This window comes from Stenotrophomonas sp. TWI809, assembly GCF_039673205.1.
Taxonomy (GTDB): Bacteria; Pseudomonadota; Gammaproteobacteria; order Xanthomonadales; family Xanthomonadaceae; genus Stenotrophomonas.
In genome coordinates this window covers 1-42,941 of record NZ_JBDJLE010000027.1, presented here as the reverse complement: position 1 = coordinate 42,941, position 42,941 = coordinate 1, and the positions used below count along the sequence as shown (strand labels likewise).

The window sequence follows — 42,941 nt, the reverse complement described above, 5'->3', positions numbered from 1 at the left end:
CCCGCGGGGGTGGGGGGGGCGGGGGGCGGGCCCCCCGCCCCCCCCCCCCCACTACGGGGGCTTCTGCGCGGGGTTTCTGGTTGCCGGCCAGCGGCCGGCACTACCTGTTGCTCATGCCGGGGTCGTTAAACTGCCGCCATGACGCCCACCTCCCCTCCCGACCCGCGCCGCGCGCAGCTGCGTCGGCTCAAACTGATCGCCCTGGCCATGCTGGTGGCGATGCTGGCCGGCTTCGCGGTCAGCCACTGGCACGGCGAACGTGGCATCTGGGCCTGGGTCTCGGCGTTCTGCGAGGCTGCCGCGGTCGGCGCGCTGGCCGACTGGTTCGCGGTGGTGGCGCTGTTCCGGCGCCCGCTCGGCCTGCCCATCCCGCATACCGCCATCATCCCGCGCAGCAAGGACCGGATCGCCGACAGCCTGGCGCTGTTCGTGCGCGACCAGTTCCTGGAACCGCAGGCCCTGCTGGCCCGGCTGCAGGTGTTCGATCCGGCCAGCCGCCTGGGCAGCTGGCTGGCCGAGCCGGCGCGGGCCCGCATGCTGGCCGACATGGCGCGCGGCTGGGCGCTGCAGGCGCTGGACTTCCTTGATGAGGCCGCCGTGCGGCGGAGCATCCAGGGCTTTGTGATCCAGCAGCTGCGGCAATGGAACGCGGCCGCCACCGCGGGAGAACTGCTCGGCCTGCTCACCGCCGACAACCGCCACCAGCGCGTGCTGGACGAAGGCCTGACCCGGATCAGCGAATGGCTGGGCAACGAGAAGGTCAAAGACCGCGCGTCCACATTGATCGTGGGCTACATCCAGCGCGAGTGGCCCAAGCTGGCCAGCACCGTCAACTGGGTCAAGCCGATCGACGAGATCGGTGACACCCTCGCCGAGCGCCTGGCGCATGCGGTGCTGGAGGAACTGCAGCAGATCCTGGCCCAGCCCGAGCATCCGCTGCGTCGCGATTACGAGACCTGGCTGAGCGACTACATCCAGCGGCTGCGCGAAGACCCGGCCCTGGCTGAGAAGGTGGAACAGCTCAAGCAGCAGGTGATCGACCACCCGGCCGTGCAGGAGTACGTGCAGGGCCTGTGGGCGCGCATCCATGCCAGCCTGCGCGCCGACCTGGCCAGCGAGGATTCCGCACTGGCCGGCCATCTGCGCCGCAGCCTGGCCTCCGTAGGCGAGGCGCTGCAGGCCGACCCGTCACTGCGCGAAGCGCTGAACCAGCACCTGATGGACGGTGCCGAGCGCCTGACCACGCGGCTGCGCAGCGGCGTGACCGAGCACATCGCACAGACCGTCAAAAGCTGGGACGAACGCCATCTGGTCGAGCAGCTGGAACTGAGCGTGGGCCGCGACCTGCAGTTCATCCGCTTCAACGGCACCCTGGTGGGGGGGCTGATCGGCGTGATCCTGCACGCGCTGACGGTGTGGTTCCACTGGTAACCCGACCCGCGTCGGGCCTGCCGACGGACGCTGGCGAGGTCACCGCCAGCGTCGCCGGGTGCCTCAGCCAGCGACCGCGCGTACCGCCGCCACCAGTGCGTCCATCTGCGCCGGCGTGCTGAAGATGCCCGGCGTGACCCGCAGGCAGGCGCCCGAAGCCAGCCCTTCGCGCGGCACCACGAACACGCCGGACTGCTTCACCATCCGCTGCGAGGTGGCCGTGTTGTCGCGCATCGTGGTCTGCCCGCGCAGCCGGAACGAGGTGATCGCACTGGACAGGCGCGGATCGTCCGAGCCCAGCAGCTGGAGGCGTTCGTCGCCGCGCAACGCGTCCATCCACTGATTGCGCAGGCGCAGCAGCCGCGCCCGCTTGTTGGCCACACCGATGCGCTCGTGCAGATCCAGCGCGACCGGCAACGCCATGTAGGCGGCGAAGTTGACCGTCCCGGTGTGCACACGGGTACGGATGTCGTCGTGGTCCTGCTCGCCCATGTACGGATCCAGATCGCGCACCCGCCCGCGGCGGACATACACCGCGCCGACGCCGACCGGCGCGCCGATCCACTTGTGCAGGTTGATCCCGATGAAATCCACGCCCAGCGCGCGTAGCGGCGTATCCACCTGGCCGATGCCGTGCGCCGCATCGAGCACCACCTCCACGCCCGCCGCCCTGGCCAGCGCGGCGATCTCGGCCACCGGCAGCAGCATGCCGTTGCGGTGGTTGACGTGGGTCAGCAGGAGCAGGCGCACGCGCGGGTTGGCGGCCAGCGCGCGGCGGTACGTCTCCACGATGCTGTCATGGTCGAATGGCTCAGGCAGCGTGATCGCCACCGGCTGCACACCGCGCCGCGCCTGCAGCCACTGCATCGCGCTGATCATGCTGTCGTAGTCGGTATCGGCATACATCACCGCATCACCCGGCGACAGCCCGCGGTAGCTGCCGATCAGCACCTGCATCGCTTCAGTGGCGCCCCGGGTGAGCACGATTTCGTCGGTCTCCACGCCCAGCACCTGCGCCAGACGCACGCGGGCCTGCTCAAACAGCGGTGGAAACGCCAAGCGCCCGAACCAGGCGTTGCCGGCATTCACCGTGGCGGTGGCCTGCTGGTAGGCCTGCAGCACCGGGCGCGCCATCGCGCCCCAGTAGCCGTTGTCCAGCATCACGACCTCGTCGGTGAGGTCGTACAGCGCGCGCACCTGGGCCCACCAGGTTTCGTCGGCGGCCAGCTCGGCCGGCGTGCGCGCGCCCACTGCCGGCAGCGCCAGCGGCTCAGCGTCCATGGCGTTCGCACCGGAGAGTGCCGCAGCGACTGGCAGGGCCAGTGCGCCACGCAGCAGAGCACGTCGTTGCCGGTCCATCAGTAGCGGATCCGGTATTCGGCATAGAGGTTGCGGCCGTCGGTGTCATACGGCGCGTTCCGCGAGTAGATCAAGCCACGGCTGGCCTGGAAGCTGGCCTCCTCCGGGTAGCGGTTGAACAGGTTGTCCGCGCCGATCCGCAGCGTCTGCTGCTCGGTGACATTCCAGCTCACGGCCAGATCGACGAAGCTCATCGCTCCGAAGCGCTGGAAGATGTCGCCGGTGGCATTGCCCGAAGAGTCCGTCCATGCCCCGTAGTATCGCAGCTTGCCGAGCACGCTGAAGCGGCCCCACGCATACGTGCTGCTGAGCGTGGCCTTCTGCCGCGGCAGGCGCTCTTCGAAAATGCGGCGCTGGCTTTCATTGGTGGCCACGCCGGTGGCACCGCTGTCCACCTGGGTCTGGTTGTAGTTGTAGCCCAGCGTGGTGCTCAGCCGGCCCGCCCCGAGTGCGGTGGTGTGGCTGGCCACCACATCGACACCGCGGGTGGTGGTGTCGAAATCGTTGGTGTAGAAGCTCACCGAGGTATACGCCAGCGGATTGGGCACGCCGGCGGGCACCGCGAACGAGGCCGACTGGCTGAAACGGTCGGTGACCTTGATGTCGTACAGGTCCACCGAGCCGGAGAAGCCCAGGTGGTTCTTCCAGGTCAGCCCGAGCGAGGCGGTGCGCGATTGTTCCGGCTTGAGCGGTTGGGCGCCGAGCTGGATCGCCAGCGGATCGCTGGGCGACAGGCGACCGGTGGTGAACACCTGCAAGGTCACGGTATCCAGTCCCTGCTGGGTGCTCTGCGTGTACAGCTGGCCCGGCGTGGGCGCGCGGAAGCCGGTGGAGACCGAACCGCGCACGGCCAGGTCCGGGGTGAACTCGAAGCGGCTGGAAAGCTTGCCGTCCACGCTCTCACCGAAGGCCGAGAAGTGCTCGTAGCGGGTGGCTGCGCCGACCGTCCAGCGCGCGGTCAACGGCGCTTCGACATCGATGTAGGCCGCGCGGCTGCGCTGGCTCCAGCGCCCGGCATTGGCCGCACTGAAACCCGGCGCACCGTTGGCGCCACCGGCCAGGCCGGTGACCGCCCCCGGCCCGATCGCATACGACGCCGGATCACCGGCATCCACCCCGTAGGTTTCCTCGCGCGTCTCCGCGCCGAAGGCGATGTTGATCGGTGCGGCCAGCGCGCTGACCGGCAGCGAATAGACGATATCGGCGTTGAGGTTCTTCTCCTCCTGCGAGAGGCGGCCGAGGTAGAACGAGGTGGGGCTGTCCGGGCCGAGCGAGGCATTGATCGAATGGCCCAGCGTGTAGTCGATGCGGTTGCGCCCGTAGGAGCCGCTCACATCCCAGCGCCAGCGCTCGCCCCAGTAACCGCGCAGACCGAGCACGCCCTGCAGATCGGCCTGCTCGTTGCCGTACTTCGGGCTGAAGCCGGTCGGGTACAGGCTGCGCGCGTCCCAGCCGGGGAACACACGGCTGCGGTTATAGACCGAGGCGGTGCCATCGGGATTGCGCCAGTTGAAATCACTGACGCCTTCGCTGTGGCCGTACAGACCGAAACCGTAGAGGTCGACGCTGTCGTTCAAGGCGAGGTTGAGGTTGAAGCCGAAATGGCGGTTTTCCAGGTCCGGCTGGCCCCAGCGCTGCACCGGATCGGGCACGACCAGATCCGGGTGGGCGTTCTGGAAGGCGATCGCATCGGCGCGCTGGCGGCTGCGCGAGGTCGCGTCGGATTTGTCCCAGTCGGCGAACAGCGACAGGCTGCCCTTGTCACCCAGCGCGAAGCCGTGCCGGCCGCCGATCTTGCGACCGGTCCCATCGCCTTCGCTGTATTCGGACAGGCCCAGCGACAGTTCCCCGCCGACGCGGTCATCCAGGATGATGTTGATCACCCCGGCGATGGCGTCCGAGCCGTACTGCGCCGACGCGCCGTCACGCAGCACTTCGATGCGCTGGATCGCATGCACCGGAATCTGCGCCAGGTCCGGCCCCTGCGCGCCGCGTGCGCCCAGCAGCGCCGAACGGTGGAAGCGGCGGCCGTTGACCAGCACCAGGGTCTGGTCCGGCGAGAGACCCCGCAGCGTGGCCGGCCGCACGAACACCAGGCCATCGTTCATCGGCATGCGCTGGACCACGAAGGAAGGCACCAGCTGGGCCAGCACGTCGTTGAGGTCGGACGACTCGATCGCCTGGATCTCTTCCTGCGAGAACACGTCCACCGGGGCCAGCGTGTCGAACTGGGTGCGGTTGCTGCCGCGCGTGCCGGTGACGATCATCGTGTCCAGGGTGGCGGGGGCCGCGGCAGTCCCTGCCGGGGCGGCCTCGGCACGCGCATCGGCGGCCGTGGCAAAGGTAAGGACGGACAACACCGCTACAGCAAGCACACAACGATTCACTGACGACTCCGCGGACGAACAGATGGGGGATGCCGTAACGGCGTGTCACGACATCCTCACAGTCTGTTGACGCGATATTGCCCGGCAATGACACGCAGGCGACGTTCTTGCAGCCCGCCACACATACGCCAGCGCACGGCTTTCCCCGCTCTCGACACCGCCATGACGCTTGTCTATCGAAATGATAATGACTATCATTCACTGATCGGCTGTACGCCTAGCCAACCGGCGCCCGGAAGCATCACGCCCTCCCCGCGCAACGCCCCGTGTACACCCCCTGATCCGCTGCCCTGCCTGCCCTGCCGCCTCTGGCAGCGTCGCTGTGCGTGCTGCCGTTTTCTCACACTGGAAGTGTTGCCATGTCCCGTTCGTCCGCGTCACCGTTGTCCCGGCCATCGTTGTTGGCCATCGCGCTGGTTGCTGCCCTCGCCGGGCCTGCACTGCCCGCCTTCGCCGAGGCCGGGCCGAATGATGCGACCACGCTGGACACGATCAAGGTGACCGCCGACGGCGAGATTCCCAATTCCTACACGGTCAAGCAGGCCAGCACCGCCACCAAGTTGAACCTGTCGCTGCGCCACACCCCGCAGTCGGTCACCGTGCTGACCCGCCAGCGCCTGGACGACATGGGCCTGTACGCGCTGTCCGACGTGATGGGCCAGGTCACCGGCGTGCATGTATCGGTCACCGATTCGGAGCGCATCAACTACATCTCGCGTGGCTACAGCATCACCAATTTCCAGATCGACGGGATGCTCAACACGTTTGGTGGCTCGCTCAAGACCAACACCGACAGCGCGATCTACGAGCGCATCGAAGTGGTCCGCGGCGCGACCGGCCTCACCACCGGTGCCGGTGATCCGTCGGGCACCATCAACATGGTTCGCAAGCGCCCGACCCAGGAGATGGCGATGAGCGCCGGCCTGACCCTGGGCCGCTGGGGCAACCAGCGCCTGGAAGCGGACATCGGCGGCCCGGTCGCGCTGGACGGCCGCGTGCGTGCGCGTTTTGTCGCCGCCAAGCAGCAGAGCGATTCCTTCCGCGATGTGTACCGTCTCGACAAGGACGTGTTCTACGGCATCGTCCAGGCCGACCTGACCGACAGCACCCTGTTCGAAGTCGGCTATGACTACCAGTCGCCGGAAACCAAGGGCGTGACCTGGGGCGTGGTGCCGTACTGGGGCCCGGACGGAAAGCCGGCCAACCTGCCGCGCTCGACCAACCTGTCGGCAAGCTGGAGCAGCTGGCCGATCGTGGAAAAGACCACCTTCATGCGCCTGGAGCAGCAGCTGGGCAAGGGCTGGTCGCTCAAGGCCAGCGCGACCCAGGCCAAGCGCAACACCGATGGCGACGTCTGGTACGGCGCGCAGGGCTATCCCGCGCCGGATGGTACCGGTGTGCGCGCCTACCTTTCGCATTTCGCCGAACGCAGCGAAATGAACGTGTTCGACCTCAACGCCAGCGGCCCGTTCCAGCTGTTCGGCCGCGAGCATGAACTGGTGTTCGGCGTCGGCCAGTCCGTTCGCAAGGGCGAATCGCCTGCCTCGGAGTTCGTGCAGCCGCCGGGCTACGACGTGGTACCGGACTGGCGCACCTGGACCGGCGACGTTGCCCCGTTGCCGCTCACCCGGCATGACTGGCTGGCCTCGGAGAACGAGCTGACGCAGAAGGCCGCCTACGTGGCCGCCCGCCTGCAGCTGGCCGATCCGTTGCTGGCCGTGCTCGGCGCGCGCTATGGCAGCTGGGAGACCCGCAGCTGGCGCTATACCAACGATGCGGCCGGCAACCGCACCGGTACCACCCGCGGCGGCTACAAGCCGGACGATTCGCTGACCCCGTACGTCGGCCTGGTCTACGATTTCAGCAGGCAGTTCAGTGCCTACGCCAGCTACACCGACATCTTCCAGCCGCAGGACTACCGCGACAAGAACAACGATTACCTGGAGCCGGTGGTCGGGGACATGTGGGAGGCCGGCCTGAAGGGTGAATTCTTCGGTGGCCGCCTGAACACCTCCGCCGCGGTGTTCAAGGGCGAGAAGGACAATGTCGCCGAGCTCGATGATTCGGTACCGGCCGCCTCGCTGCCCGATGGCAGCAGCGCCTACCGTTCCACCGGCAAGGGCAACAAGGTCAAGGGCTGGGAACTGGAAGCCCAGGGCAGCCTGACCGAGAACTGGAACGTCTCGGCCGGTTTCGCGCACACCACCATCCGCAACCAGGCGGGCGTGGCGCAGAACACCACCAACCCGGTGGACACCTTCCGGCTCAACACCAGCTGGCGCCCGAGTGGTGAGTGGAACCGCCTCTCGCTGGGGGGCGGCGTGACCTGGCAGAGTCGTATCTACCGCGCCAGCACCAAGCCGCGTGCCGATTACGCGACCAGTGGCCGCACCGAATCGGCGTTCATCACCCAGGATGCGTTCTACCTGGTGAATGTGTTCGCCGGCTACCGCTTCAATGACAATTTCTCCGCGCAGCTCAACGTCAACAACCTGCTCGACAAGAAGTACTACAGCAACGTCGGTTTCTACAACGGCGTGTACTGGGGCGAACCGCGCAACGTGATGTTGAACCTGCGCTGGAAGCTCTGACACCGGCTCCAAGGGACCACTGCGACGCGCAGTGAACACGGCCAGGGATGGCCACTATCATTCATCACCGGCTGCGGCCGGTGATGCCCGTTTCCCCGATCGATCAGCAGGTTTCCGTGGACAGCACGCCGCACGCCAGCGCCAGGTTCAACCGTCTTGGTTCCTTCTTCGCCCGCCCCTGGCTGGGTGTCCTGTCACGTTCGCTCGCCGCGATCTTCGGCGGCTACGCGCTGGCCGCGACCTGCTCGATGTTCTTTGCGGTCGCGCTGCCGATCGCGCGCGGGCAAGCGGTGCTGACCGGCATGCTGGTGGCGATCGTGCTGTGCGCCTGCGCGGCACTGTGGGCGTTCGCTACCCGGACCGCGCTGCGCGCGTGGGTCGGCATCCTGATCCCGACGGCGCTGTTCTGGCTCGGCACCCGCCTGCTGCAGGGGGCCGCATGAAGAACGGATTCCGCCAGTCGATGGCCTGGCTGCACACCTGGACCGGCCTGCTGGTCGGCTGGCTGCTGCTGCTGATTTTCATGGCCGGCACGGCCAGCTATTACCGCGAGGAAATCAGCCGCTGGATGCGCCCGGAGCTGCCGCGCAGCAGCGTGAGTGCCGATGTGTCCGCCGAGCGTGCTCTCACCTTCCTGCAGCACAAGGCGCCGCAGGCCGAGAGCTGGAATGTCACCCTGCCCGACCCGCGCAACCCGGCGATGCGCATGTTCTGGCGCAACCCCGAATCGATGGTCAAGCCGCCGGTGGAAGGCGAGCGCCGCCGGCGCGGCGGAGGCCGCTTCGGCGATGCCACCGTCGATCCGAACACCGGCGAAGAGATCGCCGCGCGCGAAACCCGCGGCGGTGACTTCTTCTACCGCCTGCATTTCGACCTGCACTACATCCCCGTTTACTGGGCCCGCTACCTGGTCGGCTTCTGTGCGATGTTCATGCTGGTGGCGATCATCACCGGCGTGATCACGCACAAGAAGATCTTCAAGGACTTCTTCACCTTCCGCCCGGAAAAGGGCCTGCGGTCGTGGCTGGATTTCCACAACGTCAGCGCGGTGATGGCGCTGCCGTACCACGCGATGATCACCTACACCGGCATCGTCACGTTGATGTTCATGTACCTGCCGTGGGGCGTGAGCGTGGCCTATCCCAAGGATGAGGAAGCGTTCTTCAGCGAGGCCTTCGCGCGTCTGGCCGATATCGACACACCGACCGAAGGCACGGCCACCGCACTGCCCATCCAGCAGTTGCTGGATGCCGCGCGCGCCGAGTGGAAGGGCGCCCAGGTGAGCGGCTTCACCCTGTACCACCCGGGTGGGGCCAATGCGGTGATCGATGTGTACCAGCGTGATGGCAAGCGGCTGTCGGTGGATACGCCGTCGTTGCGCTATGACGCGGTGAGCGGCGCGCTGATCGAGGCCAGCCCGCTGTCCGGTGGCGCCACCCAGACCCGCGGGGTGATGTACGGCCTGCACCTGGCCCGCTTTGCCGACTGGGGACTGCGTGCGTTGTTCTTCGTGTCCGGCCTGATCGGCTGCCTGATGGTGGCCAGCGGCGTGGTGCTGTGGGCGGTCAAGGAACGGCCCAAGCATGCCAAGAGCGGAAAGATCGGCTTCGGCCTGCGCCTGGTGGACGCACTCAACATCGGCGCGGTCGCCGGCCTGCCGATCGCCTTCGCCGCCTACTTCTGGGGCAACCGGCTGCTGCCGGTGCAGATGGCCGAGCGCGCCGATACCGAAGTGAACGTGTTCTTCTACGCCTGGGCTGCGGCCCTGCTGGCGGCCTTCATCTGGCCCAAGCGGCTGATGTGGGCATGGCAGCTCTATCTGGGCGCGGCGATGTTCCTGTTGATCCCGGTGATCAATGCCCTCACCACCCACGCACACCTGGGCGTGACCCTGCGCACCGGCGACTGGGTGCTGGCCGGGTTCGACCTGATGATGCTGGCCTTCGGTGCGGTGCTGGCCTACTGCGCGCTGCGCATGCAGCGTTGGCAGCCGGCGCTGAGCGCGGCGGAGAAGAAGAAGCGGCAGGCCGCTGCGGTGGCAGCAGCCAAGGCGCAGGAGAGCGCGAACGTGGAGGCCAACGCATGATGCTGCTGGCCCTCACCGTGAGCTTCTCGGCCTTTACCGCGCTGTCGCTGGCCATGGACAAGCACCAGCTGGACCTGCACGGCAAGGCGCCGGCCAGCCCGGCACGCATGCGGCTGTGGCGTTGGCTGGGCTGGGCGCTGCTGACGCTGTCGTTCGCGCTGTGCGTATGGGACCACGGCTGGGCCGCCGGTCCGGTGCTGTGGCTGGGTGCGATGACGGTCAGCGGCATGCTGATCGCCTTCGGCCTGTACCCGTTCCGGCCACGCTGGATCGCCCCGTTGGCGTGGGTGTTGCCGCTGGTGGGACTGGTGGTGGCGGTGGTCGCGCGCTGAGGGAGCGCATATCGGCTGTGCTAGCATCAAAGGATGGAGATGGCAGGACACTTGCAAAGGATCGCGGATACGTCCTATTTCTCGCGCATGGGCCAGCCGATACCGTTAACAGAGGGTGTTTGCGTCGCATTGTCCTTGGCCGAGGCGATAGAAGTCATCGAGGACGGTGCCTTCGACTGGATGCCATCTTCGCTGGAAGACGTGGATCCATTTCATGGTCCGCAGGCGACGCCCGTCGAGCTGCTGCAACCACGCCGACAGCTCAATCGCGCCTTGATGCGCGCCCTGTCCGCCCATGCACACGACAGCCTGCGGGTAGCGCCACACGACTTCCATATCGTCGCACGCAATGCTGCGATGTACGGCTATCGCCACTGGATCCTCGAACGTCACCTCGGCCTGCCGCCCCACTGGCAGCGCGTGATTGACTGGTACGAGCGCGGACATTGGCCGGTGGGTCATGCACCAGGGCAATTGCTGGTGGTGTAACGCGGTGCTTGCGGGAGGTGAGAACGCATCGCTGGGACCCAGCCACGCATGGCGTGGCTCTACCTTCAGATCGATCCCTGCGGCGCACCCGCCGCACCCTCACGGGCGTCGCCGCATCGCGATCGCCGGTCAGGGCACCAGTGAAAACATGTGCGCCGCGACCGGACGGCCGTCGATGACCAGACGGTTGCGCGCCACGCCTTCGCGCAGAGCGCCGGCCTTCACCGCCACCCGTTCGCTGGCGAGATTGTCTACCGCAACGACGATCTCCACCCGATGCAGGCCCAGCGGCCCGAACGCCTGGGCCGCCAGCGCCTGCACGACGCGGGGCGCCACGCCCTGGCCACGGCACGACTGCCGCACCCAGTAGCCCAGGTTGCAGAAACGGGGATCGTGCTGGATCTTGTTCAATCCCGCGCCGCCGACGAAGGCGGCCGTGTCCTGGTCGAAGATTCCGTATTCGCAGGCCGTGCCTGCCGCCCAACCGTCCCGGCAGGCCTGGAACCATTGCAGCGCCTGCTCGACGCGGTAGTCGACCGAGCTCCACGGCATCCAGCGCCGCATGCCCTCGGCCGACTCACGCACCGCCGCTGCGAACGCAGCGGCGTCGGCATCCTCGAACGGTCGCAGCAGCAGCCCGTCGGCGTGGAGCTGACTGTCGTCCATGTCGGCCCGTTCCCGTCAGGCGCCGTAGCGGCGCAGTTCCCACGCGCGGTGGATGCGCGGGTTGCGCTCGAAGTCCGCCCCGATGGTCTCGGGCGAAATCTCCTTGCACTCCGCGAATTCCTTGATCGCTTCATCGTCCAGCTTGAAGCGGCGGAAGTTGTTGGAGAAATACAGCACGCCTTCCGGGCTCAAGCGCGCCACGGCCGCGCGCAGCAGGCGCACGTGTTCGCGCTGGATATCAAAGTCATCGGCGCGGGCGGAGTTGGAGAACGTCGGCGGATCGCAGAAGATCACGTCGAAGCGGTGACGTTCGGCTTCCAGCCACGCCAGCGCATCGGCCTGGATCAGCTGGTGCTGGCTGCCGCCCTTGCCGTTCAACGCGAGATTGTCGGCGCACCACTGCAGGTACGTACCGGACAGATCCACGCTGGTGGTGGTCGCGGCACCGGCCACGGCGGCCTGCACCGAGGCGACACCGGTGTAGCAGAACAGGTTGAGGAAGCGCTTGCCCTGGGCTTCCTGCGCCATGTGCCAGCGCAGTGGACGGTGGTCCAGGAACAGGCCGGTGTCCAGATAATCGAACAGGTTCACGCGCAGCAGCGCATCGTTCTCGCGCACCAGCACGAACTCGCCGCGCTGCTCGAAACGACCGTACTTGCTGCCGCCCTTGCCACGCTCGCGTGACTTCAGCGCGACCTGCTCGGCCGGCACCTGGAAGACCTCGCGCGCGGCCGAGAGCAGCTCGTTGCGGCGGCGACGCACATCCACATCCGGAATGGTCGCCGGGGCCGCGTATTCCTGCACATGCAGGAAGGTCCGGCGGGCACCACCGTCTTCTTCATAGACATCGATGGCGGCCGCGTACTCGGGCAGATCGGCATCGTAAACGCGGTAGCAGGTGATGCTCTCGCGCGTCCGCCACGTCTTGAACTTCTTGATGTTCTTGCGCAGGCGGTTGGCCACCATCTGCGCGCCTTCGCTGAGCTCGCGCGGCTGGCCGGTGTTCTCGCGCTGCGGTACCGCGATCGGGTCGCAGACGATCAGCGCGCACTCGATGGCGCCGTTGAACAGCTGGTACTTCTTGTTGGCGCGCAGGCCGGTGGCGAAGGCCAGGTCGGCGCTGCCGCACAACAGGCTGGCGCGCCACTGCGGCACCGCGCGCTTGAGCGCGTCGCCGAGTTGGCGGTACAGCACCGCGTCGGCGGCCAGGCGCTCGTCATAGGGCGGGTTGCAGACCACGCAGCCGGTCTCCTGCGGCGGAACCTGCACATCGGTGATGTCGCGCACGCCGAACCAGATGGCATGGCCCACACCGGCCGTTTCGGCGTTCTGCTTGGCCGCATGGATGGCGTGCGGATCCACGTCGCTGCCGTGGATCACCTGCTTGAGTGCGCTGCGGCCGGCGGTTTCGCGGGCGCGCGCTTCTTCCATCAGGCTGTTCCAGGCGTCGCGGTCGAAGCCCAGCCAGCGGCTCGGCGGAATGCTGCCATGGCGCTGCAGGCCCGGGGCCACGTCGGCGGCCATCAAGGCGCCTTCGATCAGCAGCGTGCCGCTGCCGCACATCGGGTCGAGCAGGCCACCGCCTTCGCTGCGGATCTTCGGCCAGTTGGCGCGCAGCAGCACCGCGGCGGCCAGGTTTTCTTTCAGCGGCGCATCGTTCTGCGCCATGCGCCAGCCGCGGCGGTGCATCGGGCCACCGCCCAGGTCGATCGAGATCGTGGCCCGGCCCTTGCGCAGCGACAGGTTGATGCGCACGTCCGGGAAGTCGGTGTTGACCGACGGTCGCTCCAGGCCCTGCGACCGCAGACTGTCGACCACACCGTCCTTGACCCGCTGCGCGGCAAAGCGCGCATGGGTGATCTCGGTGCCGGACACATGCGCGTCCACCGACAGGGTCAGCTCGGGGCTGATGTGCTGCTCCCACGCCATCGCCGACACGCCCTGGTAGAGCGAGCCTTCGTCGGGGCAGTCGAACTCGGTCAGCGGCCACAGCACCCGGCTGGCCAGGCGCGACCACAGCACCACGCGCTGCGCCTGCGCCAGCTCGCCCTCGGCGTTGACGCCGGAAATGGTGGCGGTGGCCTTTTCCAGGCCGAGCGCCAACAGTTCGTCGGCGAGCAGATACTCCAGGCCCTTGGCGCAGGAAACAAAGAATTTCACGGAATCGGTATCGCAGGTCAGCGGAGAGGGGGTGCCCACGGGCACGGCAAGCAGCCGGGCACGGGTGTCCGGGGGGCCATTGTACGTGAGGCGGGCTGGAACGCCCGGTTACAGCGTGGCCAGCAGTTCCTCGAAGGCCCGGCTCGAGGCCTCGACGTGATCGGTCAGGCGGTGGCCGTCGTCCACCATCAGCAGGCGGGCCGAGCGGGCCTGGGCCCAGGCGATCACCTCCGCCGGCGGGATCAGCTCGTCGTGCCAGGCGTGGACCACGCTGGTCGGCACGCGGGCGGCATCCAGCGCGGGCATCGGCCCCATCCGGGTGGGCGGCACCATCAGGAACAGGCCCTGGACCGGCACCTGCAGCGAGGCGATGGCCGAAATGTACGAACCCAGGCTGGAGCCGGCCAGCACCACCGGGCCCTGCACGACACGGGCCGTGGCCAGGGTGACCAGGCGCTGCAGGCGGGCGCGCACATCGCCCAGGCTGCTGACCTCGCGCTGGGCGTCCAGATCGGTGTAGTCCGGGCGCTCGTGGGTCCAGCCCAGGCGCTCGGCGACGTCGGCCAGGGCGGTCACCTTGATGGCGTCCGGGCCGCTTTCAAAGCCATGGGAGAGGATGCAGTGGCCGCGGCTCATGCGCACACCGCGCGGGAATCGATAGGAGCGTTCATGCCTGAATGCTAGCATCGCCGCATGCCCGACCGCGCCCCGCCCGCCATCGATGCACAGCCCCTGCCCTACCAGGACAGGCTGCTGTCCCGCACGCACGACGAGATCGATCTGGTGGTCATCCACTGCACCGAACTGCCGGACCTGGCGATGGCACGCGAGTACGGCGAACGCGTGCTGTATGACAGCGGCACCGGCAACAGTGGCCACTATTACATCGACCGCGATGGGCGCATCGTCCAGTACGTGTCATTGGACCGCGTCGCGCATCAGGTCAGTGGCTATAACCCGCGCTCGATCGGGATCGAACTGGTCAACACCGGGCGCTACCCACATTGGTGGGATTCCCGCCACCAGGCGATGGACGAGCCCTACCCGGATGCGCAGATCGCGGCGCTGATCGACCTGCTGCAACACCTGTGCGGGACGCTGCCCGCGTTGGCCCATATCGCCGGGCATGAGTGGCTGGATACGCGCGAGGAAGTGGCCAGCGACGATCCGGAACGGCGGGTGCCGCGCAAGCGCGATCCGGGTCCGATGTTCCCGTGGCCACGCGTGCTGGCGGCGGTGCCGCTGCAGGAACTGCGTGGGTGATGATCAGCCGGTGTCGACGGGACGCGACGGGTCGCTGACCCAGCCGCTCCACGAATCCGCATAGATCCGCGCCCCTTCCAGCCCGGCGGCTTCCATCGCCAGCAGCAGATGGCAGGCGGTCACGCCCGAGCCGCACATCAGCACGACCTCGTCCGGTGCGTGCGTGCCGATCAGCGGCTGCAGCGCGGCGCGCAGATCCTCCGCAGGGTGCAGCCGTCCCTCATGCACGTTCAACGCGAACGGACGATTCACCGCGCCGGGCACGTGGCCGGCGACCGGATCCAAGGGCTCCACTTCGCCCCGGAAACGCTCGCCCGCCCGCGCATCGATCAGCCAGCCCGGCGCGTGCTTGAGACGCGCCTGCACCTCCTCCACCGAGGCGATCTGGCGGCGGTCGAACTGCCCCGGGTACGGCGGCAACGGCGTCACCTGCGGCAGCGCTGCGGTGACCGGCAGACCGGCGGCCTGCCATGCCGCAAATCCGCCGTCGAGAACGCGTACCTGTGCATGCCCGATCAGCCGCAGCAGCCACCACAACCGCGCGGCCGCCATGCTGCCGTCGCCGGCGTCGTAGACCACGACCTCGGTTTCCGGCCCGATGCCCCACGCGCCCAGGCGCGCGGCGAACGCATCGCTGTCCGGCAGCGGATGACGGCCATGGCCGGTGCGGCCAGGATCGGACAGGTCCCGGTTGAGATCGGCGTACAGCGCGCCGGGCAGATGGCCCTGTGCATACAACGCCGCACCGGACTGCGGATCGGCCAACGAGAACCGCGCATCCACTACCCGAAGCGTGGGGGCGGCACTGGCCGCCGCACGTGCATCCATGAGGCGCGTGGCGCCGTCGTCCAACGCCTGTGCGAGGGCGGTGACATCGATCAATGGCGTGGTCATGCGGTCTGCTCCAGGCGGCGACGCAGGTTGTAGAGAATGGCGGCGGTCGCACCCCAGATCCGCTGCCCGGGCCAGCCGTATTCGAGCACGTGGCGGATGCGACCGCGGTGGTCGATCTCCACGTGGTGCAGGTTGGCCGGATCCATCAGGTAGGACAGCGGCACTTCGAACACTTCCGCGACCTCGCCCGGTTCGGGCACGGCCACGAAGGCAGGATCGATCACGGCCACCACCGGCATGACCCGGTAGCCGGTAATCGTCACGAACGGATCCAGATACCCAAGCACCTGCACCTGATCGTGCTTGAGTGCGATTTCCTCGTCACTCTCGCGGATCGCGGCGGCGACGGCATCGCGGTCCTCCGGCTCCATGCGGCCACCGGGAAAACCGACCTGGCCCCCGTGATGGCGCAGCGTGTCGGTGCGCCGGGTCAGCAGCACCTGCGCGCCGCCCTCGCGCGGAATGATGCCGGCCAGCACGGCCGCTTCAACGGGCGGGCCGGGCGGTAACAGATCGATCAGTTCGCTGCGGTTCCAGCCATCGCCGGACGGCGGCCGGTCCAGCGGATGCAGCGCGCGCAGCAGGCGCTCGTGTTCGGCCAGCGAACCGCGCAGCGATTGCCGCAGTTGTTCGCGCAGGGGCAGCGTGTGCTGCATGACGTGATGCTGTTCGGGTCGGCTCATGGTTCGCCAGCGGGTGATTTCATCCACGGTGCGCAGGCAGCCCGAGCAGACACCGGCGCGATCCAGCGCGCAGATTCCGATGCAGGGAGTGGGCACGGCATGCGGGGATTCTTCCATCGATTGCACCGGTCAACAGTACCGCGATTGCACGGAAACAAAAAACGCGCCGGTGTTTCCACCGGCGCGTTCTTGATGTTGCGAAAATTACTTGACGCTGACGAGCTTGATTTCGAACTGCACCGCGACGTTCGGCGGGAACGGCGTGCGCGGATCGGCACCATAGGCCTGATCCGGCGGCAGCGTCACTTCCCACTTGGAGCCAGCCGGCATCTGCAGCAGGGCTTCACGCATGGCCTTCATTTCAACTTCGCTGACCTTGATGCCCGGGATCTGCTGGGCCGGACGCGCTTCGGCCGGACGGGTGCCGAACGGATACGGACCGGCCACTTCCAGCTGCACGGTGCTGGCCTGGGTCGGCTTGGCACCCTTGCCGGCTTCGATCACGCGGTACTGCACGCCGCTCGGAAGCGACTGCACGCCGGCCTTGGCCTTGTTGGCGGCCAGGAACTGGGTGCTCTTGGTCTTGTTCTCGGCGGCAGCCTTGTCGTACTCGGCCTTGGCGGCCTGCGCACGACCCTGCTCACGCTTCTGGAAGGCTTCGACGGCGGGCTTCAACTGCTCGGCCGTGATCGACGGCTGCTTCTTGGCGTAGGCATCCTGCAGGCCCTTCACCACCGAGTTGATGTCCAGCTGCTCGCCGCGTGCGGTGAGTTCAGCCAGGTTGTTACCGTAGTCGTAACCGAAGTAATAGCTCAGCTTGCCCTTTTCGGACGAGGTGTCCTGGGCGAAGGCATTGCCCGTCAGGGCCAGGGCCGCGACGGCGACCGCGATAGAACGCAACTTCATCAAACTTTTCTCCAGGGGTGGTAACTCAGGACGCGTTGGGCCGCCCTGAGGCGACGGGTTAGGATAGCCGCCGCAACGTTGAACCGCCACTAACGACGCAGGCTCTGACCTGACTTCGTTTCAAGAGTTCAACATCACTTTTTTTTAACGTTTTCAGGAGTCCTGCCGTGGCCGACGCCCTTATCGCGATTATGGACGATGGTGCCGTACGCACTGTGACGGTCAACCGCCCGGACAAGCTCAACGCCCTGAACCGGGCGACCCTGGAAGCCCTTGATACGGCCTTCGCCGAGGCCGCTGCCGCCCCTGGGGTGCGGGTGGTGGTGCTGACCGGCGCCGGTCCCAAGGCGTTCGTCGCCGGTGCGGACATTGCCGAAATGAACGGCCTGAGCGCGGTTCAGGGTCGTGATTTCTCACTGCTCGGCCAAGGGTTGATGCGCCGCATCGAGCGCATGCCCAAGCCGGTGATCGGCAAGATCAACGGATTTGCGCTGGGCGGCGGCCTGGAACTGGCCATGGCCTGCCACCTCCGGGTGGCCGCGGAGACCGCCAAGGTCGGTCAGCCAGAGATCCATCTGGGCCTGATCCCCGGCTTCGGTGGCAGCCAGCGGCTGCTGCGCCTGTGCGGCCGCGCCGCCGCACTGGAGCTGTGCCTGCTGGGCACCCCGATCACCGCCGCGCGTGCCGCGCAACTGGGCATCGTCAATGAGGTGGTCCCGGCTGCGGAGCTGGATGCCCGCGTCCAGGCTCTGGCGTCGCAATTGGCCTCGGCCGCGCCTCTCGCGCTGCGCGGCATCCTCGATGCGATCCATATCGGCGGCGAATGTTCGCTCGGCGAGGGGCTGGAGTACGAGAGCGTGCAGTTCGGCCTGATGTTCGCCACCGAGGACATTCGCGAAGGCACCAGCGCGTTCCTGGCGCGGCGGCCGCCGGTGTTCAAGAACCGCTGAGCCATGTCGCCTTCCGATACCGCTTCGCCGGCGCAGCTGCTGGCACTCGTCCTCGACGATCAATGGGATGCCGCGCTGGCGGCCGGGTTGATGGACTACGTCCCGCAGCCGGGCGACGAAGCGCTGCGGCCCGATCATCCCGATCTTCCACAGCGGCTGCAGCACGCACAGCAGCAATTGCAACGTGCCTGGGCCGCACGCGAGCGCTACCGCCAGCGCCAGCAGCGACTCGCGCGCCGTGCGGCCGAGCGCGATGCACGCCGTGCACCGCCCCCTACACCCGAGATCCAGAAACCCGCCCTGCCCTCGGCCGCTGCCGCGATTCTCGCGCGCGCCAAGGCCAAGGCCGCGGGCCGCACCTCCTGATGGCCACGATGAAGAAAACCGTCGCACGCACCGCGCGCATGCCCAAGGCCGACGTGATCGAAATGTTCACGCGCCTGCGCGAGCTCAACCCGCACCCCAGGACCGAACTGGAGTACAGCTCGCCGTTCGAACTGCTGGTGGCGGTCACGTTGTCGGCGCAGGCCACCGATGTCGGCGTCAACAAGGCCACGCGCAAACTGTTCCCGGTCGCCAATACCCCGCAGGCGATCCTCGCTCTCGGTGAGGACGGCTTGAAGAAGTACATCGCCACCATCGGCCTGTACAACGCGAAAGCGAAGAACGTGATTGCCGCGTGCGCCATGTTGGTCGAACAGCACGGCGGCGAGGTGCCGCGTGATCGTGCTGCACTTGAGGCGCTTCCCGGTGTCGGTCGCAAGACCGCCAATGTCGTGCTCAACACGGCCTTCGGCGAACCGGTGATGGCAGTGGACACGCACATCTTCCGCGTCTCCAACCGCACCGGGCTGGCGCCGGGCAAGGACGTGCGTGCGGTGGAGGATCTGCTGGTCAAGGTGATCCCGGCCGAGTTCCTGCTCGATGCGCATCACTGGCTGATCCTGCATGGCCGTTACGTGTGCAAGGCACGCAAGCCGGACTGCCCGCAATGCGTGATCCGCGACCTGTGCCGTTTCAAGGAAAAGACGGCTGCCTGAACGGGGGCGACGACTGCCACATGGGCGCAACCCGGCGGTCATCTCCAGACGGCATCAATAGCAGCCCCTGACGCCGCTTGGGATACGGGCGATGACGGTTTGTCCGAAACTGTCACATTTACGCAATCTTCACTAATTAGCCTGCGCAGCATCTTCCCACCTGCCTGCAAGGCTCCTTCCATGAAACTGCATCGCCAACTTCTTACTGCGGCCGTGGCGGCTGCGCTGTTCGTTCCGGCCGCTCACGCTGAAGTGGCCATCGATGTGATCGGCGGTTCGGAAATCACGTTCGAGGGCCTGGTCCAGGCCGACGGCAACTGGTTCGACAACGATGTGACCGACCTCAACGGCGGTGATGCCGGCAACGGCAAGAACAGCGAATTCGAGCTGCGCCGCGCCGAGCTGGTGCTCAAGGGCAAGGGCCCGGGCAACGTGGAATGGGTGGTGGGCTACGACGCCAAGGCCGACAAGTTCCTGGACACCAACCTGAAGTACAAGCTGGCCGGCAACGCCAACCACTTCGTGCAGTTCGGCCAGTTCAAGCAGCCCAACAGCCTGGAAGAACTCTCCAGCACCAAGAACAACGACTTCATCTCCAAGGCCGCGGTCACCAACACCTACGCCGTGGCCCGCCGCCTCGGTGGCGCCTACAGCATCGGTGACAACAACTGGTCCGTCACCGCCAGCGGCTTCGGCCGCGAACTGACCCGCAACCTCGCGCACGGCAGCGGCTACGGCGCCCGTGGCACCTGGGCCCCGATAAATGAGAAGGGCCAGGTCCTGCACTTCGGCCTGAGCTATGTGGACTACGACACCGACGCCGACACCCTGCGCGTGCGTGCCCGTCCCAACGCCGACCTGGCCACCGCGCGCCTGGTCGACAGCGGCAACATGGTGGACACCGACCGCGTGAGCACGATCGGCGCCGAAGCGATGTACATCGGCGGCCCGTTCAAGGCCCAGGCCGAGTACTACACCAGCAAGGCCAAGCGGTACTCGCACGACAACTACAGCAGCGACGGTTACTACGTCAGCGGCCTGTGGAACATCAGCGGCGAGACCTGGGGTTACAAGGGCGGCACCCCGACCACCGGCCTGCCGGATGAGCCGGGCCGCGGCATGTGGCAGCTGGGTGCGCGTTACGACCACATGGACCTCAACGACGGCAATCTGTCGGCGAACCCGGTGGCCGGTCGCCCGCCGATCGTCGATGGCGTGCTGGGCGGCAAGATGGACATCTGGACCGTGGGCGTGAACTACTACTGGCGCTCCAACACCAAGTTCGCGCTGAACTACGTGATGGTGGACAGCAAGAAGTACAGCTCGACCGCGCGCACGTTCGTCAACGACGATCCGAACATCCTCGAAGCGCGCCTGCAGTTCTTCTGGTAAGCCCTGCAGTACGCGTGTGACACAAAGGCGCAGCTTCGGCTGCGCCTTTTTTCGTGTTCGTCCGCGGGTATGCTGTGCGCCCCTCGCCCCATGGATGGACCCGATGCGTATCGCACTCTCGCTGTTGCTGGCCGCCGCGTGCAGTGCCGCCGCCCTGCCCGCCCAAGCCCAGGACTGCCATGACGCCCAGGCGGCAGCGCAGGAGGCCTACACGGTCCGGGCACCCAACGTGCTGCCCGACCGCGCCGGCTACACACGCGACATCGCCGCCAGCGTCTGCCGCCGATGGCCGGCACGCCCGGAGCTGACCTTGGTGGCCACGCCGGTCTGGCGCGACGGCGGCAACAACGACTCCCGCGATGGCGATGTGGAGGTACTGGTGATCGATACCGACACCCTTGCCACGCGCGCATGGGCGGTGCTGCTCGGCGCACTCGACAGCGATGCGATCTTCTTCGATGGCATGCACCTGGATACCGCGCGCTACCAGCTTGCGCCGGACACCCTCGCCTTCGGCCTGCGCGTGAAGCGGCGCAATGGCTCCGGGCCCAATCCGTTCAGCGAAGAACAGGTGCATCTGCTGGCGGTGCAGGCAGACACGCTGCGCACGCTCGGCCCAGCGATGGTGCTGCGTCGCTTCCAGGCCGAGTGGGATACCCGCTGCGCCGGCGACTCCATCGACGTGACGCGCACCGTGGCCGTTGGGCCCAAAGGCAGACACGGCTTGGCCGACCTCATCCTGCGCGAGCGACGGGTCACCACGCACAGCTGGATGGACGGTGACAGCTGCCGCGACCAGGACACGTCGGTGGAAGGCGAGCGCCACGTGCTGCGCTTCGACGGCCGCCGCTACGCGGTCCCGGAGGCGCTGCAGCCGTTGTGACACCCCTTCCAGAAGGCGTGTCACGAGGTGGTCATATGACAGACGCTGCGCTGTCATCGAACCGTTATGGAATGAGCACCGGGCGGGACACCCCGCACCTTCATCCATCCCAGGAGCCACCCCGTGATCCACGCCTTCAAGTCGCGCGCCGCTGTTGCCGTCCTCGCCGCGTCGTCCGTGTTCGCCGCCAACGCCGCCGATGTGACCGGCGCGGGCGCCTCGTTCATCTACCCGGTCATGTCCAAGTGGTCGGCCGACTACAGCACCGCGACCGGCAAGAAGGTCAACTACCAGTCCATCGGTTCCGGTGGTGGTATCGCCCAGATCAAGGCGGCGACCGTTGATTTCGGCTCCTCCGATGCCCCGCTGAAGCCGGAAGAACTGGCGGCGGCCGGCCTGGCCCAGTTCCCGTCGGTGATCGGCGGCGTGGTCCCGGTGATCAACGTGGCCGGCATTGCCCCGGGCGCGCTGAAGCTCGATGGCCCGACCCTGGGCAACATCTTCCTGGGCAAGATCAAGACCTGGAACGACCCGGCGATCGCCGCGCTGAACCCGGGCGTGAAGCTGCCCGACGGCAAGATCACCGTCGTGCACCGCTCGGACGGTTCGGGCACCACCTTCAACTTCGTCAACTACCTTTCCAAGGTCAACCCGGAGTGGAAGACCAAGGTCGGTGAAGGCACCTCGGTCCAGTGGCCGGTCGGCATCGGTGGCAAGGGCAACGAAGGCGTTGCCGCGTATGTGAAGCAGATCAAGGGCGGCATCGGCTACGTCGAACTGTCCTACGCGCTGCAGAACAAGATGTCCTACGCTGCGATGAAGAACGCCTCGGGCAAGATCGTGCTTCCGAGCGACACCTCCTTCGCCGCCGCTGCTGCCAGCGCCGACTGGGCCAGCGCGAAGGACTTCTACCTGGTCATGACCAACGCCCCGGGCGCCGATGCGTGGCCGATCACCGCCACCAACTTCATCCTGGTCCGCAAGCAGCCCAAGAACGTCGCCAACGCCAAGGCCACCCAGGAGTTCTTCCGCTGGATCTACAAGAGCGGCGATGCGCAGGCCAAGCAGCTCGACTACGTCCCGCTGCCGGACACCCTGGTCAAGCAGATCGAGACCTACTGGTCGCAGAACCTGAAGTATTGAGGAAGTCACCACCCACGGTGGTGACCTGCCGGTAGGTGCCGACCGTTGGTCGGTACGCGTCGCCCCCGACGCAACCCACCGGACAGTGCAATGGCGCCGGAAGGACCTCTCTCCCCTTCCGGCGCCATCGGGCGCGGACCGCAAGGTTCCGCGCCTTTTTGTTGCCTGCCGCAAAATGCCCGACCCTTGTGCCGCAAGGCTTTGCGTGCGCTCGGTCACGGCGTCATCAAGCTGTAACAAAAACATCATTTCATAGTCGCGTCGCCGGAAAGACCGGCCCTTATCCCGCTATGGAGTGACGCATGAAACTGCACACGGCCAGCATCGCCGCCCTTTCCCTGGCCATCGCGCTGGGTCTTTCCGCCTGCAAGCCGGGCGCTGAAGGCCAGGCCGCCGCGCCGGCCACCGATGCGCCCGCTGCCGCTCCGGCCGCTGGCGATCGCCTGACCGCCGAGATTTCCGGCGCCGGTGCCTCCTTCATTTTCCCGCTGGTGTCCAAGTGGTCGGCCGACTACAACACCGCCACCGGCGCCAAGATCAACTACCAGTCGATCGGTTCCGGTGGCGGCATCGCCCAGATCAAGGCCGGCACCGTTGATTTTGGTTCCTCCGACAAGCCGCTGAGCAGCGAAGAGCTGGCCCAGGCCGGCCTCGGCCAGTTCCCGTCGGCGATCGGTGGCGTGGTGCCGGTGGTCAACATCGACGGCCTGGAAGCCGGCAAGCTGCGCCTGAGCGGCGCCCTGCTGGCCGATATCTTCCTGGGCAAGGTCAAGACCTGGAACGACCCGGCCATCGTCGCCGCCAACCCGGGCGTCAAACTGCCCGACGGCAAGATCACCCTGGTCCACCGTTCGGACGGCTCGGGCACCACCTTCAACTTCTCCAACTACCTGTCCAAGGTCAGCCCGGACTGGAAGAGCAAGGTCGGCGAAGGCACCTCGGTGCAGTGGCCGGACGGCGTGGGTGGCAAGGGCAACGAAGGCGTGGCGTCGTACGTGAAGCAGATCAAGGGCTCGATCGGCTACGTCGAACTGGCCTACGCGCTGCAGAACGGCATGCCGTACGCCTCGATGCAGAACGCCGCCGGCAACTGGGTGCAGCCGAGCGCGGAAACCTTCGCCGCGGCAGCCGCCAGCGCCGACTGGGCCAGCGCCAAGGACTTCAACCTGGTCATCACCAATGCCCCGGGCGACCAGGCATGGCCGATCACCGCCACCAACTTCATGCTGATGCACAAGCAGCCCAAGGATGCCCAGCGCAGCAAGGACACCCTGGCGTTCTTCAAGTGGGCCTTCGAGAAGGGCCAGACCCAGGCCAACGAACTGCACTACGTGCCGCTGCCGGCCGAGCTGGTCACGCAGATCGAAGGGTACTGGGCGGCTGAATTCAAGTGATCCAGACCGGACCCGCGCATTGCGCGGGTCCGGAGTGTGGCGCCATGACACCGTTCTGCCAGGCATGGCCTGGCACTACCCCACCTAATTTTGGGCCCCCGCCTTTCCCATGAATGCCATCGCCCAGCCTGTTCCCGCACCGTCCACCCGCGACCTGCGTGACGCCCGCAATGACAAACTGTTCCGGTGGGTCCTGATCGCCACCGTCATCCTGGTGCTGGTCGCCCTGGCCTGCGCTGCGCTCTCGATGCTGTGGGGCGGCCGCCATGCCCTGCAGGAGCAGGGCCTGAGCTTCTTCTATTCGTCCGAATGGAATCCGGTCGAAAACAAATTCGGCGCCCTCGCGCCCATCTACGGCACCCTGGTCACGGCTCTGATCGCGATGGTCATCGCGGTGCCGGTGAGCTTCGGTATCGCCTTCTTCCTGACCGAGGTCGCCCCGCGCTGGCTGCGTGGCCCGGTCGGTACCGCCATCGAACTGCTGGCCGGTATCCCCTCGATCATCTACGGCATGTGGGGCCTGTTCGTGCTGGTCCCGGTGATGACCGAGTACGTCACCCCGTTCCTCAATGATCACCTGGGCACGCTGCCGATCATCGGCCCGCTGTTCCAGGGTCCGCCGCTGGGCATCGGCGTGCTCACCGCCGGCTTCGTGCTGGCGATCATGGTGATCCCCTTCATCTCCTCGGTGATGCGCGAAGTGTTCCTGACCGTGCCGACCCGCCTGAAGGAATCGGCCTATGCGCTGGGCTCCACCAAGTGGGAAGTGAGCTGGGACATCGTGCTGCCCTACACCCGCTCGGCGGTGATCGGCGGCATCTTCCTCGGCCTCGGCCGTGCCCTGGGTGAAACCATGGCGGTGGCCTTCGTGATCGGCAACAGCGTGCGCCTGTCGCCGTCGCTGCTCGAACCGGGCACCACCATCGCCGCGCTGATCGCCAACGATTTCGGCGAAGCCACCGAGACCTACCGTTCGGCACTGCTGCTGCTCGGCTTCGTGCTGTTCCTGGTGACCTTCGTGGTGCTGGCGATCGCCCGCCTGATGCTGATGCGCCTGGCCCGCAAGGAGGGCAACTGATGTCCACCGCCAACGCCCGACCGCTGTACCTGCGCCGCCGCATCGTCAACGTGGTCGCGCTGCTGATGTCCTGCCTGACCGCACTGTTCGGCCTGTTCTTCCTCGGCTGGATCCTGTGGACGCTGGCCTCCAAGGGCCTGGCCGGCATCAACCTGGATCTGTTCACCAAGATGACCCCACCGCCGATGCAGGAAGGCGGCCTGGCCAATGCCTTCTTCGGCAGCGCGGTGATGTGCGGCCTGGCCATCGCCATCGGCACGCCGCTCGGCGTGCTGGCCGGCACCTGGCTGGCCGAGTACGGCAACTTCCGCAAGACCGGCACGGTGGTCCGCTTCGTCAACGACATCCTGCTCTCGGCGCCGTCGATCGTGCTGGGCCTGTTCGTCTACACCCTGTACGTGATGCAGACTGGCGGCCAGTTCTCGGCCTTCGCCGGTGCGCTCTCGCTGGCCTTCATCGTGCTGCCGGTGGTGGTGCGGACCACGGATGAAATGCTGCGCCTGGTGCCCTCGCAGATGCGCGAAGCGGCGCTGTCGCTGGGCATCCCGCAGTGGAAGGTGACGGTGCAGGTGCTGTACCGCAGCGCCGCCGCCGGCATCGTGACCGGCATCCTGCTGGCGCTGGCCCGCATCTCCGGTGAAACCGCCCCGCTGCTGTTCACCGCCTTCGGCAACCAGTACTGGAACAGCAACGTGTTCCAGCCGATGGCCTCGGTGCCGGTGGTGATGAACCAGTTTGCCGGCAGCCCCTACGAATCCTGGCAGGTGCTGGCCTGGGCCGGCGCGCTGGTGCTGACCGTGTTCGTGCTGCTGGTCAGCCTTTCCGCGCGCGGCATCCTGCTGCGCAACCGTATCTCCCATGACTGACCTTTCCACGGACATCGCCATGAACGATCTCTCCAACGCCGTGCCGATGCAGCGCATCGTTGTCCCGGCTTCGCATGAAAGCCTGCACACCCCGGCGCCGATCAAGCTGGCCGCACGCGGGCTGGATTTCTACTACGACAAGTTCCATGCGCTGAAGGGCATCGACCTGGAGATTCCGGAAAAGCGCGTCACCGCGCTGATCGGTCCCTCCGGCTGCGGCAAGTCCACCCTGCTGCGCATCTTCAACCGCATCTACGCGCTGTACCCCAAGCTGGAAGCCCGGGGTGAAGTGATGCTGGACGGGGAGAACATCCTCTCGCCGAAGTACCCGATGAACCGCCTCCGCAGCAAGGTCGGCATGGTGTTCCAGAAGCCGGTGCCGTTCCCGATGACCATCTTCGAGAACGTGGCCTACGGCATCCGCCACCACGAGAAGCTTTCCAAGTCGGAGATGACCGATCGCGTCGAGCAGGCCCTGCGCCAGGGCGCACTGTGGGACGAGGTGAAGGACAAGCTCAACCAGAGCGCGCTGGGCCTGTCCGGTGGCCAGCAGCAGCGTCTGTGCATCGCCCGCGCCGTGGCCCTGCGCCCGGACGTGCTGCTGCTCGACGAGCCGACCTCCGCGCTGGACCCGATCTCCACCAGCCGCATCGAGCAGCTGGTCGAAGAGCTCAAGCACGATTACACGATCGTGATCGTGACCCACAACATGCAGCAGGCCGCGCGCGTGTCCGATTACACCGCCTTCATGTACCTGGGCGACCTGATCGAGCACGACCGCACCGAAGTGATCTTCTCGCAGCCCAACAAGCAGCAGACCGAGGATTACATCACCGGTCGTTTCGGTTGATCGGTGCTGTTCCCTCACCAAATGTCCCAGCCAGGCACGGCCTGGCTCTACCCGGATTGCAGACCATGAATCTTCCCAACGACCACATCGTCAAGAGCTACGACGAAGAGCAGCAGCGCCTGGTGGCCGAGATCGTGCGGATGGGCGAGATGGCCGTCGCGCAGCTGGAGGCGTCCATGGACGTCATCGAGAAGCGCGACGAGAACGCCGCCCAGCGCATCATCGCCAACGATGAAGCCATCGACCAGCTTGAGCAGCACATCAGCCACGACGTGATGCGCCTGGCGCTGCGCGGGCCGATGGCACGCGACCTGCGCGAGATCCTGGCCGGCCTGCGCATTCCGGCCGACATCGAACGCATCGGCGATTACGCCGCCAACGTGGCCAAGCGCTCGATCGCCCTGAGCAAGGTGCCACCGCTGCCGCAGATCCAGGGGCTGCGCGCCCTGGGCCGACTGGCCGCACAGCAGGTGCGCCGCGCGATCGAGGCCTACCGCGACAACGACGCCGCCGCGGCGCTGGAACTGCGCGACGACGACGCCCGCCTGGACGCGCAGTACACCGCGCTGTTCCGCGAGCTGCTGACCTACATGATGGAAGACCCGCGCAACATCACCCCGTGCACCCACCTGCTGTTCATGGCCAAGAACCTGGAGCGCGTGGGCGACCATGCCACCAACATCGCCGAGAACGTCTGGTTCCTGGTGCATGGCGAGCAGGTACTGCCGCCGCGCGAGAAGCGCGACGAGACCAGCAGTACCGATCACGTCTGAGGTCTGCCTGAAGCGCAGGAAGAAGAAGCCGCTGCCTCCGGGTGGCGGTTTTTTTTTGCCTTGCTGTTGCGTTGCCATGATGGCAATCCCCCACACTTCACGAAACGTTGAATCCTGTGTGAGGATTCGATGAGTCGGGTCGGTCCACCATGGCCGCACCTGCTGCCCCCACGCAGCCATCCCGGGCCCCGGCCCATTCCAAGGAGCGTTACCCGATGAGCACACCCACCCGTTCGCTGTCCCTGCTGGCGGCCACTGCGCTGGCCGCAGGCCTGGGCGTCACCGCCTCGGCATCCGCCTTGAGCATGACCGAGCTGGCCCAAGGCTACCTGGTGGCTGGCCAGGCAGCGACCAAGGCCGGCGAAGGCAAGTGTGGCGAAGGCAAGTGCGGTGCGCATGGCGACAAGGCCGGCACCAAGGCAGGCGACAAGGCCGCGACCACCGGTGCCAAGGCCGCCGAAGGCAAGTGCGGGGAAGGCAAGTGCGGCGCCGACAAGGGCAAGGCTGCCGGCGCCAAGGCAACGACCGCTGGCGACAAGAAGGCAGCGGAAGGCAAATGCGGCGAAGGCAAGTGCGGTGCCAAGCACTGACGCCTTCGCCACTGGCCTGGCCCGGTCGCCGCTGCCTGCGGCGGCGACCGGACTGGGTTTGCGCCGCGCCCTGCTGCAGGACCTGCGTGACGCGCCCGCCGGCGATATCGACTTCCTCGAATGCGCGCCGGAAAACTGGATCGGTATCGGTGGGCCGGCCGGCGACGCACTCGCCGAACTGGCCACGCGCCACCCGCTGACCTGCCATGGGCTGTCGCTCTCGCTGGGCAGCACCGCGCCGCTGGATACCGTGCTGCTGGAACAGGTAGCACGCTTCCTGGCGCGGCACAACGTGCCGCTGTACAGCGAACACCTGAGCTACTGCAGTGATGAAGGTCACCTCTACGATCTCCTGCCGATCCCCTTCACCGACGAGGCCGTACGCCACACTGCATCACGCATCGCCCGCGTGCAGGACCTGCTGGGCCGGCGCATTGCCGTGGAGAACGTGTCCTACTACCTCGCCCCGGAACCGGCCATGGACGAACTGGCCTTCACCAATGCCGTGCTGGCCGAGGCCGATTGCGATCTGCTGCTGGACGTCAACAATGTCTACGTCAACGCCTGCAACCACGGCTACGACGCCGATGCGTTCATCGCCGGGCTGCCGGCCGCCCGCATCGTGTGCCTGCATGTCGCCGGCCATCTGGACGAGGCGCCCGATCTGAAGATCGACACCCATGGCAGCGCGGTGATCGATCCGGTCTGGGACCTGCTCGCCCGCACCTATGCGCGCATCGGTGGACGCCCGACGCTGCTGGAACGTGATTTCAATTTTCCGCCGTATGCCGAACTACGCGGCGAACTGCAGCACATCCGCCAGCTGATGGCCGCCCATGCCGGGAACGGACATGACTGACGCCCCGGCGCGCCTGCACGCACAGCAGAGAGCGTTCACCGCGCATCTGCGCGACCCGGACCATATCGCCGCACCCGAGGGCATGGACCCGCGCCGGCTGGCCATCTACCAGCGGTTGGTCTTCAACACTGTACTGGGGCTGCTCGGCAACGGTTTCCCGGTATGCGTCCAGCTGCTGGGTGACACGGCGTGGGCCACCCTGGTCCGGCGCTTCCTTGCCGGCCACCCGGCGCAGACGCCGTTGTTCACCGAACTGGCCGCCGAGTTCGTGCAGTGGCTGCACCATCAAGCCGCGCTGCCGCACCCGGCGTTGGCCGAACTGGCCCATTACGAGTGGGTGGAAACGGCCCTCTACCAGTTGGACGCGCAGCCCCTGCCGCCCTCACCGGGCATGGACCCCATGCACGCGTCGCTGCAGCGCTCGCCGCTGGCCTGGCCACTGCTCTATCAGTGGCCGGTGCATCGGCTCGGCGCCGATGACGCGCCTTCCCAGCCGGCCCCCGAGCCGACCGGGCTGCTGGTCCGGCGCGACCCTGATGGCCAGGTCCGCTTCGCCGTGGTCAGCCCCATGGCCGCACGGTTGCTGGAGCAGATCGGCCAGCACCCCGGCAGCACAGGGGCCACTTACCTGCAGCAGCTCGCGCAGACGCACGGCATGGCGGCCGATGCCTTGCGCCTGCCCGGCGCCGCCCTGCTGCGCCAATTCCACGACAACGGCGTGATCGGGCCCGCTGCGCCCGCCACCTGACCCTTCCACACAGGAATCGCATCGATGAAGTCACCGCCCCTGCTCGCCCTGCGCGACCGGCTGGATCGCCTCGGCCCGTGGTTGGCCCCGCTCGGCCTGCGCCTGCTGATGGGCTGGGAGTATTTCGAGTCCGGCCGTGAAAAACTGCGTGGCCAGAACTGGTTCGAGGACCTGCAGCAGGCCTTCCCGTTTCCGTTCGATCAGCTGCCGGCCACCCTCAACTGGCAGCTGGCCACCTGGTTCGAGCTGGTTGGCGCAGTCTGCCTGCTGCTCGGGCTGGGGACCCGCCTGGCCGCCAGCTGCCTGCTCGTGCTGACCGTGGTCGCCACCGCCGCCGTGCACTGGCCGATGCACTGGGATGGTCTGGCCGAGCTGGCGATGGGCTATGTCATCACCGATCAGGGCTTTGGCAACTTCAAACTGCCGCTGCTGTTCCTGGCCATGCTGCTGCCTCTGGCCGTGCAGGGCGCGGGCCCGTTGAGCCTGGATCACCTGCTGCGCCGCGGCCGCGGGCGTCCCCCTGCCCTGGCCTGAGCGCAGGGGGGGTACAGGCCGCTCTGCTAAACTGGTGCGATGACTGACGACCTCCCCCGCTCCGACGCGCCGGCAGCAGCCGACGCACTGCCCGCTGCTGCCCAGCGCTTGATGGCAACCCGCTTCCGCGGCTTCCTGCCGGTGGCGGTGGACGTGGAGACCGGTGGATTCGATTCTGATCGCCACGCCCTGCTGGAGATCGCCGCCGTTCCGATCGAGATGGACGAGAACGGCCTGCTCTATCCCGGCCAGACCGCCAGCGCCCACGTGGTGCCGGCCGAAGGCCTGGAGATCGATCCCAAATCGCTGGAAATCACCGGGATCATCCTGGATCACCCGTTCCGGCTGGCCAAGGTCGAGCGCGATGCGCTGGACCACATCTTTGCCCCGATCCGGGCGGCGATGAAAAAGTACGGTTGCCAGCGCGCGATCCTGGTCGGGCACAACGCCCACTTCGATCTGGGCTTCGTCAATGCGGCCGTCAATCGTACCGGCCACAAGCGCAACCCGTTCCATCCCTTCAGCGTGTTCGACACCGTCACCCTCGGCGGCATCGCCTACGGGCAGACCGTACTGGCACGCGCCGCCACCGCCGCCGGGCTGGGCTGGGATGCCGATGAAGCGCACAGCGCGGTGTACGACACCGAGCAGACCGCCAAACTGTTCTGCAAGGTCGCCAACAGCTGGCCGCGCCCCTGAGCAGCATCACCCGATAGCGGTCCTGTCGCGCCCTTCGCTCTTGGCGCGGTACAGCGCGCGATCGGCGCGCTGGTAGAGCAGCATCGGCGTGCGGTCGGCAGCGTCCAGTTCGACCAGACCGGCGCTGAAGGTGACGTTCAGGCCCGGAATACCGGCCCAGTCCGGATGATCATGGAACAACCCACGCAGGCGCGCGCAGACCTGGGCCGCCTCATCCAGGCGGGTGTCGTTGAGCAGCAGCGCGAATTCCTCGCCACCGGTCCGCGCCGGCATGTCCGAATCGCGGCAGGCCGAGGCCAACAGACGCGCCACTTCCACCAGCACCACGTCGCCCACCGAATGGCTGTGCCGGTCGTTCACTTCCTTGAAGTGATCGATGTCCAGCACCACCAGGCACAACGGGTGGCGGCTGCGCTGCGAACGGGCGAAATCGCGCGCCAGTGCTTCATCGAATGCACGCCGGTTCGGTAGACCGGTCAGCGCATCCTCACGGGCCTGCCGCTCGAACGCCTCGGCCTGCACCGCCAGGCGGTCGGCCAGTTCGGTCTTTTCCTGATTGAGTGCCTGCAGGTTGACCGTCTGGGTCTGCAGATCCAGCGTGGCTTCCTGCACCATCCGCGCCAGCCGCACGTTGCTGGCCTTGTAGCGGTTGATCAGATACCGGTACAGCGCCACCAGCCCAGCCAGCAACAACAGCGCGGCGATCAACTGCACGCTGTGGCGCTGCCACAGGAACGGCTCCACCGTGAATTCCCAGACCGCTTCGCTGTCGCTCCAGACACCACCTGGATGCGCGGCGGAAACGTGCAGCGTGTAGTCGCCCGGCGGCAGGCCGATGAATTCCACGCTGCGCTGCTGGCCACGCTCGACCCAGCCCTTGTCCAGTCCTTCCAGGCGGGTGCGGTAGCGGATGCGCTCGGAAAGCAGGTAACTCAGCCCCACATAGCTCACGCTCAGGCGTCGCCCGCCCGGGATCGTGTTGTGGTCGCTGCCCTGCCAGTGCAGTGGCACGCCATCGACAAGCACGGTCTCGATCACCGCCGGTGGCGCCAGGCGCTCACGGAAACGCTGCAGGCGCAGTGGATCGACGGTGCTCAGCCCGCCGGCCGTGACCACCCAGAAGGTGCCGTCCTGGCGCAGGATTGCCGAGGGGCCGGAACTGCCGTTGGCCTGTGAGTTGGCCATGCCGTCGATCTCGTTGTAATGCTCGACCTCGACCCGTGCGGCACGCCCGTCGGCAACGGCGTTGAGCATGGCCATGTCGGTCCGCAGTACGCCGCGGTTGCTGCTGATCCAGACGTTGCCCACGCGATCGGGAATCAACTGGAAGACCGTATCCACCGGCATGCCCTGCTCCAGGCCGACCCGTGCCAGCTTGCCTTCCTGGTAGCGGTACAGGCCGCGATCGGTGCTGACCCACATCGCATCGCCGATCTGCTGGAAGCCGAACACGCTGCGGCCACCACCCAGTGCCTCCAGATCGATCACCTGCACGCGGTTGCCGCGCAACACGCGGATGCCCTCGATGGTGCCGATCCACAGGGCGCCTTCGGCATCGTGCGCCAGCGCGGTGGTCAGCCCGGTGGGCATGCCGGGAAAGGCCACCGGCTCGGCCTTGTCGGCGACGATGCGGACCACGCCTTTCTGGGTGCCGGCCCAGATCACCCCGTCACGGTCGATGCTGATCGCGCGGATGTTGCCCCCCAACAGGCCGTCGGCGCTGCCGTACGTCCGCCGCGGTTGCCCGTTCTCGCCGACCCGGAAGATGCCATCGCCGAAGGTCCCCACCCACAGATCACCGTCACGGTCCTGGGCCAGGCTCAGCACCGAGGGGCTCTTGCCGACGTTGTTGCGCAGCGGCACCGGACTGAAGTTGCCCTGGGCATCGCGGCGATCAAGCCCGCGCGCACTGCCGATCCAGAGCTGCCGTTGGCGATCCTCGAAGACGGTGCGGACGTAATCACCACTGAGCCCGTCGCGTTCGGTGTAGCTGCTGAACAGGGTTTCGCGCAGGCGATACAGGCCACCGTTGGCGCCTACCCAGATGCTGCCTTCGGCGTCTTCTCGCAGGCTGACCACGCGCCCGCCGGGCAAGGACAGCCCGGCCGGCAACCGCTCCAGCCCGTGCCGGGACAGCCGCAGCAGGCCCTGGTTTTCGGTCCCCAGCCACAGGTCGCCGTGGCGGTCCTGCAGCATGGCCGTGATGTGGGTCGCGCCGGGCAGGCGATGCTGCAGCAAAGGCACGCCATCCTGCATGCGGTAGATGCGCTCGCTGGCCACCACCCACATCACGCCATCCGGCGCACGATAGGGCCAGACCAGCCCACGGCCCAGACCGAAGCTCTCCGGTGCCCGGCGCAGGACCCCGTCGTTGTCGCGCACCACCAGGCCATCCAGGGTGCCGACCCAGACCCGGTCCTGGGCATCCACGACCAGCTTGGTGAAGCTCATCGCCAACGGCACGTCGGCCGGTGGCGCCTGGTAATCGAAGGTACCGTCGGGGCCCAGACTGGCAATCCCCTTGCCTTCGTACAGCAGCCACAGGCGCCCATGGCTGTCCATCTGCATGGCCTGGATCAGCACCTGCGGTGTGTCGGCGCGGTGTTCCCACACCTGCCAGCGGCCATCCGCCCCCCGGCGGGTCACGTTGCCGCGCGAATCACTGATCCACAAGCCGCCACTGCGGTCCACCAGCAACGCCCCGACCCCGTTGTCGCGCAGGCCCGGGGTGGTGCTGCGGTCGAACACGGTGAAGTCCAGGCCGTTGTACCGGACCAGCCCCTCCCAGGTCGCAAACCACAGGTGCCCTTCGGGCGTCTGCGCGATATCACGCAGGGAGTTGTGCGGCAGCCCGTTGCGCGAGGTCCAGACGTCGATGGCGTAATCGCGCAGCGGCGGCGGCCCATCCTGCGCCGACAGCGACCATGGCAGCGCGCACAGCAGCAACAGCCACAGCGCTGCGGCCTGCAGCGTTGGCATGCCCAAGAACTTCACGTGTGCCGGCCGCCACCGGATCCTGCCCCCCCGATCGCTCATCCGTATGGATCAACCTTGGGCAGGCGCCGTGTGCATGGGGGGAACGGCCGTGCACCAGCGCGATGGCTGGCAGAGTCGTACGCTCTCATGGGGGAGACGCTGGAAAGAGATGCCCATAGTAGGCAAATCCTTTCGGTTTGGGGGACCGGCGTCAGCCCCCGCGTGGCCCCGCCGCCGCCCGCGCCGGCGCCGCCCAGCGGACGATCGCTTCCAGCCCGCCCTGCGGATGGTTGCGCAGGTGCAGCGTCGCGCCGTCCTTTTCGGCCAATGCCCGGGCGATGGTCAGCCCCAGCCCGGCACCACCGGTCTGGCGCGAGCGCGAGGTCTCCAGCCGCACGAACGGGTCGAACACCGCTTCCAGTTCGTCCTCGGCCAGGCCGGGGCCGCTGTCGCGGATGCGCACCTCCACGTCCTGCCCGGCCTGCTCCACCCGCACGCGTGCGCTCTGGCCATACATCACCGCGTTGTCGACCAGGTTGGAGAACAGGCGGTGCATCGCCAAGGGGCGCAGCATCAGCACCGCCCCGCTGGGCTGCTCGAAATGGACATCGGCGCCGGCTTCGGCGGCATCTTCGACGATGCTCTCCAGCAGCGAATCCAGGTCCAGCGCGGCACGTTGTTCAGCGCTCTCGGCGCTGCGGGCCAGCTCCAGACCTTCACGGATCAGCGCCTGCATCGCGCCGAGATCGGCGATCAGGCGTTCACGCAAGGTCTCATCGGTGACGTTCTCCAGCCGCAGCCGCAAGCGCGTCACCGGTGTCTGCAGATCATGGGTGATCGCCGCCAGCATCTGGGTGCGCTCACCAAGGTGGCGCTGCAGCCGCTTCTGCATGGCGTTGAACGCCTCCGCGGCCCGGCGGACCTCGAACGGACCGGTCACGGGCATCGGGGCGCCCTGCAGGTCATCGCCCAGCGCGGCGGCGGCATCGGCCAACCGCTGCAGCGGGGCGCTGGCCATCCGCGCCACGATGTAGGCCAGGATCGCGATCGCCACGACCAGCAAGGTCAGGAACAACGGGTCCACGGCGAGCACACCATTGTGCGCGACGGCGGGGGAATCCAGCGCCAGCCGCAGCGGTGTGCCATCGGTCAGCTGCAGCGTGACCACGCGGCACTTGGGTGGGATGAAGGCCGGGTCGCGCTCACGCGGCGGGTGCCGCATCTTTTCTTTGTCGCGCGGCGGCGGCGGCAGCAGCTCCGGCAGCCGCGGCAGGCAGGAGCGGAAGGAGGTGAAAGCCACCTGGCTGCTCGCCACCGGGCCGGGCCGGTCATCGAGGATCTCCATCAGCGCGGCATCGGGTCGGCCGATGCGTGCCCCCTCCGGCAGCTGCCGCACACTCGGCCCGCCACTGGTGAGCAGCCGCTGGCGCAGCTCCGGATTGCCGTCCAGCAGATTCACGAACCCCTGCAGGCGGTCGGCGATGCGGTTGAGGTTCTGCCGCTCGAACTCCTGCTGACGCTTGGTACTGGCCAGCATGGTCGCGCCGATCGCGGCCACGCTCATGCCCAGCAGCAGGATGACGAACAGTCGCCCCACCATCGAGGAAAAGAAGTGGCGCAGGCGTTTCATTCCAGGGTGACAGCCGCCGCAAGCACATAGCCTTCGTTGCGCACGGTCTTGATCAGGCCATCGCTGCCGCCATCATCGGCCAGCTTGTTGCGCAGGCGGCTGACCTGCAGATCGATGGCGCGATCCTGCGATTCGTAGTTGCGGCCGCTGCTCAGCGAGACCAGCTGTTCGCGCGACAGCACCTTGTTGGCATGCCCGACGAACACACGCAGCAGCCGGAATTCGGCGCCGGACAAGACCACCACGCGCCCATCGGGATCGACCAGATGGCGGTGTTCGAGATCAAATATCCAACTGGAGAAGCGCGCACGGCGGATCGCCAGCGGCTCCAGGTTGGCTGGCAACGCCTCGGTGCGGCGCAGCACGTTGCGGATGCGGGCGAGGAGCTCGCGCGGTTCGAACGGCTTGGCCAGATAGTCGTCGGCGCCCATCTCCAGGCCGAGCACGCGATCGATCGGCTCGCTGCGCGCGGTCAACATGATCACCGGTGTGCTCGAGCGCGCACGAAGATCGCGGCACAGGGTCAGGCCGTCCTCACGCGGCAGGTTGAGGTCAAGCACGATCAGGTCGACGTGTTCGCGCTCCAACAGCTGGCGCATGCCCTGGCCATCGCTGGCGGTGCTCACCAGGTAGCCGGCGCGGCCCAGCTGCTCGGCGAGCAGCTGGCGGATATCGTTGTCGTCATCGACGATCAGCAGTCTGTGCATGCTGTTGGCAGTCTCCATGCGGTGATCATCCCCTGTCGGGAGCTGAACCGCATCTCCTGGTTTGCGTACGTCTGTTTCAAAGGGTGATGCAGATACACAACGAAACGTGTTGAGCACCGCAGGGATACATCTTGGTACACGGCGAGCATTGAGCCGGCAATGAACGATCTTCACAATGCTGACAACGCCGATGCACCGGCCTGCCGAGTTGACGATCATCGTGAAGCCCCGTTTGCCCAGAACCCGCCGTGCTCGCCTCCTGCTGCTGCTCGTGGTGCTCGTCCTGATCGCCGCGATTGTGGCATGGATGCTGCGCAAGCCGGCCGCACCCACCCTGGCGACCTCGCCGGTCAGCCGTGGCGATATCGAACAGACGGTGGAAGCCACCGGTGTTATCGATGCCTACAAGCTGGTCAGCGTGGGTGCGCAGGCCTCCGGTCAGATCAAATCGCTGAAGGTCCAGCTCGGCGATAGCGTCAAGGAAGGCGACCTGATCGCCGAGATCGACGCCACCACCCAGCAGAACCAGGTGCTCAACGCCCAGGCCTCGCTGGACCAGGTCAAGGCGCAGCGCGCGGTGCAGCAGGCCAGCCTGCGTGAAGCCGAGCTCGAGTTCGCGCGCCAGCAGCAGATGCTCGCCGCCGAGGCCACCTCGCGCGCCGAGTTCGATGCGGCCGATGCCAAGCTCAAGACCGCGCGCGCCCAGATCCAGTCCTTCGATGCACAGATCACCGGCCGCGAAACCGAACTGGGCACCGCCCGCGCCAACCTGGCCTACACCCGCATCACCGCGCCGATGGACGGCACCGTGGTGGCGGTGGTCGCCGAAGAGGGCCGTACCGTCAACGCCAACCAGACCGCACCGACCATCGTGATGCTGGCCCGTCTGGACCTGGTCACGGTCAATGCGGAAGTTTCCGAAGCGGACGTGGTCAAGATCAAGGCCGGCATGCCGGTGTACTTCACCACGCTGGGCGAGCCGGACCGCAAGTTCCACGCCACGCTGCGCCAGATCAACCCGGCACCGGCCTCGATCGCCAATGACAGCTCGTCCAGCTCCAGCTCGTCCAGCTCCAGCTCCAGCACCGCGGTCTACTACAACGCGCTGTTCGACGTGGAAAACCCGGACGGCACGCTGCGCATCGACATGACCGCGCAGGTCTCGGTGATGCTCAAGCAGGCCAAGGACGTACTGATCATCCCGGCCGTTGCGCTCGGCCCGAAAACCCGTGACGGGCAGTACATGGTGCGTGTGGCCGATGCCGATGGCATGCCCACGCCGCGCAAGGTCAAGATCGGCATCAACAACGGCGCCACTGCCGAAGTGCTGTCCGGCCTGGCAGAAGGCGACAAGGTCATCGTGGGCGAAGGCGGCGGCGCGCAGGGCGCCAGCAGCAGCAACCGCGGCGGCGGCGGCGTGCGGATCAGCGGCCCCGGCATGGGTGGGCCGCGCCGATGAGCAGCGCCTCGACGGGCACGCCGCTGCTGCGGCTGCGCGACCTGCGCCGGGAGTTCCCGGCAGGCGATGAAACGATCGCTGTGCTGCGCGACGTCAATCTGGACATCGCGGCCGGCGAGATGGTCGCCATCGTTGGCCAGTCCGGCTCGGGCAAGTCCACGCTGATGAACATCCTCGGCTGCCTGGACCGGCCGACGCGCGGCAGTTACCAGGTGGCCGGCCGCGAGACCGGCCGCATGGAGCCGGACGAACTGGCCGAGCTGCGCCGCGAACACTTCGGCTTCATTTTCCAGCGCTACCACCTGCTCGGCGATCTGGATGCGCGCGGCAACGTGGCCGTCCCGGCGGTGTATGCGGGCAGCCCCGGCCCGGTGCGTACCGCGCGGGCCGAACAGCTGCTGCAGCGGCTCGGCCTGGGCGACCGCATGAACCACAAACCCGGCCAGCTCTCCGGTGGCCAGCAGCAGCGCGTGTCGATCGCGCGGGCGCTGATGAACGGTGGCGAGGTGATCCTTGCCGATGAGCCGACCGGCGCACTGGACACCAAATCCGGCGAAGAGGTGATGGGCATCCTCGGCGAGCTCCATGCCGAGGGCCACACCATCATCATCGTCACCCACGACATGAGCGTGGCCGAACACGCCCAGCGCATCATCGAGATCCGCGACGGCGAGATCATCGCCGACCGCATCAATCCGAAGGCGCCGAGCTACCGCGCCCAGCGCCAGCCCACTGTGGCTGCCGGCAAGGGGCACAGCTGGCGGGCCGCGCGGGATCGTTTCACCGAAGCGTTCCGCATGGCCCTGCTGGCGATGAATGCCCACCGCCTGCGCACCTTCCTGACCATGCTCGGCATCATCATCGGCATCGCCTCGGTGGTCTCGGTGGTGGCGATGGGCAATGGCTCGCAGCAGCAGATCCTGCAGAACATCAGCGCGCTGGGCACCAACACGATCGACGTGTATCCCGGCCGCGGTTTCGGCGACATGCGCTCGGCCCGGGTACAGACCCTCAAGGCCAGCGACGCCGACGCGCTGGGGCGGCAGAGCTACATCGACAGCGCCACGCCCAGCGTGTCGTCTTCGGTAACCGCGCGCTATCGCAATCAATCGGCCACCGCACAGGTCAACGGCGTGGGCGAGCAGTTCTTCCGGGTCAAGGGCGTGACCCTGATCGCCGGCAGCTTCTTCGATACCGATGCGATGCGCAGCCTGGCCCAGGTGGCGATCATCGATGAGAACACCCGCACCCAGTTCTTTCCCAACGGCGAAGACCCGGTGGGCCAGGTGATCCTGCTCGGCAACGTGCCGGTGCGCGTGGTCGGCGTGGCCCAGCGGCAGAGCTTCGGCTTTGGTGGCAGTACCAGCTTGAGCGTGTGGGTGCCGTACACCACGGTGATGTCGCGCATGCTCGGCCAGAGCCATGTGTCCAGCATCACCGTGCGCGTGGATGACGCCACCCCGATGGATGCCGCACAGGCGGCCATCTCCAAGCTGCTGATCATGCGCCACGGCACCGAGGACTTCTTCCTCAGCAACAGTGCCGAGATCCGTCAGACCATCGAGCAGACCACCCGCACGATGACCCTGCTGATCAGCGCCATCGCCGCGATCGCGCTGCTGGTCGGCGGCATCGGCGTGATGAACATCATGCTGGTCTCGGTGACCGAGCGCACCCGCGAGATCGGCGTGCGCATGGCCGTCGGCGCGCGGCAGAGCGATATCCGCCAGCAGTTCCTGATCGAGGCGGTGCTGGTGTGTCTGCTCGGCGGCCTGCTCGGCGTCGGCCTGTCCCTGGTGGTCGGCTGGCTGTTCGGCAAATTCGCGCCGGACTTCCAGATGCTGTTCTCGACCGCATCCATCGTGGCCGCCTTTGCCTGCTCCAGCCTGATCGGCGTGGCGTTCGGCTTCCTTCCGGCGCGCAATGCCGCCCAACTTGATCCCGTGGAGGCGCTGGCGCGCGAATGAAGATTTCTCCTGCTCTGCTGCACCCCGCTTCGCTGCGTCCACTGGTCCTGGCCTGCGTGACCGCACTGGCCTTGTCGGCCTGTGTCAGCACCGGCCGCTACCCGTTCGATGCACCGGCGGTCCCTGCGACCTATGGCCGTGGCGATGCCACGTTGAACACCCCCACCGAAGCGGTGACCGAACAACCGCATGCGGCGACGGCCGATGTCCGCCGCGATGCCTGGTGGACCCAGTTCGGCGACACCGGCCTGGACCGCGTGATCGATCGCGCCTTGGCCGCCAACACCGACCTGGTCTCGGCCGGGTTGGCCGTGCAGCGCGCGCGCCTGCAGGCCGGGCTCGCCGACAACGCGCTGTGGCCGCAGCCCTCGGGCAGCGTCAGCAGCAGCGGCAACCGCCCCATCGACCAGAGCGCGGACTGGAACCGCGGCAGTTCGGCCGGCGTGTCCCTGCAATGGGAGATCGACCTGTGGGGGCGCCTGCGCACTCAACGCGACATCGCCCAGTGGGAAGCCCAGGCCAGCCAGGAAGACCTGCAGAACACCGCCTTGCTGGTGATCAGCGACGTGGCCACGCAGTACTGGACGCTGGCGTTCCTCAACCAGTCCATTGCCGCCGGCCAGGCCAACCTGGAGCGGCTGCAGCGCACCCGCGAGCTGGTCCAGGCCCGCTTCGATGCCGGTGCGGTGTCGCGGCTGGAAGTGCGCCAGGCTGCCCAAAGTTTGGAGGCGCAGCGCGCCGCGCAGAGTGCACTGGAGCAGCAGCGCGTTGCCGCGCGCAATGCGTTGACGGTGCTGCTGGATGGGCAGCCGCTGGCACTGGCCGACGAGCCGCAACAGCTGGCGCGGGCGGGCAGCCCGGTGGTCGCCGAAGGCCTGCCGGCCGACCTGCTCGGCCGCCGCCCGGACCTGCGCGCGGCCGAACTGCGCCTGCGCAACAGCCTGAAGACCATCAAGGTGACCGCCACCCAGTACTACCCGGCATTGAGCCTGACCGGCAGCGTCGGTACCGGCGCCACCTCGCTCTCGGATGTGCTGAAGAATCCGGTCGCCACCTTGGGGGCGGGGCTGTCGCTGCCGTTCCTCAATGTGCGCCAGGCCCAGTTGAATACCCGCCTGGCCGGCACCGACTACCAGATCGCGGCCAACGGGTTCCGCCGCACGCTGTACACCGCGCTGTCGGAAGTGGACAACGCCTTGTCGGCGCGCACCCAGTTCGCCACGCAGGTGGCGGCCTCGCAGGCGTCCTACGACGAAGCGGTGGAGATCGAGCGGATGTATGAAGTGCGCTACCGGGTCGGCGCCACCGACCTGCGCACCTGGCTGGAAGCGCAGCAGACCCGGCGCGATGCCGAGCTGTCACTGGCCTCCGTGCGCCAGCGGCAGTTGATCAACGATGTGACATTGTTCAAGGCGCTGGGGGGAAGCGCGGGCTGATGCACCACGTAGAGCCGACCGTTGGTCGGCTATCGATGCAGCACGTAGAGCCGACCGTTGGTCGGCTGCCGATGCAGCACGTAGAGCCGACCGTTGGTCGGCTGCCGATGCACCACGTAGAGCCGACCGTTGGTCGGCTGCCGATGCACCACGTAGAGCCGACCGTTGGTCGGCTGCCGTTCGCCGCCTGGAGCAGCCGACCAACGGTCGGCTCTACCCCCTCGCGCGGGCGGGTTACAGCCCGCGCTGACGCACCGCTTCGAACAGGCTCACGCCGGTGGCGACGGAGACGTTCAGGCTCTCGATATCGCCTGGCATCGGAATCTTGACCAGGCCATCGCAGTTTTCGCGGGTCAGCCGGCGCAGGCCGTCGGCTTCGCCGCCCAGCACCAGCGCCACGTTGCCCTTCAGGTCGATCGCATACAGCGACTCGGTGGCTTCACCGGCCAGGCCGTAGATCCACACGCCCAGCTTCTGCAGGTCCTTCAGGCAGCGCGAGAGGTTGGTCACCTGCACCACCGGGATACGGTCGGCTGCGCCGGCCGAGGTCTTGCGTACGGTCGCATTGACCGAGGCCGACTTGTCCTTGGGAATGATCACCGCCGTGGCACCGGCCGCCGCCGCGCTGCGCAGGCAGGCGCCGAGGTTGTGCGGGTCCTGGACCTCATCGAGGATCAGCAGCAGGGCCTTGCCCTCGGCCGCTTCCACCAGCCCTTCCAACTCGTTCTCGCCCCAGGTCCGTGCGGCCTGGTAGCGCGCCGCCACGCCCTGGTGACGCACCGAACCGCCCACACCGTCCAGCGCCTGGGTGTTCACCTTGCGCACGTCGATGCCCTTGCGGCGTGCGTTTTCCTCGATCTCGGTCAGACGCGGGTTCTTCGCACCGGCCTCGATGAGGACCTCGCGGACGTTCTCGGCATCATTCTCGATCGAAGAGGCGACGGCGTTGACGCCGACGATCCACTGGCTTTGCTTGCTCATTGCGGGGGGCGGGACCGGTAAAGGGGTTGGTAATGGTAGAGCATCAAGGCCCACCCTGCCCTGCCGGGCGTTCACGGGGGGCGTTCACAGCCCGCCTTCAGCCCGGCGGCCAATCCGCGGTGTCGTGGTCCGGATGCTGGTGGGAGACGATATGCAACAGGAAGTCGCCGGCCTCGGCGTCCTCTTCGCTGCGCAGCGCGCTGAGCGACCCCAGGGCATCCACGAACGGGAGCTTGGCCTCGATCCCGTACTGGATCGTCGGCGGCAGGCGGGCCGGTTCATCGAAGGCGCCGGCCGCGATCGCTACGCCATCCGGGGCTTCGTAGGTCAACGGGGTGCCGCAGTCAGCGCAGAAGCCGCGCTGGACCATAGTGGAGGATGGGAAACGCCGGGGCTCGCCGCGGGTCCAGCGGAAGTCGCTGCCACGGACCGAGACCAAGGGGGCGTAATAGGCGCCGAAGGCCTTCTGGCACATCCGGCAATGGCAGATCGAGCTGTGGGTCAGCGCACCGACCACGTGGAAGCGGATCGCGCCGCACTGGCAACCACCGCTGTATTCGGGGAGGGCCTGCATGGGATCGCTCCGATGGGATCGGCGTGCCCACCAACCGTGGGCGGGTAGACGATGTGCCGACCAACGGTCGGCACCTGCCGCGGGACGGGCGGGGGGCGGGGTGCCGCGCTCTCTTGGGAAGGTTTTGGTGGGGGGGGGGGGGGGCGCGGGGCCGGCGCGGGGGGG

39 protein-coding genes are annotated in these 42,941 nt (G+C 67.3%); 26 read left to right on the top strand and 13 right to left on the bottom strand.

The annotated features are described in order from the left end of the window. Positions 1-138: 138 nt before the first annotated feature. Positions 139-1,431, top strand: a complete 1,293-nt coding sequence (locus ABE472_RS16700; protein WP_070426981.1) for a DUF445 family protein — start codon at positions 139-141, stop codon at positions 1,429-1,431. Positions 1,432-1,494: 63 nt separating this feature from the next. Here the strand turns inward: ABE472_RS16700 and ABE472_RS16695 are convergent, their stop codons facing one another. Both ABE472_RS16695 and ABE472_RS16690 read right to left on the bottom strand, forming a co-directional pair. Next, entirely contained in the window at positions 1,495-2,790 is a 1,296-nt protein-coding gene (locus ABE472_RS16695; protein WP_346466667.1) for an aminotransferase class V-fold PLP-dependent enzyme, read from the bottom strand. Further along, on the bottom strand, positions 2,790-5,150 hold the full coding sequence (locus tag ABE472_RS16690; RefSeq protein ID WP_346466666.1) for a TonB-dependent receptor: 2,361 nt from the start codon (positions 5,148-5,150) through the stop codon (positions 2,790-2,792). Before ABE472_RS16690 ends, ABE472_RS16695 begins: the two co-directional genes overlap by 1 nt. A 386-nt stretch (positions 5,151-5,536) precedes the next feature. Here ABE472_RS16690 and ABE472_RS16685 point away from each other — a divergent pair, with 386 nt between their 5' ends. From ABE472_RS16685 to ABE472_RS16665, 5 genes are all read left to right on the top strand, one after another. Beyond that, entirely contained in the window at positions 5,537-7,768 is a 2,232-nt protein-coding gene (locus ABE472_RS16685; protein WP_346466665.1) for a TonB-dependent siderophore receptor, read from the top strand. A gap of 83 nt (positions 7,769-7,851) precedes the next feature. Beyond that, complete coding sequence (locus tag ABE472_RS16680; protein ID WP_237393520.1) at positions 7,852-8,211, top strand: DUF3649 domain-containing protein; 360 nt, start codon at positions 7,852-7,854, stop codon at positions 8,209-8,211. Continuing rightward, positions 8,208-9,854 (top strand): PepSY-associated TM helix domain-containing protein, encoded by a 1,647-nt coding sequence (locus tag ABE472_RS16675; protein WP_346466664.1) that lies wholly within the window; start codon positions 8,208-8,210, stop codon positions 9,852-9,854. The genes ABE472_RS16680 and ABE472_RS16675 overlap by 4 nt, the downstream gene beginning before the upstream one ends. Beyond that, on the top strand, positions 9,851-10,186 hold the full coding sequence (locus ABE472_RS16670; protein ID WP_070426976.1) for a DUF3325 domain-containing protein: 336 nt from the start codon (positions 9,851-9,853) through the stop codon (positions 10,184-10,186). The genes ABE472_RS16675 and ABE472_RS16670 overlap by 4 nt, the downstream gene beginning before the upstream one ends. 33 nt (positions 10,187-10,219) lie before the next feature. After that, positions 10,220-10,675, top strand: coding sequence for a hypothetical protein (locus ABE472_RS16665; RefSeq protein WP_083279877.1), 456 nt, complete (start codon positions 10,220-10,222; stop codon positions 10,673-10,675). 129 nt (positions 10,676-10,804) lie between these two features. Here ABE472_RS16665 and ABE472_RS16660 read toward each other — a convergent pair whose 3' ends face one another. The 3 genes from ABE472_RS16660 to ABE472_RS16650 form a co-directional block, all read right to left on the bottom strand. Then, positions 10,805-11,341 (bottom strand): GNAT family N-acetyltransferase, encoded by a 537-nt coding sequence (locus ABE472_RS16660; RefSeq protein ID WP_346466663.1) that lies wholly within the window; start codon positions 11,339-11,341, stop codon positions 10,805-10,807. 15 nt (positions 11,342-11,356) lie between these two features. Further along, positions 11,357-13,501, bottom strand: coding sequence for a bifunctional 23S rRNA (guanine(2069)-N(7))-methyltransferase RlmK/23S rRNA (guanine(2445)-N(2))-methyltransferase RlmL (gene rlmKL / locus ABE472_RS16655; RefSeq protein WP_346466662.1), 2,145 nt, complete (start codon positions 13,499-13,501; stop codon positions 11,357-11,359). A 108-nt stretch (positions 13,502-13,609) separates the two neighbouring features. After that, entirely contained in the window at positions 13,610-14,137 is a 528-nt protein-coding gene (locus ABE472_RS16650) for a hypothetical protein (protein WP_070426973.1), read from the bottom strand. Between the two features lie 57 nt (positions 14,138-14,194). Between ABE472_RS16650 and ABE472_RS16645 the strand changes: the two genes are divergently transcribed. Then, positions 14,195-14,764: an N-acetylmuramoyl-L-alanine amidase gene (locus ABE472_RS16645; protein ID WP_346466661.1), complete on the top strand. Its 570-nt coding sequence runs from the start codon at positions 14,195-14,197 to the stop codon at positions 14,762-14,764. A 3-nt stretch (positions 14,765-14,767) separates the two neighbouring features. On the opposite strand, the gene ABE472_RS16640 is transcribed toward ABE472_RS16645, so the two are convergent. The 3 genes from ABE472_RS16640 to ABE472_RS16630 form a co-directional block, all read right to left on the bottom strand. Further along, on the bottom strand, positions 14,768-15,658 hold the full coding sequence (locus ABE472_RS16640; RefSeq protein ID WP_346466660.1) for a sulfurtransferase: 891 nt from the start codon (positions 15,656-15,658) through the stop codon (positions 14,768-14,770). Further along, positions 15,655-16,458 (bottom strand): CoA pyrophosphatase, encoded by an 804-nt coding sequence (locus ABE472_RS16635; RefSeq protein WP_346466659.1) that lies wholly within the window; start codon positions 16,456-16,458, stop codon positions 15,655-15,657. Before ABE472_RS16635 ends, ABE472_RS16640 begins: the two co-directional genes overlap by 4 nt. 87 nt (positions 16,459-16,545) lie before the next feature. Then, positions 16,546-17,247, bottom strand: coding sequence for an FKBP-type peptidyl-prolyl cis-trans isomerase (locus tag ABE472_RS16630; RefSeq protein WP_019185884.1), 702 nt, complete (start codon positions 17,245-17,247; stop codon positions 16,546-16,548). A gap of 167 nt (positions 17,248-17,414) precedes the next feature. Between ABE472_RS16630 and ABE472_RS16625 the strand changes: the two genes are divergently transcribed. The 16 genes from ABE472_RS16625 to rnt all read left to right on the top strand — a co-directional run bounded on the left by ABE472_RS16625 (position 17,415) and on the right by rnt (position 31,046). Beyond that, positions 17,415-18,197 carry an enoyl-CoA hydratase-related protein gene (locus ABE472_RS16625; RefSeq protein WP_346466658.1) on the top strand — a complete coding sequence of 261 codons (783 nt, stop codon included), beginning with the start codon at positions 17,415-17,417 and terminating at the stop codon, positions 18,195-18,197. A gap of 3 nt (positions 18,198-18,200) precedes the next feature. Next, entirely contained in the window at positions 18,201-18,563 is a 363-nt protein-coding gene (locus tag ABE472_RS16620) for a hypothetical protein (protein WP_313217762.1), read from the top strand. Continuing rightward, positions 18,563-19,237, top strand: coding sequence for an endonuclease III (gene nth, locus ABE472_RS16615; protein ID WP_313217761.1), 675 nt, complete (start codon positions 18,563-18,565; stop codon positions 19,235-19,237). The genes ABE472_RS16620 and nth overlap by 1 nt, the downstream gene beginning before the upstream one ends. Before the next feature lie 180 nt (positions 19,238-19,417). Continuing rightward, positions 19,418-20,629 (top strand): OprO/OprP family phosphate-selective porin, encoded by a 1,212-nt coding sequence (locus ABE472_RS16610; protein ID WP_313211697.1) that lies wholly within the window; start codon positions 19,418-19,420, stop codon positions 20,627-20,629. 103 nt (positions 20,630-20,732) lie between these two features. Beyond that, on the top strand, positions 20,733-21,512 hold the full coding sequence (locus tag ABE472_RS16605; RefSeq protein ID WP_346466657.1) for a hypothetical protein: 780 nt from the start codon (positions 20,733-20,735) through the stop codon (positions 21,510-21,512). Between the two features lie 123 nt (positions 21,513-21,635). After that, positions 21,636-22,655 (top strand): phosphate ABC transporter substrate-binding protein PstS, encoded by a 1,020-nt coding sequence (pstS, locus tag ABE472_RS16600; protein ID WP_070471808.1) that lies wholly within the window; start codon positions 21,636-21,638, stop codon positions 22,653-22,655. 302 nt (positions 22,656-22,957) lie between these two features. Continuing rightward, positions 22,958-24,049, top strand: a complete 1,092-nt coding sequence (gene pstS / locus ABE472_RS16595; RefSeq protein WP_313211694.1) for a phosphate ABC transporter substrate-binding protein PstS — start codon at positions 22,958-22,960, stop codon at positions 24,047-24,049. A gap of 109 nt (positions 24,050-24,158) precedes the next feature. Then, the gene (gene pstC / locus ABE472_RS16590; protein WP_313211692.1) at positions 24,159-25,127 is read left to right on the top strand and encodes a phosphate ABC transporter permease subunit PstC; all 969 of its coding nucleotides are present in this window, start codon (positions 24,159-24,161) and stop codon (positions 25,125-25,127) included. Continuing rightward, positions 25,127-25,993 (top strand): phosphate ABC transporter permease PstA, encoded by an 867-nt coding sequence (gene pstA, locus ABE472_RS16585; RefSeq protein WP_346466656.1) that lies wholly within the window; start codon positions 25,127-25,129, stop codon positions 25,991-25,993. The genes pstC and pstA overlap by 1 nt, the downstream gene beginning before the upstream one ends. Before the next feature lie 19 nt (positions 25,994-26,012). Next, positions 26,013-26,843 (top strand): phosphate ABC transporter ATP-binding protein PstB, encoded by an 831-nt coding sequence (gene pstB, locus ABE472_RS16580; RefSeq protein ID WP_313211720.1) that lies wholly within the window; start codon positions 26,013-26,015, stop codon positions 26,841-26,843. A gap of 65 nt (positions 26,844-26,908) precedes the next feature. Continuing rightward, on the top strand, positions 26,909-27,616 hold the full coding sequence (gene phoU / locus ABE472_RS16575; RefSeq protein ID WP_346466655.1) for a phosphate signaling complex protein PhoU: 708 nt from the start codon (positions 26,909-26,911) through the stop codon (positions 27,614-27,616). Between the two features lie 215 nt (positions 27,617-27,831). Beyond that, the gene (locus ABE472_RS16570) at positions 27,832-28,206 is read left to right on the top strand and encodes a hypothetical protein (RefSeq protein ID WP_313217755.1); all 375 of its coding nucleotides are present in this window, start codon (positions 27,832-27,834) and stop codon (positions 28,204-28,206) included. Then, complete coding sequence (locus ABE472_RS16565) at positions 28,193-29,065, top strand: DUF692 domain-containing protein (protein ID WP_346466654.1); 873 nt, start codon at positions 28,193-28,195, stop codon at positions 29,063-29,065. Before ABE472_RS16570 ends, ABE472_RS16565 begins: the two co-directional genes overlap by 14 nt. Further along, positions 29,058-29,813 (top strand): putative DNA-binding domain-containing protein, encoded by a 756-nt coding sequence (locus ABE472_RS16560; RefSeq protein ID WP_313211688.1) that lies wholly within the window; start codon positions 29,058-29,060, stop codon positions 29,811-29,813. The genes ABE472_RS16565 and ABE472_RS16560 overlap by 8 nt, the downstream gene beginning before the upstream one ends. A 24-nt stretch (positions 29,814-29,837) precedes the next feature. Next, complete coding sequence (locus ABE472_RS16555) at positions 29,838-30,347, top strand: DoxX family protein (protein WP_346466653.1); 510 nt, start codon at positions 29,838-29,840, stop codon at positions 30,345-30,347. A 111-nt stretch (positions 30,348-30,458) separates the two neighbouring features. Further along, on the top strand, positions 30,459-31,046 hold the full coding sequence (gene rnt, locus ABE472_RS16550) for a ribonuclease T (protein WP_088433103.1): 588 nt from the start codon (positions 30,459-30,461) through the stop codon (positions 31,044-31,046). A 6-nt stretch (positions 31,047-31,052) separates the two neighbouring features. Here rnt and ABE472_RS16545 read toward each other — a convergent pair whose 3' ends face one another. The 3 genes from ABE472_RS16545 to ABE472_RS16535 all read right to left on the bottom strand — a co-directional run bounded on the left by ABE472_RS16545 (position 31,053) and on the right by ABE472_RS16535 (position 36,377). Next, complete coding sequence (locus tag ABE472_RS16545; RefSeq protein ID WP_313211686.1) at positions 31,053-34,025, bottom strand: two-component regulator propeller domain-containing protein; 2,973 nt, start codon at positions 34,023-34,025, stop codon at positions 31,053-31,055. Between the two features lie 208 nt (positions 34,026-34,233). After that, positions 34,234-35,652 carry an ATP-binding protein gene (locus ABE472_RS16540; protein ID WP_313211684.1) on the bottom strand — a complete coding sequence of 473 codons (1,419 nt, stop codon included), beginning with the start codon at positions 35,650-35,652 and terminating at the stop codon, positions 34,234-34,236. Beyond that, a complete protein-coding gene (locus ABE472_RS16535; protein ID WP_121041545.1) occupies positions 35,649-36,377 on the bottom strand; it encodes a response regulator transcription factor in 729 nt (242 codons plus the stop codon). Before ABE472_RS16535 ends, ABE472_RS16540 begins: the two co-directional genes overlap by 4 nt. Positions 36,378-36,549: 172 nt before the next feature. On the opposite strand from ABE472_RS16535, the gene ABE472_RS16530 reads away from it, so the two are divergent. The 3 genes from ABE472_RS16530 to ABE472_RS16520 are packed head-to-tail and all read left to right on the top strand — an operon-like array spanning position 36,550 to position 41,221. Next, positions 36,550-37,818 (top strand): efflux RND transporter periplasmic adaptor subunit, encoded by a 1,269-nt coding sequence (locus ABE472_RS16530; RefSeq protein WP_346464547.1) that lies wholly within the window; start codon positions 36,550-36,552, stop codon positions 37,816-37,818. Next, on the top strand, positions 37,815-39,785 hold the full coding sequence (locus tag ABE472_RS16525; RefSeq protein ID WP_346466652.1) for a MacB family efflux pump subunit: 1,971 nt from the start codon (positions 37,815-37,817) through the stop codon (positions 39,783-39,785). The genes ABE472_RS16530 and ABE472_RS16525 overlap by 4 nt, the downstream gene beginning before the upstream one ends. Further along, complete coding sequence (locus ABE472_RS16520; protein ID WP_346466651.1) at positions 39,782-41,221, top strand: TolC family protein; 1,440 nt, start codon at positions 39,782-39,784, stop codon at positions 41,219-41,221. Before ABE472_RS16525 ends, ABE472_RS16520 begins: the two co-directional genes overlap by 4 nt. Positions 41,222-41,455: 234 nt before the next feature. Here the strand turns inward: ABE472_RS16520 and rlmB are convergent, their stop codons facing one another. Together rlmB and ABE472_RS16510 are read right to left on the bottom strand one after the other, a co-directional pair. Continuing rightward, the gene (gene rlmB / locus ABE472_RS16515; protein WP_019184367.1) at positions 41,456-42,202 is read right to left on the bottom strand and encodes a 23S rRNA (guanosine(2251)-2'-O)-methyltransferase RlmB; all 747 of its coding nucleotides are present in this window, start codon (positions 42,200-42,202) and stop codon (positions 41,456-41,458) included. Between the two features lie 97 nt (positions 42,203-42,299). After that, positions 42,300-42,776, bottom strand: coding sequence for a GFA family protein (locus tag ABE472_RS16510; protein ID WP_313217742.1), 477 nt, complete (start codon positions 42,774-42,776; stop codon positions 42,300-42,302). Positions 42,777-42,941: the final 165 nt, after the last annotated feature.

Coding starts and splice junctions, on each gene's coding strand:
- ABE472_RS16700 (WP_070426981.1), top strand. CDS start 139: ATGACGCCCACCTCCCCTCCCGACCCGCGCCGCGCGCAGCTGCGTCGG.
- ABE472_RS16695 (WP_346466667.1), bottom strand. CDS start 2,790: ATGGACCGGCAACGACGTGCTCTGCTGCGTGGCGCACTGGCCCTGCCA.
- ABE472_RS16685 (WP_346466665.1), top strand. CDS start 5,537: ATGTCCCGTTCGTCCGCGTCACCGTTGTCCCGGCCATCGTTGTTGGCC.
- ABE472_RS16680 (WP_237393520.1), top strand. CDS start 7,852: ATGCCCGTTTCCCCGATCGATCAGCAGGTTTCCGTGGACAGCACGCCG.
- ABE472_RS16675 (WP_346466664.1), top strand. CDS start 8,208: ATGAAGAACGGATTCCGCCAGTCGATGGCCTGGCTGCACACCTGGACC.
- ABE472_RS16670 (WP_070426976.1), top strand. CDS start 9,851: ATGATGCTGCTGGCCCTCACCGTGAGCTTCTCGGCCTTTACCGCGCTG.
- ABE472_RS16665 (WP_083279877.1), top strand. CDS start 10,220: ATGGAGATGGCAGGACACTTGCAAAGGATCGCGGATACGTCCTATTTC.
- ABE472_RS16660 (WP_346466663.1), bottom strand. CDS start 11,341: ATGGACGACAGTCAGCTCCACGCCGACGGGCTGCTGCTGCGACCGTTC.
- ABE472_RS16650 (WP_070426973.1), bottom strand. CDS start 14,137: ATGAGCCGCGGCCACTGCATCCTCTCCCATGGCTTTGAAAGCGGCCCG.
- ABE472_RS16645 (WP_346466661.1), top strand. CDS start 14,195: ATGCCCGACCGCGCCCCGCCCGCCATCGATGCACAGCCCCTGCCCTAC.
- ABE472_RS16640 (WP_346466660.1), bottom strand. CDS start 15,658: ATGACCACGCCATTGATCGATGTCACCGCCCTCGCACAGGCGTTGGAC.
- ABE472_RS16635 (WP_346466659.1), bottom strand. CDS start 16,458: ATGGAAGAATCCCCGCATGCCGTGCCCACTCCCTGCATCGGAATCTGC.
- ABE472_RS16630 (WP_019185884.1), bottom strand. CDS start 17,247: ATGAAGTTGCGTTCTATCGCGGTCGCCGTCGCGGCCCTGGCCCTGACG.
- ABE472_RS16620 (WP_313217762.1), top strand. CDS start 18,201: ATGTCGCCTTCCGATACCGCTTCGCCGGCGCAGCTGCTGGCACTCGTC.
- nth (WP_313217761.1), top strand. CDS start 18,563: ATGGCCACGATGAAGAAAACCGTCGCACGCACCGCGCGCATGCCCAAG.
- ABE472_RS16610 (WP_313211697.1), top strand. CDS start 19,418: ATGAAACTGCATCGCCAACTTCTTACTGCGGCCGTGGCGGCTGCGCTG.
- ABE472_RS16605 (WP_346466657.1), top strand. CDS start 20,733: ATGCGTATCGCACTCTCGCTGTTGCTGGCCGCCGCGTGCAGTGCCGCC.
- pstS (WP_313211694.1), top strand. CDS start 22,958: ATGAAACTGCACACGGCCAGCATCGCCGCCCTTTCCCTGGCCATCGCG.
- pstC (WP_313211692.1), top strand. CDS start 24,159: ATGAATGCCATCGCCCAGCCTGTTCCCGCACCGTCCACCCGCGACCTG.
- pstA (WP_346466656.1), top strand. CDS start 25,127: ATGTCCACCGCCAACGCCCGACCGCTGTACCTGCGCCGCCGCATCGTC.
- pstB (WP_313211720.1), top strand. CDS start 26,013: ATGAACGATCTCTCCAACGCCGTGCCGATGCAGCGCATCGTTGTCCCG.
- phoU (WP_346466655.1), top strand. CDS start 26,909: ATGAATCTTCCCAACGACCACATCGTCAAGAGCTACGACGAAGAGCAG.
- ABE472_RS16570 (WP_313217755.1), top strand. CDS start 27,832: ATGAGCACACCCACCCGTTCGCTGTCCCTGCTGGCGGCCACTGCGCTG.
- ABE472_RS16560 (WP_313211688.1), top strand. CDS start 29,058: ATGACTGACGCCCCGGCGCGCCTGCACGCACAGCAGAGAGCGTTCACC.
- ABE472_RS16555 (WP_346466653.1), top strand. CDS start 29,838: ATGAAGTCACCGCCCCTGCTCGCCCTGCGCGACCGGCTGGATCGCCTC.
- rnt (WP_088433103.1), top strand. CDS start 30,459: ATGGCAACCCGCTTCCGCGGCTTCCTGCCGGTGGCGGTGGACGTGGAG.
- ABE472_RS16545 (WP_313211686.1), bottom strand. CDS start 34,025: ATGCCAACGCTGCAGGCCGCAGCGCTGTGGCTGTTGCTGCTGTGCGCG.
- ABE472_RS16540 (WP_313211684.1), bottom strand. CDS start 35,652: ATGAAACGCCTGCGCCACTTCTTTTCCTCGATGGTGGGGCGACTGTTC.
- ABE472_RS16535 (WP_121041545.1), bottom strand. CDS start 36,377: ATGGAGACTGCCAACAGCATGCACAGACTGCTGATCGTCGATGACGAC.
- ABE472_RS16530 (WP_346464547.1), top strand. CDS start 36,550: ATGCACCGGCCTGCCGAGTTGACGATCATCGTGAAGCCCCGTTTGCCC.
- ABE472_RS16525 (WP_346466652.1), top strand. CDS start 37,815: ATGAGCAGCGCCTCGACGGGCACGCCGCTGCTGCGGCTGCGCGACCTG.
- ABE472_RS16520 (WP_346466651.1), top strand. CDS start 39,782: ATGAAGATTTCTCCTGCTCTGCTGCACCCCGCTTCGCTGCGTCCACTG.
- rlmB (WP_019184367.1), bottom strand. CDS start 42,202: ATGAGCAAGCAAAGCCAGTGGATCGTCGGCGTCAACGCCGTCGCCTCT.
- ABE472_RS16510 (WP_313217742.1), bottom strand. CDS start 42,776: ATGCAGGCCCTCCCCGAATACAGCGGTGGTTGCCAGTGCGGCGCGATC.